The 45,402-nt window shown below is 34.5% G+C and carries 21 protein-coding genes; 12 read left to right on the top strand and 9 right to left on the bottom strand.

Translation table 11 applies throughout. From position 1 onward, the window contains the following. Positions 1–2 precede the first annotated feature (2 nt). On the top strand, positions 3–89 hold the full coding sequence (locus AAEO59_RS16385) for an IS3 family transposase (protein ID WP_407934929.1): 87 nt from the start codon (positions 3–5) through the stop codon (positions 87–89). A 69-nt stretch (positions 90–158) separates the two neighbouring features. Here the strand turns inward: AAEO59_RS16385 and AAEO59_RS13930 are convergent, their stop codons facing one another. The 7 genes from AAEO59_RS13930 to AAEO59_RS13900 form a co-directional block, all read right to left on the bottom strand. After that, positions 159–4,712: a DUF4979 domain-containing protein gene (locus AAEO59_RS13930; protein ID WP_341701359.1), complete on the bottom strand. Its 4,554-nt coding sequence runs from the start codon at positions 4,710–4,712 to the stop codon at positions 159–161. Between the two features lie 476 nt (positions 4,713–5,188). Beyond that, positions 5,189–6,583: a glycosyl hydrolase family 28 protein gene (locus AAEO59_RS13925; protein WP_341701358.1), complete on the bottom strand. Its 1,395-nt coding sequence runs from the start codon at positions 6,581–6,583 to the stop codon at positions 5,189–5,191. A 133-nt stretch (positions 6,584–6,716) separates the two neighbouring features. Next, on the bottom strand, positions 6,717–8,000 hold the full coding sequence (locus AAEO59_RS13920) for an alginate lyase family protein (RefSeq protein ID WP_341701357.1): 1,284 nt from the start codon (positions 7,998–8,000) through the stop codon (positions 6,717–6,719). Positions 8,001–8,070: 70 nt separating this feature from the next. Further along, the gene (locus AAEO59_RS13915; RefSeq protein ID WP_066329857.1) at positions 8,071–9,243 is read right to left on the bottom strand and encodes an IPT/TIG domain-containing protein; all 1,173 of its coding nucleotides are present in this window, start codon (positions 9,241–9,243) and stop codon (positions 8,071–8,073) included. A gap of 27 nt (positions 9,244–9,270) precedes the next feature. Then, on the bottom strand, positions 9,271–11,049 hold the full coding sequence (locus AAEO59_RS13910; RefSeq protein ID WP_341701356.1) for a RagB/SusD family nutrient uptake outer membrane protein: 1,779 nt from the start codon (positions 11,047–11,049) through the stop codon (positions 9,271–9,273). A 17-nt stretch (positions 11,050–11,066) separates the two neighbouring features. Next, a complete protein-coding gene (locus tag AAEO59_RS13905; RefSeq protein WP_066329854.1) occupies positions 11,067–14,261 on the bottom strand; it encodes a SusC/RagA family TonB-linked outer membrane protein in 3,195 nt (1,064 codons plus the stop codon). A 450-nt stretch (positions 14,262–14,711) separates the two neighbouring features. Next, positions 14,712–18,905 (bottom strand): two-component regulator propeller domain-containing protein, encoded by a 4,194-nt coding sequence (locus AAEO59_RS13900; protein ID WP_341701355.1) that lies wholly within the window; start codon positions 18,903–18,905, stop codon positions 14,712–14,714. 587 nt (positions 18,906–19,492) lie between these two features. On the opposite strand from AAEO59_RS13900, the gene AAEO59_RS13895 reads away from it, so the two are divergent. From AAEO59_RS13895 to AAEO59_RS13870, 6 genes are all read left to right on the top strand, one after another. Continuing rightward, entirely contained in the window at positions 19,493–24,433 is a 4,941-nt protein-coding gene (locus AAEO59_RS13895) for a LamG-like jellyroll fold domain-containing protein (RefSeq protein WP_341701354.1), read from the top strand. A 234-nt stretch (positions 24,434–24,667) separates the two neighbouring features. Next, the gene (locus AAEO59_RS13890) at positions 24,668–26,179 is read left to right on the top strand and encodes an ankyrin repeat domain-containing protein (protein ID WP_341701353.1); all 1,512 of its coding nucleotides are present in this window, start codon (positions 24,668–24,670) and stop codon (positions 26,177–26,179) included. 4 nt (positions 26,180–26,183) lie between these two features. Beyond that, positions 26,184–26,666, top strand: coding sequence for a DUF2271 domain-containing protein (locus AAEO59_RS13885; protein WP_341701352.1), 483 nt, complete (start codon positions 26,184–26,186; stop codon positions 26,664–26,666). Positions 26,667–26,675: 9 nt separating this feature from the next. Beyond that, a complete protein-coding gene (locus AAEO59_RS13880) occupies positions 26,676–28,850 on the top strand; it encodes a PepSY domain-containing protein (RefSeq protein ID WP_341701351.1) in 2,175 nt (724 codons plus the stop codon). A gap of 19 nt (positions 28,851–28,869) precedes the next feature. Next, the gene (locus tag AAEO59_RS13875; protein ID WP_341701350.1) at positions 28,870–29,877 is read left to right on the top strand and encodes an FAD:protein FMN transferase; all 1,008 of its coding nucleotides are present in this window, start codon (positions 28,870–28,872) and stop codon (positions 29,875–29,877) included. 417 nt (positions 29,878–30,294) lie between these two features. Continuing rightward, positions 30,295–40,434 carry an HYR domain-containing protein gene (locus tag AAEO59_RS13870; RefSeq protein WP_341701349.1) on the top strand — a complete coding sequence of 3,380 codons (10,140 nt, stop codon included), beginning with the start codon at positions 30,295–30,297 and terminating at the stop codon, positions 40,432–40,434. A 64-nt stretch (positions 40,435–40,498) separates the two neighbouring features. Here AAEO59_RS13870 and AAEO59_RS13865 read toward each other — a convergent pair whose 3' ends face one another. After that, positions 40,499–40,954, bottom strand: a complete 456-nt coding sequence (locus AAEO59_RS13865; protein ID WP_341701348.1) for a DUF4442 domain-containing protein — start codon at positions 40,952–40,954, stop codon at positions 40,499–40,501. A gap of 148 nt (positions 40,955–41,102) precedes the next feature. On the opposite strand from AAEO59_RS13865, the gene AAEO59_RS13860 reads away from it, so the two are divergent. The 5 genes from AAEO59_RS13860 (at position 41,103) to AAEO59_RS13840 (ending at position 45,238) form a co-directional block, all read left to right on the top strand. Beyond that, positions 41,103–41,558 (top strand): DUF4870 domain-containing protein, encoded by a 456-nt coding sequence (locus AAEO59_RS13860; protein WP_341701347.1) that lies wholly within the window; start codon positions 41,103–41,105, stop codon positions 41,556–41,558. Between the two features lie 12 nt (positions 41,559–41,570). Next, positions 41,571–41,909 (top strand): PadR family transcriptional regulator, encoded by a 339-nt coding sequence (locus tag AAEO59_RS13855; protein WP_341701346.1) that lies wholly within the window; start codon positions 41,571–41,573, stop codon positions 41,907–41,909. Then, positions 41,906–43,594: a PspC domain-containing protein gene (locus AAEO59_RS13850; protein ID WP_341701345.1), complete on the top strand. Its 1,689-nt coding sequence runs from the start codon at positions 41,906–41,908 to the stop codon at positions 43,592–43,594. The genes AAEO59_RS13855 and AAEO59_RS13850 overlap by 4 nt, the downstream gene beginning before the upstream one ends. A 2-nt stretch (positions 43,595–43,596) precedes the next feature. Next, a complete protein-coding gene (locus AAEO59_RS13845; protein WP_341701344.1) occupies positions 43,597–44,325 on the top strand; it encodes a head GIN domain-containing protein in 729 nt (242 codons plus the stop codon). Between the two features lie 85 nt (positions 44,326–44,410). Next, entirely contained in the window at positions 44,411–45,238 is an 828-nt protein-coding gene (locus AAEO59_RS13840) for a GIN domain-containing protein (RefSeq protein WP_341701343.1), read from the top strand. Positions 45,239–45,314: 76 nt separating this feature from the next. Here the strand turns inward: AAEO59_RS13840 and AAEO59_RS16380 are convergent, their stop codons facing one another. Next, a complete protein-coding gene (locus AAEO59_RS16380; RefSeq protein WP_407934929.1) occupies positions 45,315–45,401 on the bottom strand; it encodes an IS3 family transposase in 87 nt (28 codons plus the stop codon). Position 45,402: the final 1 nt, after the last annotated feature.

The raw sequence follows: 45,402 nt of genomic DNA, 5'->3' as shown, positions 1-45,402 counted from the left end.
ATATAGATTACTATAATAATGAGAGAATAAAACTTAATCTAAAAGGAATGAGCCCGATACAATATCGAGCTCATTATTATCAAATTTAATTATAAATTCGTCTAAACTTTTGGGTGCAGTCTACAAGAGCCGGCTTTAATTCAATTCGTATTAATTAATTATTGTTTGATAATACTTTTAACGGTAATTCTATTACCATTACAAATATATAACAAATAGTTTCCTGAAGGTAATCCTTCTAAAGAAATAGCTTCTAGCGTATTTGTCAATGCCTGAAAACGTAACTTAACACCTAAAATATTATATACTTCAAGTGTTGCGCCACTGTAAACTTCATTCACTTTTACATTCAATATAGAAGTCACAGGATTAGGATAAACAACAACATCTTCAGTTGTATCTCCTTCAGTAATTAAACTTTTGCTCGCTTCTTTGTTAGCAACAGTGCATGAACCTAACTTATCTCCGTGGTCTAAATGAGATTGAACTGAATTTGAACTTACACAAATTACCTGATTATTATGGCAAACCATAACCTTATCATTGGAATTACCACACTGTACATTTAATGTTTTAATAACAATAACGGCTGTAGTTTGACAACCTTTAGCATCAGTTATTGTTACAGTATAAGTCCCTGCCGCTGATACTGAAATACTTTGTGATGTTTGGTTTGTACTCCACTGATATGTGTACGGTACAGTACCTCCTGCAGGAGTTGCTGTAATATTAAGAGAAGTTGCCCCATAACCAACATAAATAGTATTCTTTTCATCTACTGCTGAATTAAGTGTATACACATCTGGAATGATAGCTGTTAATTGAATTGGATTGGTGTCATCACAATCGTTAGTATTTGCTACACCACAGGCTACTGGGCTACCCGCTCCTAATCCATCTCCATCATTATCCGCATACAGTATCTTAGTATCGTCACAATCAGCATTATTGGTAGCATATCCTTCCGGAGCTACAGATGAACATAACATAGCTGTTGTAGTTGAACCAAATCCATCTTTATCAGCATCAACATAATATAGAATAGGTTCGTGTACGGTCGCATCGTTATCATTACAATCGGTGTTGTTAGTAGCATAGCCTTCCGGAGCTACAGATGAACACAACATTGCCGTTGTGATTGAACCAAATCCATCTTTATCGGCATCAACATAATATTGAAGAGGTTCGTGTACGGTCGCATCGTTATCATTACAATCGGTGTTGTTAGTAGCATAGCCTTCCGGAGCTACAGATGAACACAAAATTGCTGTTGTTGTTGAACCAAATCCATCTTTATCGGCATCTACATAGTATTGCTTTGGCTCATGAACAGTTGCATCATTATCATTACAATCGGTATTGTTCGTAGCATATCCTTCCGGAGCATCATTTACAGAGAGCAAAGCAGTTGTAGTCGATCCAAAACCATCTTTATCTGCATCAGCATAAAACAGCTTATTCACAGTTAGCGGTTGTGTAACTGAAGTTGCAGCATTGTAGATTTCATCTCCTGACTGCGAAGCTGTGATAATGGTTGTTCCTGCACCAACAATGTGAACTTTACTATCAACAATTGTAGCAACTTCCGGATTAGAACTTGTATAACTTACTGTCAATCCTGAACTCGCAATAGCTCCGGCTGTAAAATCAGCATCCTCTATTGTTTTTGCAGATAGGTTACTGAACATAATACTCTGATCATTTTTAACCACCACAAGATTTCGTTTCACCACATCGGCAGCATAATAGTTAGCATCCCCAACTTGAGCAGCTGAAATTTCAGAAGTTCCTGCTCCAACAATATGTATTTTTCCATTTACAATAGTTGCAACATTTTCATTGGAACTTGACAAACTTACTGTTAGTCCTGAACTGGATGTAGCCGAACCAAAATCTGCCATTCCCATTTTCATAACGTCTATAGTTGCGAAAGTTATTGTCTGATAAGCCGGGGCAACCAAAGCCTGCAACTCGGCTACCGTTTTAACCGTCTTTACCCAATCTACCTGATAATTAGCCTCGCCTGATGTAATATCAGCTATTTTAAATTGAAAAGTTGTTAAACTCGTTGGAACAGTTAAAACACCTCCTGTACCAAAACCAGTTTTAGAAAGATCAAAATAATAAATATCATTACCCACTTTACCCGTCCATTTATTACTGCCATTTCCAAAAGATCCCAGATTAGAATCTAGAGTGATATTGGCAACTATTGGTTTTTTCAACTTAATAGCTACAATAGGATAATTGGCTGGATACAATGTTACTCCTGCTGTTTTTTTAACATCCCCACGATAAGAACCGTTCGTTTGTTTAACAAGACCTACCCGTAAATGACCATTATCCGCTGTAGCAGTAGCTCCACTGGTTGTTGTACTCCAACCATCTGTAGTTGTCGAGAAATTATCATTAATTAAACCAGTTGCCGGATCAAATGCAGTAAGCTCTGCCACTGTTTTAACCGTTTTAACCCAATCCACAGTATAGCTTGTTTCACCAGAAGCAATATCGGCTACTTTGAACTGAAAAGTTGAAAGTGTTGTGGCAGCTGTAGTTGACAACATAGAAGGCGTTGCACCAAAACCTGTTTTAGTAAGATCATAATAATAAATCTCCTCTCCTACTTTTCCTGTCCATTTGTTAGCTGCATTACCATAGCTTCCTAAGTTAGTATCAAAAGTAAAATTACAATTAACAGGCTTCTTCATTTTAATTGCCAAAATTGGATAATTACCAGGATGAACAGTAGTAATGTTATTCTGCATGTCTCCCCTTCCTTTCCCATTCGATTGAATCACTGTGGTAATTTTTAATTGCCCGTCTTCTGCTGTAGCAACCGATCCGGTAGTTACAGCTTTCCATGTCTGAGTTGAAGTTGTAAAATTATCATCAATTAATCCCTGATTTACAAATGGATAGTCATTAGCCGTATTCAAATAAAATAATAAAGATCCATAACCCGGGTTATCCGCTCCAAAAGGCGCTCCTTCAGCCCCCATTCTTCCTAATACAGCCATCGTTTGAGGCATTGCCAAACCTTTGCGGTAAACATAATGATTGTACGCAATTTCGAACACGGCCCTTAAATCACCTCTTCCATTGGGAGAAATAGCAGTTGGTGTATAATCCTGATAATTTTTCTCGCAATAATCATAACTGGTTTGATAAGGAACATCCATACCCAAATTGTATTGAGAAGTATATTCATAACCTCTCATAATAGCATTATTATTAGCGGAGTACAAATCAACCCCTTGTTTCAAGGCCATTTCTGCCAATTCAGCAAGGGAACCTATCGCCAACATTACATGCGGTTGATCCCGGTTACTTTCCTGCAATTGACCTGCATCGGTAAGTACATAATTTTTGATACTTCCATTACCTTCTCCGTAATAATAGTAGTTTATAGTTTTGTTGAACATGGCTGTATCTTCGGTAAAAATGGCTATTCCCATTAAGGCTTTCATACAAATAATATCCCAGTTACCATGAGCACAAGGTTTGAAATTTCCAATTATTGGATAAAAAACCGACTTCAGCATATTTTGGCACTGCAACACTTTGGCTGCCGCCCATGAAGGGTAAGCAGAACGCATGATTTCAGCTGCATTGACCAACATAAATCCGTACAAGCCATTTAGCTCCGCATCAGCACCAACTATAGATTTAGTAGTAGCCGAATAGGCATCCAATATCTGAATAGCTTTTAAAGCGTGTGCCTCATTACCATTAATTTTATACATTAATGCATTGTAATAAGCCGCCAGAAAATCACTCTCTACATTATTTTTAACAGTCCCACCAGCTACTCCGTCAATTGTAAAGGAAGCATCTCTGGTAAGGGCACTATAAGGCCCCTTCATAGTATAAGTTGCAGAAGCTTTACCAGAAGCCACCAAAACCTGATAACTCTGGTACGGACGACCTGCCTGCTGAGCTACCAAATCCTTAATCCTGTTAAGATCGGTCGCATTATGGAGCAAACCAGGATGTACAAAAGTACCACTGAATTCAAATTGTGGATTAGTAGTTCCGGAAGGATTTAAGTAAGCGCGCAGCGCGTCTACAGAAGCAAAACTTTTTACCCAGTCCACCTGATAATTCGTTTTATTCGAGGCAAGTTCTTCAGAAGTTAATACAATATCAGCGATTTTTAATTGAAATAAAGTCAATGTAGTAGGCTGGGTTGTTGAAAGTGTAGTAGTCCCCAACTTACCGGTTGAAAGATCCCAATAAAAAACATTACCGCTTTCAGTAACAATTTTAGTTCCGTTGTTATTGGTACCATTATAAGAGCCCAAACTAGTGTCAAAAAAATAATTACAACGCGGCGGTTTATTAATCTTAATGGCAATTATAGGGTAATTCCCGGCATGAAAAGTTATGCCTCCGTTTTTCTTAAAATCAGCACGGTATTTTCCACTTGAAGGTGCCGGAAAGTTCACATTATATTTTCCATTTAAAATTTGACCTGTTGATCCTGCGGTTGCAGCAACCCAGTTAAAAGTAGCTCCGGTAGAAAAATCATCATTTATCTGTCCGGTTTGAGCTTCAGCTTTTATAAAAGAAAAAAGTAGTAGTATAATGGCCAAGATGGCAGTGTTGAACAAATTATATAATTTTTCAGATACTGTTCCAAATGTGGCGACTAACCCAAAAGATTGGGGTAAAGTAAAGTTTTTATCAATATTTATCAGTTTAAAATTTTCCATTGGTTGGTTTTAGATATAAATTCATATTTTTTTTGGTGGTTTTAGTTTTCTATTCAACTCATTATTATCAAGTTGTATTTATTTTCATCATCTCATTTTGAAATTAAATCAATATGAAAGACATACCAATTAAGTTTAATTTTTATTCACCATAGGCATTTTGATTTTTGATTATAGCATTGTATTATCTTCATTTATTTACAATCAAAAATACCTAGATGAATTATTCTTGAATACTAATTATCAACCATTATATATAAACTATCATCCATTATTCAATTTATTTTACAAAAAACACAGATAAATTTTACAACTCGCCAACACAACATAAACCACTGAATTAAAAACATTTACACCAGAACAAAAACACCCCATAATTCTAGCAATTCTAAATAACAAAGCCAAGAATACGCTTAAGAAAACGCAGCCTTGGCATATAAAAATTAGTAATGGTTTAGGATATTGGTACTTCTACCTTATTTAAACTTTACCTCCTGAACAAAATCTTTTACTACATAATTAGTTTTATCATTTTGAATTAACTGACCGTTAATTTTAAAATTATCTATGCTAATCCCTTTTATTATTCTCTCTTTTGAAAAACCTTCTAAAATTGACGTATTAACCGGACGCCCATTATAACTAATGTTTGACAAGACTAAATTTTGAATTCCTTTGCCAGGAGCCTTACTGTATTTTTCATTAAAATAGACTCTGAAATTGAATAATTGCCCTTCCTGAATATCATCAATTCGAATGTTTTCATAGCGTATATTTTTAACCCAATTATTATCACTGGCACTGATGGCTAAACATCCCTGATAATTTCGGTCATCTTCGTCATGTTCCAGAATATCGATATTTGAGAATGTTATATTTTCAATTATTTCTCCCTTACCCTCAGCATCACCGTGAAGCCCTATATTAGTAGGGTGTGCTATATCTGCCCATAAAATAGAATTGTGAATCAAATAATTTCTAGCATCTCCGTAAAAATCCCAACGGTGTCCATAAATAGCAATACAATCATCTGAATTTCGCATAAAAACGTCATCAATTTCCACATTAGAACAGGACATCAAATCAATGCCATCGCTCCAGCCTTTACTGCTAAACGATTTGATATTTCGAATGGTTACATCGGTACTTTGCCCTCCGTAAACGGTGTAATGGGAAGGATTAATAAACGTGAGTCCATCAATAATTACATTTTTGGAATTTCGAATTTCCACCCCTCTTTCGGGCTGCATAATAATACCTCTTCCTCTAATAGTGACATCGTTTGCATCAGATATTAAAAACTTTGCTTTCACAATAGCACCTCCATCAATATAAACTGTTTTTCCGGAAGGTATGTGATAAACGTCTCCTGGCTGATCATTGGGTTGGTGAACTCCCGGACCAAAATAAATCACATTTGGGTCTTTGGGGTTGGGTTTGTTTTTATCAATAGTATTTGCAAAAAGATGTAAATTATGCAGTCTGTCGCCATCAATTTCTATTGATAATTTGGATGGTTTATCTAACGAAAAAGTTATCGTATTTCCCTTTACTATCGACTGAATCCCCAAAATTGACGGACGAATATTTACCTTATTAACTATACCATTATTCTTCTTAATCATGACTTCCACTTTGCCTGAAAAATCAAAATAAGCCATCGAGGCAACCGACTTCGTATCTAAATCAACTTCGACATTATATTCAAACAGATCTTTCCATTCTCCTTTTGGAGTTCGTACCAGTACGGTAAAATCGTCATTATGTGCCGAGTATTTGTATCCTCCCGTTGCCTCATAAGTGACTAATTCCTGGGCTGATAATTGAAAAATCATAAGCAACCCAAGGATTGTAAAAAAAGTTTTATTCATATTTAGTACTATTCTATTTTTCATAGCGGTTGCAACATGTATTAAAAATCAAATTATAATGTTAAAGAAAACCCATTAGATTTGAAATTCTAATGGGTTTGAAAATTTGATACTTAATAGATTTATTAAAAAACTACTCTACGCTATATAATAAAGTTCCAAATCCTAAATCATCATATCCTCCACTATTAACATCATATTCTCCACTTCCTCCTTCCGGATATACAATATCTCTAGCCATTTTTATGTAACGAGCTTTAATCCCTTTTTTTACAGTGTAATGATTGTAAATTCTTTCCCAAACAGGTCTCAAACTTCCTCTTGCAGCATCATCTGCAGCAGTTGTGTGAGTAATATTATCGCAATTAGTATAAGTTGTAAAGGGTACTGATAATCTAGCTGCATTAAATTTAGCTTCATACTCAGCTGCTTTTAAAATCATATTATCATTATAGCCATACACATCTAACCCTTGATTATTAGCCATTTGAGCAATAGAACCTAGCAAACCAATTACCATTAAAGCATGTCCCTGATCTCTTCCTGCTTCCTGAATTTGCCCTAAATCAATATCATCATTGGCTGTTTTAGGATGAATATAATTGATTGCTTTTTTCAACTGACCATTACCTACCCCTTTCATTAAATAATTAATAACATAAGTATATTTAGCAACATCATCATTTAAAACAGCAATAGACATTATAGAAGCTAAATTACACAAATCCCAATTCGCCCAATAGTGAGAACTACAGGTATTGTAATGTGTTTGTAAAAAATTATAATTAACTGGATAAAATACATCCAACATCCATTTTTTAAACTTTGCTAAATCGGTAGCATTCCAACCTGAATAATCACGCATAATCTCAGCCGCATTAGCAAATTGATAACCGTAAATACCAGCTCCCAATGCTTTATTAGAATCTCCGCTAATAGATGTACAGGTAGCTGCCCAAGCATTCAAAATTTGGATTGATTTATTAGCATAAGCAACATCACCTGTAATTTTCCATCGAATAGCCGTTAAATAGGCCGCGTGAGCATCATTAAAAGCAGTACTATAATTATCTGGCAAAGGTTCCTCTAGCGAACCTCCTCCTCTGATAAGAGTTACTACAGGTCCTTTCATCGTATAAGTGGCCGAAGCATGACTATTGGAAATCATTTTATTATAACCTGAAATCCATGGATCTACCAAATTCTGAACATTTGTTTTCATTCGGTCAAAATCGGTCTGAGAATGCAATAATCCGGGATGAGCAAAGACCATATTTGATGGTACTGTGATATCTTCAGTAGTAGTAGTTCCAGTATCTACTTTGCTTTCTGGCAATCCATAATCATAACTACAAGCAATAAAAGATAAAGAACCTATTATTGCGATTGCTATTTTAGCTTTTATATTTTTTTTCATTTTTATACTTTTTTATTTACTAATAATAGACCAAGAATTAAGGTTATTCTTGGTCTATAAATTACTTTTTTTACAAACCAAGGAATGTTTTAAGTTCAGCAGTGCTTTTAAATGTACGTATCCAATCTACCTCATAACCTGTTTCAGTCCCCACTATATCGGCTATCTTAAACTGTCTTGTTGCTAATTCGGTTTCTGTTAAATAATCAGCTGATAAATCGTAGTAAATAACATTTTGAGCGACAAAGTCGGTTTTATATTTATTATTACCCGCATTAATTCCACCTGAAACAGATGGATCAAGGATAATATTACCTGTACCAGGCTTAACTGCCCCTGTTCCGGTAAAAGCAATTTTCATTGCCAAAATAGGATAGGTTGGAGATTGAACCCATTTCGTTTTAGCTGTTCCTGATGGATATGGAAAAATACCATTAATTATGTTATATAAATCTGCGCGACGTTTACTGGCAGTTGTACCTAATTGTGTTGGATCGAAAGTAACTTTCATTTTACCATCTTCAATTTTGTAAGTACCATTTTGAGCTGGTAACCATTGAACATCTGTTGGATCATCAAATTCAAAAATATACTTCCCTTTTGGTGGTGCGATTACTTTAAGTTCAGGTCCAGTGATAATTTGATTTTCTAACCAAACCCTTACTTTTCCGGTAACCGCTCCTTTAGGAACTAACACCCCTATTTGAGTATTTGAAACAGAAATAACTTTACCAAATTTAGCATCATATTTGGTTATTCCGTCGGTAAAAGTAACTTGTACCTTTGATAAATCAGTACCAAAACCTTGCCCATTAATTGTCACTAAATCTCCAACATTAGCAGAATTAGGAGAAAGATTTGAAATAGTAGCTCCGGTCATATAAGTAAAATCTTCCGTTATTACTTTGTTAGTCCAAACTTTTACAGTTATAGGTCCTGTTCCTGCATCCTGAGGCACCCTAACTGTAACTGAAGTATCCGTATAACTTAATATCTCATCCGCAAGAATACCATTAAAATAAATTTTTGCAGCTTTAACATATTGACCAAAATTAGTCCCTGTTAAAGTAACAATATTTCCTGAAGTTCCCTCAGAAGGTGAAACTGAGGAAACCGTAACAGCAGGATAGGTAACCAGGGATTCTCCCGTGAAATCTTTTTCCTGATCACTACATGAAGCCATTAGTACTATACTAAATAATACTGTTAGGGCTTTTATTTTGTTTTTTATAATCTGATTCATAGTAGTATAATTTAAAAAAATTACTAATTAATACTGTGGATTTTGCAATAGTTTCGTATTCAACTGCATTTGAGTTAATGGTATTGGAAACAAATAATGCTTACGCTGAAAATTTCTATTCCCTACTGGATCTAAAAGCAAAGCTCTCAGACTACCTTTACCCGTAGCTACTGACAATTCTCCATATGGATACAATGCTGGTTTATAAACAGCAGTATTACCTTCATAATCAGTACCCTGAATAACAGACCCTAAAATTGGATTGTTCAAGGCTTGTTCTGCAATACCCCAACGTTTTAAATCGTCATAACGCGTATTTTCACCAAATAATTCTACTGCTCTTTCTCTTCTGATTTCGTCTAACATATTCAAATTATTTGCTGTAACAAAGGCATTTGTCAGTGCTGGAAGCCCCGCTCTACCTCTAATCAAATTAATTGACTGGTTTAATTCCAGATCGGTGATAGCTCCATTCAATTCATATAAAGCTTCTGCATAGATAAGATAAACTTCAGCTAAACGAATTTGAGGATAATCTGGAGATTCTGTATTTGCGGCACGATAAGTTCCATATTTATAGGATCTAAATTTTCTGTTAGCATAACCAGAACCACTGTCTCCTCCTGGTCCAAATAATTTAATAGCTCCTGAAACCGGCACAGCATCAGTATTAATATCAACAAAATAAGAGGTTAATCTATAATCACGGTTTTGATATTCATCTCCTACTTTTACATATCCTTTGAACAAAGGGGATTTATCAACAGGCAAACCGTCAGTGCAAAGAAACATATCCATAAATTTTCTGGAAGGAGCTAATCTTGAAGCTACAGTATGGCTTAAATTAATCCCCCCTTGTAATAGACCATAATCGTATTTGCTAGATAAAATAAATTCTTTATTAGTTGATTTATCCAAACCAGCCGGATTAGAGCCTGCATCTTCTAAATTGAACAAATAACACATACTCATATTATTCAATACTGAATTATAATTCCATAATTCATAACCTCCATTCCCCATTACATCTTTTGCTAATGCAATAGCCTCTTGTAAGTAAGCAGTAGTATTTGACGCTACTTCGACAGTACCTGCACCAGTAGTCACACCATCACCATCAGTAGTAGTGCCTACATATTTTTCCCATGTAGCCTCATATAAAAGCACTCTGGCTTTAAAAGCTTCAGCTGCCCATTTGTTCAAATGTCCTTTATCGGCTGCTGCAATATTTTGCTCCAATGGTAAATCAGGAATTGCTTCTGATAAATCTTTTAGGATTTGCTTCATTACTTCATATCGACTACTGCGTTTTCCATATAAGCTCTCATCGTTTATATCAACTACTGTTGTTACAATTGGCACACCACCGAATCTTTTTAATAAAAAGAAATGATGCCAGGCTCTAAAGAATTTTGCTGCAGCAACATATTGTGCAATAGCTGATTTATCACCAGAATAATTCTCAGCTGCCTTTAACAAAATGTTATTTGCACGGATGTATTTGTAAGGATTTGTCCAGTATATATCTGAATTGGTTGCAACTGTATTTCCTCTACCTTCTTCCTGAGCTAACGAAGTTAGATCAGTACCGAAATCCATAAAATTATAAATACTACTACCGTTAATAGCTTTCCAACTAACCATTTTATTATAAAAATCATTAGATGCCGCTTTAAAATCTGCCGGAGTTTTAAAATAAGCTGCTTCTGTTTGTACATCCAGAGGATCTAAATCTAAATAATCACTCTGACAACTGGAAAATAACAATACTGAAGACAGAACTAAGGTTGTTACTATATTTTTCATATTATACTTTTTAATAATTAAAAGGATATATTTAATCCCAGAGAATAGGTTCTTGTAAATGGATAGATAACATTAGAACTATCTCCAAATTCAGGATCATATCCATCTTTTACTTTTGAAAACTCAAATAAATCATTTCCAGAGAAATACACTCTGAATTTATCTAACTGAAAGTTTCCGATTTTAAAATCATTCATGGTATAACCCACGATTAAAGATTTTAATCTAACATAACGGTTGTTTTGTAACATAAAATCATTGTCTTTCCAGTTCCAAGCTGCTCTGGTCGTATTGGCTGTCATTCTTGGGTAAACTGCATCTGTATTTGTCTCAGTCCAGGTTTTACCTATGTAAGCCGTAGTTTGACTACCATATAAAGTATTGAAAGGATAAGATAAGAAACCTGTTCTAAGAATGTTTTGTTCTAAAAGCCCCTGAAAGAAAGTAGAAACATCAAACTTACCGTAATTTGCACTTAGGTTAATACCGTAAACATAGTGGGCAGCAGTATCCCCCATAAATTTCACATCCTTCACATCAATAATACCATCACTATTTAAATCGACTCTTTGTGTGTCTCCTGGACGTAATACATTAACTCCTGAAGGCAATGAACCGTTACCATTAGTATTTGCATAATAGGTATCTACAGCAGCCTGATTTGGAAACAAATTGGTTGTTTGGTATAAGAAAACCGCATTTAAAGGATATCCTACAACACCATTCGTATTTATACCATTTGAAATAGCAGTAGCATTTTCTTTCTTAAGCAAAATATTTCTACTATCTCCCATATTAGCCGAAACGGTATATTTTAATTTACCCAGTTCACCTCTATAACCCAACGAAGCTTCCCAACCTTTGGTTGCTAATTCACCTGCATTGGTTTTTGGAGCAGTACCACCTAGTACATCTGGGAAAATAATATTAGTCAACATTCCAACATTCTTTTTGGTGTAACCATCAAACGATCCAAATAATTTTTTATTAAAGAAGCTGAAATCAACCCCATAAGTTTTCATTACAACTCTTTCCCAAGAAATATCATTTGAAGTAATACCATTTACATAACTGGCTGTTTGTAAAGCCGGAGTAGTACCGAAAACCGAACTGGTATTAGTTATATTAGAAACATAACTATAATTTGAAATACCGGATTGTGAACCCATTTCAGCATAAGAATATCTTAATTTTAAATAGCTTAATGGTTTAAAATCTTTCAGAAAGCTTTCTTCTGTAACAACCCAACCCGCTTGTACACCTCCGAAATTATTCCATTTATTTCCCGGACCAAATTGTGAAGAACCATCACGTCTTCCACTCACTTCTAACAAATATTTATTTTTATAACCATAGTTAAATCTGGCTAAATAAGAATACAATCCTTTATGTCCTCTACCTCCTGTAGCTTCCACTTTGTTTTCAATAGACCCCATATTGATATCATAAACACCGTTATCAACAAAGCCTAATCTGTATCCATACAATCTAGTATCTTCAGTTTTTTCAGCTGTCATACCTAAAAGTGCTGAAAAATTATGATCTCCTACTTCTTTTTCATAATTTAAGAAACCACCATAATTTTGATAGGTAATTTGTTTGTTCTCCTGTCTGATTGAAGAAACGGAATTAACCGATTCAGGCGCCAACTCACCATACCAACTATACTGAGGAACTGTAATAATATAATTAAGATTATTAAAAAAATCTTTATTATAAGCTACTTTAGTTTGGAAAGTTAAACCTTTTGACAACGTAAAAGTAGCTGCCATATTCATCATAATCTGATCTCTGGTCGTTTTGTCTCTACCACCGTCAACCGTTGCTGCTACTGCATTTCTATTACCAGCAATGTTAAAGTTGGCATACCATTGCCCATAGGGATTTCTTGACGGGAAGAATGGCGGATCTTGCGATACCGAACCATCCAGACCAGAAGATGGTGAAGAAAGGTCATATTTTAAATACGATACATTTGTTTCTAACTTCAACCACTTATTAACATTAAAATCATAATTTAATCTAACGTTGTATTGTTTTTTTCCATCATAGGCTGTTTTCAATGCCCCTACATCCTCTGAATACCCATAAGACACACGATAATTCGAATTATCAGTACCTCCTGAAATACTACCATTATGATAGGTAGAAACCGATCTACCAAACATTTGATCATATCTAGGAGAATTGGAAATGTATATATCACCCCAATATAGTGTTGGGTAGATACCGGCATAACCCGTTTGCATTAATTGTAAATTTTCTTTAGACTGCCATCCCCAATAATTAGCCTGAGTACCATCCTGTTCTGCAGCATCTAACCAAACTGTCGCATATTGCTGCATCGTTGGTGCCTGAGGTCTGATTCCTAAAGTATTTATTCTGGTAGTTGTAGCCATTTCAATTCTCATTTTACCTGACTTCCCTTTTTTGGTTGTAACCATAATTACCCCATTAGAAGCACGTGAACCGTATAATGCAGCAGAAGCATCTTTTAAAACTGTTATGGATTGGATATCATCCGGGTTCATATTGTAGAAAGCTTCATTATTAATAGCAGGATTTCCATCGATTACAATTAACGGTGAGCCACCATTAATAGAACTAGCTCCTCGAATTTGCAAATTAATACCCTCACGACCTGGTCTTGATGAATTACGGGTCACAGTTAAACCTGGAGTCTGACCTTGTAAAGCCAAAGCCGGGTTGGTAACTGCTCTATCTTGAAAAGCCTTAGCTGATACAGTTTCGATAGAACCCGTTGCTGTCATCTTCTTTTGAGTACCATAAGCCACTACAACTACTTCTTTCAAATCTGAACTAGCAGAGACTAAAGTGACATTAATTTCTTTTAGATCACCCACTTTTATTTCCTGAGTTTTATATCCTAATGCACTAAAAACAAGTACTGAATTATTAGAAGGCACTCTGATTGCATAAGCTCCATCAAAATCAGTACTTACTCCACCCACTGCAACACCTTTTATAGTAACATTAACACCTGGAATTCCCATATTATCCTCAGCAGCAACCACTTTTCCTTTAATTATAATTTGTTGTTGGGATGCGTTTAAAGCATATTTTTCAACAAAATTTAAAGCACCGCTATTTGTTGCATACGTTTGGGAAGAAACACAAACCAGAAAAGACAAAACCAAAGATGGTTTCAGCCTGTTCCATAATTCGGTTTTATTCAAAACATTTATCTTCATAATGAATTGTTTTTTTCGTTATTAATTGATTTAGTTATTAGTTTTTTTATTAGAATTCACGTTTAAAATTAGTGAATCGAAATAGGTAATGAAATTTAGTTTTTTTTACATTTAATTATTTTTTGAAGGTTCATAATTTTAATACTCATAATTTTTAATTATTAATTTTATCATAATGATGATAATAGCATTACAATATTATAGATTAAAAAAAAATCAGGGTATAACCCATGATTCAAAGAGTATAACTTATCGACCATTTTCTAATTTTCCTTTATTTAACAAGGCTTTGAGACAGTATTTAAATCTAAAAAAAATCTAAAATATTTTTTAAAAAACTTTAAAAATTAAAAACTACCAACCCAAATCCTCCAAAAAAAACCATAAAAAAAGGCTCCGTTTCAATTTAGAAACAGAGCCTTTTTTAGTAAACTATTATGTTAAAAAAATCTATTCTTCAGTAGTCTCCTCTAGGTCTTTTTGATCCTGAATATACTGTGTAGGGGTTACTTTAAAAACTTCTTTAAAGGTTTTTGTAAAATAAGCTGTGGAATTAAATCCGCAATTCAACGCCACTTCTTTAATTGAAAATTGATTTGTCAACAACATTTCGGAAGCATATTTTAAGCGAATAGTTCGGATAAAATTACTTGGATTTTGTCCTGTCAAAGAATTAATCTTTCTGTAAAACTGCGAACGACCCATCCCTAAATTTCCAATCAAATCATCCAAGGTAAAATCGATATTACTGACATTGTCTACCACTACTTTTGTCGCTTTATCTAAAAATCGTTCATCTAAAGAATTGATGGTGATTTCAGAAGAAGCCACAATACCCCCAATAGCAGCAAAACGTTCCCTTGATCTTTTTCTGGCTTCCAGTAAATTGTCTATTCGGGTTTTAAGTACCGCCATATTAAATGGTTTTGACAGATAAGCATCGGCTCCGGTTTGATAACCCCTAATCATGTCTTCATCCAGATTCCTGGCCGTTAACAACAAAATAGGAATATGACTGATTTCAAAATCATTTTTAAGCTGTTGACAGAGTTCAAAACCGTCCATCTTTGGCATCATCACATCACTAATAACCATATTTGGCTGATACTTCCTGATTTTTTCCAATCCTTCTACTCCATTCGTCGCTTCTTTGACCTGATAATACTCCTTCAATTCGCTTTTAAGATGATTACGAAGCACTTTATTATCTTCTACAATTAGTAATAATGGTTTAACTTCTTTATCACTTTCGGAAGTTACCGTGTCTGGTTTCAGCTTTTCATCAGAAATTGCAATTTCATACTCTGCTGATTGAAGGGCATTCATTTCCACACCTTGAGAAGTCCAGGCATTTGATGTTTTTTGTTTCACCACTGCTTTCAAATCAACAGGAAGAATAATCGAAAAAGTAGTTCCTTTTTTATACTGGCTTTCTACTGTTATTTGTCCTTTGTGCAATTCTACCAGACTCTTAGTATAATTCAACCCAATTCCTGTTCCTGTTTTGGAGGCATCGGCATGAAAAAAACGTTGAAACACTTCCTTCAATTGTTTTTTCTTGAAACCAATACCTGTATCAGATATCTGAATTTGAATCCCTTTCACCTGAACAGTCGGACTAAAAAATAGTTTTTTGTATTTTTTTTCAGACAACTGCACTTCAGATAAAGAAAGGGTAATTACCCCTCCATTATCGGTAAACTTTATCGCATTGGATAATAAATTAGCCAACATCTTCTCTATTTTGTCGGGATCAAATTGTCCGTAATATTCTTTAAAGGCGGATTTAAAAACAAACCGTATCTCTTTCTTTTTAGCTAAATCTTCAAAAAGAGAAAAAGTATCTCTGGCAAAAGCAACAATATCCATATTGGATAGTTCCAAACGAGACTTCCCTAAATCCATCTTCCTTAAATCTAATAGCTGATCTACTAAATAGAGTAAGCGCTTACTACTTTTTTGAATAATCAAGGCTGACTTTTGAACTTCTTCGGCTTCATTAAAATGGGTTAATATCTTTTCTACCGGATTTAAAATTAAAGTAAGCGGCGTTCTGAATTCATGAGAAACATTGATAAAAAAGCGTAGTTTCATTTGATCCAATTCATGTTCTTTCTCTTCATTGATCTTATTGGTATAATATTCCAATCCGTACCACAACAATGCAACAAAAAGTGCAAAATATAAAAGATATGCCCACCAAGTCTTCCAGAATGGAGGAAGTACCCGAACCAAAATACTGATTTTTCCGGCATTTTTCCACTGCCCATCAACAGATGCCATCACTTCAAAAGTATAAAGTCCCGGAGCCAAATTAGCATAATTAGCTACCCGATTGTTATCTACATTTATGTAATCATCATCCAGACCGCTCATTTTATAAGCATATTTAACACGCTCTGGATTTTGATAATTTAACGCCACAAATCCAAATGAGATATATCCCTCGTTGTACTTGAGTTCAATTTCTTTAACATTTGAAATTTCTTCGTCATACAATACTCTGCCATTTACTAAATCTCCTGCATTTACTCTTTTATTGAATAATTTTATATCCGTAATCATTGGTTGTACCTTGTCTGTATTCAAGGCAATATCATTTGGATAAAATATATTAAATCCATTAATTCCTCCCACAATGATTCGACCATCAAAAGTCTTAGCAATCGATTTACTTTGAAACTCTAACCCCTGTAATCCATCATGAGCATTGAAATTTTTAATATTCTTGGTTTTAGGGTTCAATAAAGACAAACCACTTTTGGTACTTACCCAGATATTCTTATTATTATCTTCCTGAATTCCAACTACCAAATTATTTGGAAGACCGTTTTTTGATGAATAGGCTTGTTTTAATTTTAGGTCAGCATCTAATTGATACAATCCCATATCAGTAGCCACCCAAATATTTCCTTTATAATCCTCGGTAATTTGATTGATACGGTTGCCTTGAATATTTTTAATTTTTAACTCTTCAAAATTGATATTGGAAGGAATTCTCTTCTTTAAACCTCCTAATTTAACATAACAAAGACCTAACGAAGTCCCTACCCATAGTCGGTTTTTAGAATCTACAAAAAGAGAAAAAACAAAATTACTGATTAAGCTTTTGGGGTTACTGATGTTATTTTTAAACTGATAAAACCGATTGGTTTCTACGTCAAACAAATTTAGTCCTGCTGTTGAAGTCCCCAACCACAATCGTTTATGCTTATCTTTGGCAGCACACCAAACTGTATTTTGTCCTATTGAAAAAGGATTATCTGGATTGTTTTCATATCGTTTTACATTACCGGAATTTGTATCAAATCGATTAAGACCCCCATCCCAGGTACACACCCATAAATCATTGTTGTCGCCTTCTAACAGATATAGAATTTTATTGGAACTTAAAGAATTAGGATTCCCGGGAATTGCCTTAAAATGTCTGAACGAACCATCTCTTGAATTATACAAATCTAATCCTCCTCCGTCAGTACCAATCCATATTCGCTGTTTATTATCTTCAATAACCGATTGGGCAATTTTTGTACTTATACTTTTATCACTATTAGGTTTATAAAAATAATGTCCAAAAGAAGACTTTGACAAAGCCAGTTTATTGATTCCTTTATTATAACTGGCAATCCAATAAATACCATTCTTATCTTCTAATACCTTTGAAGGCTGGTTATTGGGTAAGGAAAAAGGATCATCCTGATTTTGCATAAGATGCTGAAGCAAACCTTTATTTTTATCCAATAAATAAAGTCCGCTACCATCAGTCGCTGCCCATACCGTTCCTTTTTTATCCTGATACAAATGAAAAACAGGAATACTTTGATTAACAGGAGCAATCTTTTTGATCGTTTTTTTATTGGGATTAAATATAAAAAGATGTGACAAGTCGTTTCCTATCCAAAAATATCCCTCCTTATCCAACAGAATCTGTTTCGGCAAATGATTCAAATATTGATTTGCTTCAAAAGCAATTTTAATTCTATTGAAATTATTAGTTTTAGGATTATATCGATGTAAATTATTTCCTCCTGTTCCTATCCAGATAACTCCTTTTTTATCCTGAATAAGATTAGTTACATTATTATTATCTATTGATTTTATGTCTTTAGGATTACTTATATAACGAGTATATTGCAGAGTACTGAAATCAGGAGCATCGACAGAAGCCAAATCCAGTTGCAACAAACCATTCTTAGTTCCAACCCAAAGCAAATTTTTCTTTTTATCAAATAAGAGACTATTTATTTCTTCTCTTAGATTTAATCCCTCTGTTTTTTTCTTATAAAGATGGATTCTGTAAAACTTCTGTGATTTTTTATCAAAAACATTTAACCCATTACTGGTTCCTACCCATAAATATCCCTTGCCATCCTGAGTGATGGCATTAATCCTGTTATTACTTACAGAATGAATATCATTAATAATTGGACGGTAAATTTCAAATTCGTAACCATCGTATTTATTTAATCCATCAATTGTACCAAACCATAAAAAACCATCACTATCCTGAAAAATCTCCACACTGGTACTACTGGAAAGCCCTTTGTTTGTATCAAAATTTTCAAATTTTAAATTGGAATATTGTGCATGACTTAATTGGCTGATAAACAATAACAGCATCCAAAAAATGATTGTTTTTTTCATTAATCCGGAATATTTAGATTGGTTTTGAAAGTAATATTGAAGTTCTCAAATTTATAAATTAAAATTTAATGGAAATTATTTTATACTATATAATTAAATATTCTTAATTGTTTGCCATTATATCAAAATTAAACTTATCTTTTACTGTCAGTTTTTAATTACTATAAACTAGAATTAAAATTTGTTAACTTCTAAATCAATTTATTCAAATCCTATATATAATGTATAGATATTTTTTAGGCTAAGTTTTACATTTCAAAATAAAGTTTATCGACAGTAACACAAAAATTCATAACTCATTATTTTCTAAACACTTATACATAATCTTTTTTTTTGTGTAGAAATAAATCATTAAACAACACCAATTTTAAAATCTTATTTGAATTATCCAAAATTATTTACTTAAAACTCCAATTCATTATTCATAAATTTGAATTAATAAACCTACAAAAATGAAACAAAAACTGTATTTTATCGATATTAATAAACACTTAGTCGATTATTCAAACAGAATTATATATTTTTATGCCGATAATTCTTTTAGATTATCATATAGAATATAGCAACCCCAAATCTGCCGTACGACTATGAAAAAAAATTACTCTAAGAAAACCTCAAATATATTTCTGCAATTAGCTCTTACAATAAGTGCATTTTTATTTAGTACTTATACAGATGCTCAAACAGTTACTTCTCCTCAGGTAAATTTTTCCCAAAGGACTTCAACTTATTCCCCAGGAAAAACCATCTATAATATTAAAGGAGATTTTACCATGTTAGGAAACACTAACCTCACGTTAAACAACTATGGTAATGGCACAAACAACGAAAATAACGCCATGAAATATGTAGATATAGACGGTGATACTAATACTTGGAATTCGTCCAAGGCAAGTCTGGAATTAACTAATGGAGGTGAAAATAGTGCCAATCCAGATTGTTCAACAATAATATACGCTGGCTTATATTGGACTGGTAAATCGCAGGATGCAGACACTTTTACCGTTTCAAAACAAGTTCAAAACGGTACGCAATCAGTAAACACAAATTCAACAACTTCTCATAATCAAACAATTACTAATACAAATTATACTTTATCGATTTCGAGAAGCGGAGGAAGTAATGCACGTTATCCGGTATATACATTTACAGGAAATGGAAACACATATGCATTTAGCTACACGAACAGTTCAACAGTAACTCTTTCAATAAATAATGGAACAGCAACTAATGTTCCCGTTACAATAACTACTGGAACAACAAATACCGCAACATTAAATACTCCCTACACTATTACTGATGGAACAGTCACTCTAACCATCAAATCACTTACAAGAAATCCTTCTGCAGCAAATAGCACGGATTTTACGCTTTCATCTTCAAATTACGCAAGTGTTAATGTAACAGGTACAGTACCAACATACACAACTGTTAACAAAAATTATGACAAAAAATCAATTTCTTTAAAAGGACCGGGTGCAACATCCTATACAACTGTGACAGCAAACAATAATGTACTTTTTCCAGGTTCAGCTCATAGTGGAATTTTTATAGGTTATCAAGAAGTCACAGATTACGTTAAAGCGCATGGAGCTGGAGCATACACAGTTGCCGATATCGCCTTAATTGAGGGAACAAACTCTAATCCAGGTTATTCCGGTGGATGGGTAATGGTTGTTATCTACGAAAATCCGTTAATGAAAAGTCGCGCCGTTACACTTTTTGATGGTTATGCATATGTAAACGGACAACTATCCGGAGGTGGTGAGTATGGAAACATTCCTATTTCAGGTTTTACGACTGTTGCTTCTGGTCAGGTAAATATGAAATTAGGAGTAATGGCTGCCGAAGGTGACGTTGCTACCAATTCAGGTAGCGATTATTTAGCCGTTCAAAAACTTAACGCCGATCCTAACACTTACAATACAACCAACTACTTAACTTTAAACCACTCTGGCAACACAACAAACAACTTTTTTAACTCCTCTATCTACCCTGTTCCTACTGCCGGAGCAAGTGATCCAATTTTGCAAAATAATACAGGAGTAGATTTTAGTATGTTCACTATTCCAAATACGGGAAACACAGTAATTGGTAACAATCAAACTTCGACTACATTTAGATTTGGATCTACCTATGAAGTATATACTATTTTCGGTTTTGCCATGTCGGTAGACTCCTACGTTCCAGATCCACAAGGATTAATAAGCGTTAATTCTATCAATAACGTAACAAATCCTCCTGTATTAAATGCACTACCTGGTCAAGCTATAACCTTTTCTTTAAATATTACGAATGAAGGAACTGAAGCAACAAATAATACTTTAGTCTCTATACCAATACCAGCAACAGCTTTATTTAATACCGGAAGTACAATTACATACCACACCTATAATGGTTTTTCAACCAGCAATGTTCCCTATTATGATGCAGGAACAAACAGCATACTATGGGATTTAGGAACCTTACCAATTACAGCCAATCATCCTGAATATGTATATGCCGATTTAAGTTTTGATCTGAATGTTACAACAGATTGTGCTATTCTATTAAGTGCGGGTTGTAATCCTGAGGTCAATTTAGAAACGGGAGTTATAACAGGTACTGGTGCTATTTCAAACACATCTTTTTCTAATTATTTCTTCCAAGGCTATGACAACACCGTGTGTCAGCAACCTATTGATGGCTCTATAAAAGTGGCTATCGATAACAGTTCTTGCCTAGCGAGTTTAGCGGGCCCTGATCAGGTAACCTATTGCGGTGGCGAAATGGTAACGCTAAATGCTTCATCAGGTGCCTCTGGAACATGGTCCATAGTAAGTGGTCCATCTGGTGGTGGCGAAATTTTCTCAGATAGTTCTAGTCCTACTTCAACTTTTTACAGTCCTAATATTGGTACTTATACTTTAAGATGGACAACAAGCTGTGGAACTACCGACGAGCTTATTGTTACACTGGAACTTTGTAATGTTGTCAATTTTGATGGTGTTGACGATAACATTAATTTTAAAAACAAATTCAGCCTAAACAGCGGAAATTTCAGTATCGAAGCCTGGATAAAATCTAATGCCACAAACAACAATACACAAACAATTTTATCAAAACAACTTAGTCCTTCTGCAACAAATGGTTACAATTTAAAAGTAGTTAACAATTATATTACCTTCACTTCAAATAACAATTATACAACTGCTACTCACGCTATTGATACAGACAGATGGTATCATGTTGCTGTCACTTTTGATGGTTCTAATTATAATTTATATGTTGACGGTATTTTAGAAAAAACAACAACAGGAACGAATCCAATTTCAAACAGTGTTGACTTCATTATTGGAGCTATGAGTCAAAACACCGATGTTCCATACAACTATTTTAATGGTTGGATTGACGAACTTCGCATTTGGAATATTGCATTAACAAACGATCAAATTCGAAGAATGATGAATCAAGAAATCGAAAATGACGGAAATAATAATGTTAAAGGAGCTGTTATTCCTAAAAATATAAGTGGATTAAATTGGGCTAACTTATCCGGATATTTTCAAATGAACAATGCTGATGATGTAAGTAATGGATATCTTGTAGACAAATCTGGTAATGCCAATAATGGAAAATTAAAAGGAATTTATCTTCCTGAACCTGATACAGCTCCAATCCCTTATACTTCAGGAGCTGATGGCGCCTGGGAAACAGATGAAACCTGGACTAATTATACTGTCTGGGATCCCCCATATAGTTTAGGTATTGACAATTCAACTACAATCGAGTGGAATATTGTAGAGACATCACACAACATAACCTCGGCTGGTAATAAAATTGTTTTGGGATTATTAGTTAACAGTAATACCATTAGCGCTAATAATAATTCTAAAATTGAAATTTCAAGTTATTTAAAATTGGATGGAAAAATTGATTTGGTTGGAAAATCACAATTAATTCAAACTCTAGATAGTGATTTAGATGTAAACAGCTCAGGCTCTATAGAAAGAGACCAACAAGGTCAATCAAATCTATACAATTACAACTATTGGAGTTCTCCTGTAGGAACTATAAATACAACAACCAACAATGTAAGTTATACCGTAAAAGGAGTAATGAAAGATGGTACAACTACAACTCCGCAAACTATAAACTGGATCGGAGGTTATAACGGTTCCCCTACTGTACCTATAAGCATCGCACGCTATTGGCTCTACAAATTTGACAACTATTCCAATGCTTATGCAAATTGGTCACAATTTAATGAAAACACGGCAATTAGAGTGGGGCAAGGATATACAATGAAAGGAAGTGGAGCACCAGCTGCTAGCCAAAACTATACATTTGTTGGAAAACCTAATAATGGTTTAATTACTTCTAATTCAGTTAGTGAAAATCAATTATTACTAGCTGGAAACCCTTATCCTAGTGCTTTAGATAGTGAAGCATTTATAAATGATAATATTAATTCAATAAATGGAACAATTTATTTTTGGGAACATTACAGTACAAATAACACACATATCTTAAAAGATTATCAAGGAGGATATGCAACTAGAAATTTAACTGGAGGTGTTGCTCCTTCTTCGGCAAATGTCGATTTTATCAGTAAATTAGGAACTCCATCAAAAGGAATTCCTAATCGTTTTATTCCTATTGGGCAGGCATTTTTTGTAGTTGGTAAACCTGGTGCTGGTGGAACAATAGTATACAATAACAATCAAAGGAGTTTCCACAAAGAAGATGATGCGGTTAACTCTAATACTATGTACAAAATAACACCACAAACAAAACTTGCATGGCAAAATAATAGTAATGATGCTGTTCAAGCTAATAATTATAAAAAAATACGTTTAGGTTTCAACTCCCGCAACGATTACCACAGACAACTTTTATTAGGCTTCATGGAGAATAAAGCCACTAACGAAATGGACTATGGCTACGATGCCTATTTGTTTGATAACCTTCCTAATGATATGTTTTTCTTGATAAACAATCAAAATTTTGTAATTCAAGGGGTTGGCGCATTCGATAAAAATGCATCATACCCAATAGGTGTTAAGACTGATTCTGAAGGTATTGTTAAATTTAAAATTGATGATTTGGAAAATTTTGACACAAATCAGCCTATTTATATTTACGATAATGAAACTAATACATATAACAATATTAGAGTAAACACCTATGACGTTAATTTAGCAGCTGGAACAAACACATCAAGATTTTCATTACGTTTCCTTAATCCTGCCGATGTTCCTCCAGTTGATACTGAACCAGAGGTGGAACCTGAAGTTGTCTACAACATAAACATTACCTATATACAGAAAACAGATATCATCAACATCAACAATCAAATTGAAGATTGTAGTGTTACTAAAGTAAGACTTTACAATGACTCGGGTGTTGAAATTCAAAACTGGAAAATCCAAGACAACAGAGACCAATCGAATATCCAAGTACACTTCAAAAAAACAAAAGTTGGAGTTTATATAATAAAAGTTGAAACGACCAAAGGAGAATTTACCAAGAAAATTCTAGTGGAATAAAACAATCCAAAATTGGTTTGTTGTTTTTAAATCTCTAATTGAATGATACCATTCAGTTAGAGATTTTTTTCTAAAAAGTATTCTGAAATGATAAATATTTCCAAAAAAAGTAGTTTCCATGTCGTATATATTCTTTTAATTTTTACTTTTGCGTTATTTTTATTTATTCTAAATAGTCAATCTGATTAAACCATAAATAAAAATCTATATCTAATCAAAAAACATAAAAACATAATGAAGAAAAATCTATTTGTTTCGCTTGCTTTAGTAGCAGTATCTTTGACTAATGCACAACATAAAAATTCACTTTTAGATCAATCATTTTGGAAATCTTCTCCTGATGTTAATTCAATTAAAGCTGAAATAGCAAAAGGAAATAATCCTTCTGAAAGCACAAGCAATGCTTTTGATGCAGTAGTTTTAGCCATAAACAATGATGTTCCAGCCGAAACAATTAAATTTTTAATTGAACAACCTGGAAATGGAATTAATAAACCAACGCATGACAATCGTATTTATTTACACTGGGCAGCAGGAAAAGGAAATCTCGAAATCATACATTATCTAATTGCTAAAGGTTCTGATGTTAACCTTGAAGACAGCCACGGTGCAACACCTATTATTTCTGCGATAAACAGTGGACAAAAAAATACAGCTGTGTACGATGCCTTTTTTAAAGCAGGAATAGATCCAAAGAAAAAAGACAAAGAAGGAGCTACTCTTTTACTAATGGCTATTCCTTATGACAAAGATTTAAGTCTAAGCAATTATTTTATCACTAAAGGATTATCATTAAAAGATACTGATAACTATGGTAATACTGCTTTTAACTATGCTGCAAGAACCGGTAATATCGAGCTATTAAAAACATTAGTACAAAAAGGAGTAAAATATACCGACAATGCTCTTATCATAGCCGCTCAAGGTTCACGCCGTGAAGCGAATTCAATTGAAGTTTATAAATATTTAGTTGATGATTTAAAACTAAAACCAACTGTAGTTTCAGTTGATGGAGAAACGGTTCTACATTATTTAGTGCGTAAATCCAATCAAACAGAAATTATCAATTACTTTTTGAACAAAGGAGTTGACATTAATAAAACTGATAATGAAGGGAATACCGCTTTAATGAATGCGGCATCAGGAAGAGACACCGAAGCCTTAGGATTATTGCTTTCAAAAGTAAAAGATGTCAATGCAAAAAATGCAAAAGGAGAATCAGCTTTATCTTTAGCTATTCAAAACGGAAGCCCTAAAGCAGTGGAACTTTTATTACAACAAAAAGCGAATATCAATGTAACAGACAAAGACGGGAACAACTTGGGTTATTACTTAATTCAATCCTATCGCCCACAAATGATGGGACGCAATCCTGAATCATCAAATGCAATTTCTGAAAACCCATTTGCTGCCAAAATAAAATTATTACAGGATAACGGATTTAACTTAGCACAATCACAAAAAGACGGAAGCACCTTATATCATTTTGCGGTACTAAAAAATGATATAAATTTGCTAAAAAAATTGGCTGATTTAAATATTGATGTCAATGCTAAAAACAAAGACGGATTAACCGCTTTACACAAAGCTGCCATGATTGCAAAAAATGACACTATTTTAAAATATTTATTATCCATTGGTGCCAAAAAAGAGATCAAAACCGACTTTGATGAAACAGCTTACGATCTGGCTAAAGAAAACGAAACCTTAACGAAAAACAACATTGCTGTTGAAATTTTAAAATAACAAAATGAACTCAATAATTAAAACTGCTTTACTAAGCACATTTATCTGCCTTATCTCTTTTCAAACTTCAGCGCAAAGCAGCAAATACAAATGCATGCTGCAAATGTCTAACTACGTTGGCGAAGGTGCTTACATCGTTGTTTCTTTAGTAAATGCAAAAGGAGCCTACGAAAAAACACTTTATGTAATGGGTGACGATAAAAAATGGTATAAAACCTTAAAAGAATGGCATAAATTCTATTCAAAAAAACCATCTAACATTAGTGCAATAACAGGAGCATCAGTTACAGGTGGCGATAGAAGTATTACTACTATTGAAATTGACGATGCTAAAATAAATAGTGGGTATAAATTACGCTTTGAGTCGGCAGTAGAAGACCAAAAATACCATACAATTGATGCAGAAATCCCTTTAACTTCTGAGGGAATCAAAGCAAAAACAGAAGGAAAAGGATACATTCGTTACGTACGTTTAAACAAAATATAACAGCAGCGAATGACTCTTTCTTTTTGGCGGTACTCACACCTCGCTTTGGCGGTATTTTCTGCTGTATTCTTATTTTTAGCATCGGTTACAGGAACCATCCTTGCCGTTGATGCCATTCAGGAGAAAATCCCGTCGCATCGGGTGGAAAACTTCGAAGCGATTACTTTGGCTAAAAGTCTGCCTACACTTCGAAAAATTTATCCTGAAATAACGGAATTAAGTATCGACCACAATCAATTTGTTACTTTACAGGCTATTGATAAAGACGGAAATGACATCAACGCTTATATCGATCCTGTAACAGGCAAAGTCATTGGTACAGCCAAAAAGAAAAGTGATTTTATAAAATGGATTACGGGCTTGCATCGTTCTTTGTTTCTGCACGAAACAGGCCGTCTTTTTATCGGAATTAATGCCTTTCTGTTACTTCTAATTGCTATTTCGGGATTTGTATTAGTCCTAAAAAGACAAAAAGGAATTCGCAACTTTTTCTCAAAAATCATCAAAGAATATTTTGCCCAATACTATCACGTTTTATTGGGAAGATTGGCTTTGATTCCAATACTGCTTATTGCGCTTTCCGGAACTTACTTATCCATGGAACGTTTTCACCTTTTTGAAAAAGAAGAAAAAACCGAAACTGAAAACACAAAACCCCAACAAAAAAAATTCGATTTCAAACAAACTTCTTTGGCTGAAATCTCAAAAATAGAATTCCCTTTTTCAGAAGATGCCGAAGACTATTATACCTTTGAATTAAAAGACCGAAAAATTGAAGTAGAACAATATTCGAATGCAATTGTTTCGGAAGAATTATATCCCACTTCAAAATTGCTGTCCGAATTAAGTTTGGACATACACACGGGACGAGCCAATGCGTTTTGGGCTTTTCTACTGGGATTAGCCTCTTTAAATATTCTGTTTTTTATCTATTCAGGATTTGCAATGACTTTTAAAAGAAGAGCCAGCCGCATTACAAACAAATTCAAAGCTGAAGAAAGTAAATACATCTTATTAGTTGGTTCAGAAAATGGAAGTTCATTGCGCTTTGCTAATGTTATTTTGAAAGAATTAATAGCGCAAGGCGAAAAAACTTTTATTGGACAAATGAATAATTATAGTTCCTATCCAAAAGCAGAACATTTATTGATTTTCACTTCAACTTATGGTTTAGGAGACGCCCCTTCAAACGCTACAAAATTTGAATCACTTTTAGAAAAAACGAAGCAGTATAAAACCATCAATTATTCCGTAATTGGTTTTGGTTCTAAATCCTACCCTGATTTTTGTGGTTATGCAAAAAAAGTGGATGGCATTTTAGAAAAACAATCCTGGGCCAATCGCTTTTTAGAATTACAAACCGTAAATGATAAATCGGCGGAAGAATTTGTGAATTGGGTAAAATTATGGAGTGCTAAAACAACACTTTCACTAAGCACTACTCCATCGGTTTACAATCATATTCCAAAAGGATTAGAAAAATTAATGGTTTTAGACAAAACTACTGTATCAGAAAACGAACAAACTTTTTTGCTGACTTTAAGAGCGGGTATGCGAAGCAAATTCACATCAGGAGATCTTTTAGCTATATATCCAGCTAATGACAATCGTGAACGTTTGTATTCCATTGGAACCCATAATGGAAACATTCAATTGGCTGTAAAATTGCATCCAAATGGTTTGGGCTCTGGATTTTTATACCATTTAAATGTTGGTGATACTATTAAAACCCAAATCATCGATAATAAGGCTTTTCATTTTCCTAAAAAAGCGACTACGGTTGCACTTATATCTAACGGAACAGGAATTGCACCATTCCTTGGAATGATTGAACAAAACAACAAAAAAACAGCAATACATTTGTATTCCGGCTTTCGCCAAAAAACCGAAATCACAAAACAGTATCAGAATTTTGCTTCTGAAATGATACAAAAACAGCAATTGAATAATTTCCATTTGGCTTATTCCCGCGAAGCAGACAAACATTATGTGATGGATTTGATTCAAATAGATGCTGATTTCTTTGCCGATTTATTAGCAAATAATGGTGTTGTGATGATTTGTGGCGCATTGAAAATGCAATTTGATGTCGAAAAAACTTTAGACCAAATTTGTATTTCTAAAAACAACACGCCTCTTTCAGTGTATAAAGCCAAAAATCAAATCATGACAGATTGCTATTAATCTCATTTTACTCTTTTAAATGACTATTAAACGTTTCCATTTTATCGCATTCATTTGCTTGGTATTCTTGACTTTTACTTGTCAGTCACAAGTGCTACGCAAAAGAACAACGATGCTTATGGGTGGACGTTTTGATATAAGTATTGTTGACAAAGATTCGCTTTCTGCCGAAAAAAATATTGACACTATCATTGGCGAAATCAGCCGAATTGAAAACTTAATCTCCGACTGGAAACCCACATCCCAAATTTCCCAAGTCAATCAAAATGCAGGAATTCAAGCTGTAAAAGTGGATAAAGAAGTTTTTGAATTGACTAAAAGAGCTTTGCATTTTTCTGAAATTACTAATGGTGCTTTCGATATCAGTTTTGCTGCCATGGACAAAATCTGGAAATTTGATGGTTCCATGACCGAAATGCCTTCTCCGGAAGCAATCAAAAAATCAGTTGAGAAAGTAGGCTACAAAAACATCATTCTGGACAATGTCAATTCGACTATTTTTTTAAAACTAAAAGGAATGAAAATAGGTTTTGGCGCTCTGGGCGAAGGCTATGCAACCAACCGTTGTAAAGAAATGATGCTCGCCAAAGGAATTCAATCCGGAATTATTAATGCTACTGGCGATATGAGTGTTTGGGGGACTCAAACTAATGGAAAACCTTGGATAATTGGTATTACCAATCCCTTTCATCCAGATAGTATTTTAGCAACTATACCTCTAAAACAAGGCGCCGTTACTACTTCCGGCTCTTACGAAAAGTTTGTGATTTTTAATGGTAAACGTTATTCTCATATCATTAATCCAGCAACTGGCTATCCCTCAACAGGACTTTGCAGTGTTACTGTTTTTGGTCCTAATGCCGAAATTGCTAATGGTTTTAGTACCTCAGCAATGGTTCTAGGTAAAAAAGAAGCCATAAAATTACTCAATCAATACCCTGATTACAGCTTCATTATGATTACGGATTCAGGCAAAACGTTATTCTCTAAAAATTTCCCAAAGCAATTATTGAAAAAATACAAATAATCCAAAAAAAAGTCCTGTAAAAACGGATTATTCAATTCTGTAAGTTAGTCAGCAACAAAACCTAACAAAGTATTAAAAATCTTATCATTTCATCTAACTCTCGTAACATAATACTTTCAAAACGATGCATTTAAAATTAAATGTACTTTATCGAGTTATCCTACTCGTTATCGATTAAACTGCAGTTTCGGCTACAAATTTTTTAAATTTATATCATCACTTTAATTAGTGACTTCCAAACAAATTGACCCCTAGCTGTTTTTTGAGTTTTAAACTCAAAAGCATTCATCTTTTTACTCTAGAAGAGATTTATTTATTGAATAATCTCAAAATACTTCTTGGTGCTAAATCAACAAATTCTGTTGAAGCAAAACAAAAGAATTAAAAGTTGTTTTCTGAATTTAAACTGTATGAATCATGAAACAAAACTACTTATTGCTATTATTTATATTCTTTAGCCTAATTACAACTTATAGTCAAGTTGATGGTGATTTTCAATCAAAAACTGCGGGCAATTGGGAATCAGTTTCCTCATGGGAAATTTATTCGGGTGGTTCATGGACTGCAGCGACTACTTACCCGGGACAAATTGCAGGAACTTATAACATTACAATAAAAACCGGACATATTATAACCATTTCATCCAATCTGGTTACCGTTTCGATGGGGAATTTAATAGTTAACGGCACATTAAATTTAAATCCTTCTTCTTCTCCAAATACAATAACTTTAGAAACAAATACTTTAGATATAAACGGAGGAATTTTAAATTTTAATTCAAATAAAATCAGACTTAATCTTCCTTCGACAGCTGTAATTACTTTAGAAAATGGAGGGAATTTTACAGGTAGCTGTACGAATAATGACGAAATATACATTGGTACAAAAAAATATGCCGCTTGTGTAGGTGGCGGTTCATCAGTTTACACATTCGGTGAAGTTGTAGCATCAGGAGGAAATGTAAACGCCGAAATTACAACTCCTGCGTCAGGACCTGTTACTATTGAAGGTTGTACTTTAATTAATCTTATAGGAGGTTATACAGGAACCGAAACTAATGTAACATACAAATGGACCATTAGAGATCCAAATGGCTTCATAACAACATTAAGCACAGGTTCATTAACGGATGATTCTCAAACAACAGCTACTTCATTTACACCCACAATTATTGGACAATATCTAATTGGATTAGAAATTACCACTACTGCTTCTGCAACAAATGTTGAAACCCGTGCTTTTAATATTATTGATACGACTAATCCTGTATTGACTGCAGAAGCCAATCAGGATGTGAACTTGAATGCCAGTTGCATGATTACTATTCCAAATCTAGTAGACGGTTCTACTGCTACCGATAATTGTTCAGGTATAACCATCACTCAAAGTCCTCTTGCAGGAACAACTCAGGCTGCCGTTCATAACGGGACTATCAATGTAACCGTAACGGCTACCGATGCCGCCGGAAATACCAACTCTAAAACTGTCGTGATTACTGCTAAAGATGTTACTAATCCTGTATTGACTGCAGAAGCCAATCAGGATGTAAACTTGAATGCCAGTTGCATGATTACTATTCCAAATCTAGTAGACGGTTCTACTGCTACCGATAATTGTACAGGTATAACCATCACTCAAAGTCCTCTTGCAGGAACTTCTCAGGCTGCCGTTCATAACGGGACTATCAATGTAACCGTAACGGCTACCGATGCCGCCGGAAATACCAACTCTAAAACTATCGTGATTACTGCTAAAGATGTTACTAATCCTGTATTGACTGCAGAAGCCAATCAGGATGTGAACTTGAATACCAGTTGCATGATTACTATTCCAAATCTAGTAGACGGTTCTACTGCTACCGATAATTGTTCAGGTATAACCATCACTCAAAGTCCTCTTGCCGGAACTACTCAGGCTGCCGTTCATAACGGGACTATCAATGTAACCGTAACGGCTACCGATGCCGCCGGAAATACCAACTCTAAAACTGTCGTGATTACTGCTAAAGATGTTACTAATCCTGTATTGACTGCAGAAGCCAATCAGGATGTGAACTTGAATGCCAGTTGCATGATTACTATTCCAAATCTAGTAGACGGTTCTACAGCAACTGATAATTGTACAGGTATAACCATCACTCAAAGTCCTCTTGCAGGAACTTCTCAGGCTGCCGTTCATAACGGGACTATCAATGTAACCGTAACGGCTACCGATGCCGCCGGAAATACCAACTCTAAAACTATCGTGATTACTGCTAAAGATGTTACTAATCCTGTATTGACTGCAGAAGCCAATCAGGATGTGAACTTGAATACCAGTTGCATGATTACTATTCCAAATCTAGTAGACGGTTCTACTGCTACCGATAATTGTTCAGGTATAACCATCACTCAAAGTCCTCTTGCCGGAACTACTCAGGCTGCCGTTCATAACGGGACTATCAATGTAACCGTAACGGCTACCGATGCCGCCGGAAATACCAACTCTAAAACTGTCGTGATTACTGCTAAAGATGTTACTAATCCTGTATTGACTGCAGAAGCCAATCAGGATGTAAACTTGAATGCCAGTTGCATGATTACTATTCCAAATCTAGTAGACGGTTCTACTGCTACCGATAATTGTACAGGTATAACCATCACTCAAAGTCCTCTTGCAGGAACTACTCAGGCAGCTGTTCATAACGCAACTATCATTGTAACCGTAACGGCTACCGATGCTGCCGGAAATACCAACTCTAAAACTGTCGTGATTACTGCTAAAGATGTTACTAATCCTTCTTTAACTGCAGGAACTAATCAATCTTCTTCTACTGATGCCGGACTTTGTACTGCTTCGGTGGCGGTTACTGATGCTGTTTTCTCCGATAATTGTTCAGGAGCAACTATAGCTTATAGTTTAAGCGGAGCAACCATCAAAACCTCTACCGCTGGTCAGGTAGGAACTTACACTTTTAACAAAGGAATCACAACTATCAATTATATCGTAACAGATGCTGCAGGACTTACTACTTCTGCTTCAAAAACAATAACTGTTAATGACGCTACCAATCCTTCTTTAACTGCAGGAACTAATCAATCTGCTTCTACTGATGCCGGACTTTGTACTGCTTCGGTGGCGGTTACTGATGCTGTTTTCTCCGATAATTGTTCAGGAGCAACTATAGCTTATAGTTTAAGCGGAGCAACCATCAAAACCTCTACCGCTGGTCAGGTAGGAACTTACACTTTTAACAAAGGAGTTACCACTATCAATTATATTGTAACAGATGCTGCAGGACTTACTACCTCAGCCTCAAAAACAATAACTGTTAATGACGCTACCAATCCTTCTTTAACTGCAGGAACTAATCAATCTGCTTCTACTGATGCCGGACTTTGTACTGCTTCGGTGGCGGTTACTGATGCTGTTTTCTCAGATAATTGCTCCGGAGTTACTATAGCTTATAGCTTAAGCGGAGCAACCACCAAAACCTCTACCGCTGGTCAGGTGGGAACTTACACTTTTAACAAAGGGGTTACCACTATCAATTATATTGTAACAGATGCTGCAGGACTTACTACCGCAGCCTCAAAAACAATAACTATTAATGACGCTACCAATCCTTCTTTAACTGCAGGAACTAATCAATCTGCTTCTACTGATACAGGAGTTTGTACTGCTTCGGTAGCGGTTACTGATGCTGTTTTCTCCGATAATTGCTCCGGAGCTACTATAGCTTATAGTTTAAGCGGAGCAACCATCAAAACCTCTACCGCTGGTCAGGTAGGAACTTACACTTTTAACAAAGGAATCACAACTATCAATTATATCGTAACAGATGCTGCAGGACTTACTACTTCTGCCTCAAAAACAATAACTGTTATTGACGCTACCAATCCTTCTTTAACTGCAGGAACTAATCAATCTGCTTCTACTGATGCCGGACTTTGTAATGCTTCAGTGGCGGTTACTGATGCTGTTTTCTCAGATAATTGTTCAGGAGCAACTATAGCTTATAGCTTAAGCGGAGCAACCACCAAAACCTCTACTACTGGTCAGGTAGGAACTTACACTTTTAACAAAGGAATCACAACTATCAATTATATCGTAACAGATGCTGCAGGACTTACTACTTCTGCTTCAAAAACAATAACTGTTAATGACGCTACCAATCCTTCTTTAACTGCAGGAACTAATCAATCTGCTTCTACTGATGCCGGACTTTGTAATGCTTCGGTGGCGGTTACTAATGCTGTTTTCTCAGATAATTGTTCAGGAGCTACTATTGCTTATAGCTTAAGCGGAGCAACCACCAAAACCTCTACTGCTGGTCAGGTAGGAACTTATACTTTTAACAAAGGAATCACAACTATCAATTATATCGTAACAGATGCTGCAGGACTTACTACTTCTGCTTCAAAAACAATAACTGTTAATGACGCTACCAATCCTTCTTTAACTGCAGGAACTAATCAATCTGCTTCTACTGATGCCGGACTTTGTAATGCTTCGGTGGCGGTTACTGATGCTGTATTCTCCGATAATTGTTCAGGAGCAACTATAGCTTATAGCTTAAGCGGAGCAACCACCAAAACCTCTACTACTGGTCAGGTAGGAACTTACACTTTTAACAAAGGGGTTACCACTATCAATTATATCGTAACAGATGCGGCAGGACTTACTACTTCTGCCTCAAAAACAATAACTGTTATTGACGCTACCAATCCTTCTTTAACTGCAGGAACTAATCAATCTGCTTCTACTGATGCCGGACTTTGTAATGCTTCGGTGGCGGTTACTGATGCTGTATTCTCCGATAATTGCTCCGGAGCTACTATAGCTTATAGCTTAAGCGGAGCAACCACCAAAACATCTACTGCTGGTCAGGTAGGAACTTACACTTTTAACAAAGGGGTTACCACTATCAATTATATCGTAACAGATGCGGCAGGAAATACCAATACAGGTTCTAAATCAATAACAGTAAACGACAATATTAAACCAACAATAACTGCTCCATCAAATATAACTGTATACACAAATACAGTATGTACAGCAACTGGAGTAAACTTAGGAACTCCTACTACAGCCGATAATTGCTCAGTAGCTTCAGTAATAAACAATCATCCTTCAACTACTTATCCTTTAGGTAACACAACAGTAATTTGGACTGTCACTGATAGTTCAGGCAATACGGCAACAGCTAATCAAATAATAACTGTAATTGACAATGTTCCTCCTACTATAACTTGCCCTACCAATAAAACGGTTAACACTAGCTCTAACGGAACTGGAGATTGTTATACTACAGTAAGCGTTGGTACACCTATCACATCCGATAATTGTGGGGTTGCATCAGTAATTGCCCAAGTTTCTGGAGTAACAATTAATACAACAACATACCAATTTCCTAAAGGAAACACAACAATAACTTGGACAGTAACTGATAACGCTGGATTAACCGCTTCCTGCAACCAAATCATTACTGTTGTTGATGATGAAAACCCTTCTATAAGCTGTCCTGCTGATCAAAATGTTAATTTTGGCACCAATTGCAATTACACTTTACAAGATTACACTTCATTAGCTACAACTTCTGATAATTGCGATAGTAACTTAACCATTACTCAAAGTCCTGCAGCAGGTTCTTTAATAACTGCTAACCAAACAACTGTAACATTAACTGCTAAAGACAGTTCAAATAGAACCAGCAGTTGTACTTTCAAAGTAAATGCCAGTGATAATATCCCTCCAACAGCGGTATGTAAAAACTATACGGCTTACCTAAGTTCAAACGGAACTGTAAATGTTGCCGCTTGGAATCTGAATAATGGATCCTCTGACAATTGTGGAATTGTCAATATGACTGTTACTCCAAATGCCTTTACTTGTAGTAATATTGGAGCTAATAATGTTGTATTTACTGTTTATGATAATGGAGGTAACAGCGCCAGTTGTAATGCAGTCATTACAGTAATTGACAACACGCCACCAACAGTAATTTGTAAAAACTTTGTAGTAGTGGTTGACGCCATTACTCGTGTAGCTACTATCAAAGCGTCCGATATAGACAATGGTTCGAATGATGCATGCGGAATTGCCTCAATGACCATTTCTCCTAGTACATTTGCTGATTCTCCAAATATTTATACCGCAACAACTATACTTACTGTAACTGATGTTAACAATAATTCCAGTAGTTGTACTGCAACTGTTACTGTTGAACCTCCCAAAAATCTTAATACTTATTTAACCGGAGTGATTGTAAATCCAGTTCCTGATAATCCGCAACCACCTAGTGCTTTAGTGGAAGTGACTGCATGTCCAGGTGGATTGACAACTCCTAAGGATATACAGTTTACATTACAAGCCATAGGCACATACAATTTACAAGCCTCACAGATATTAAATTGGGAATATTCAAACGACAATGGCGAAAATTGGACAAGCATACCCAATACAGCTGGCTTATTAACTTACACCCTAATAGGGTTAACAAGCGATACATTTGTACGATTAAGACTTACGGATGCAGATGATTCAACTATAATAAAAACATCGGCAGAAGCCTATGCACGATTTTTACCACCTGATGAACCTCCTATTATTGTGAGTCATTCTGCACTAGATATTTGTTTAGGTAATTCAGTAACTATTAATGCTGAAAGTTTTTACGATCAACCTGAAGGGCAATTCGGCAAAGGAGGTAAATTCAACTATGCTCAACCAGATGGATGGCGTGTAGATAGTTTAGATGGATATTTCCCTGCAAGTGGAAATAACAATAGCGAGCCTACATGGAAAGAAACAAATTCACTAAATAATCCCAATACAACATTTAGTGGAATCAATTATGACACCTCAGACAATACAAAATTTGCTATTGCTCATGCAGTTGATGCTAATAGAGTAACTACTTTAGAAACTCCTGTGTTCAGTACCATCGGAATGACATCCAGCGAAGCTATAATTACATTCTATACTGCCTATTATTTTTGTAATGGTGGTTCTGGAAAAATTGAATTATCCTTCGATGCCGGAAACACATATACAGTAACACTTAACACGATGCAAAATGATATTTTAACAGCTGGCCATACGACCGGAGTTCATGCATATAAAGGCTCCGGAGGCTCTGCTTGTACAAAACAGTATCTTGTAGCTGATGCATTTCGTTATACCTCAATAAATTTAGGTCAATATGCAGGACTTGCGGGACTACGTATTAAATTCACTTTCAATTCCGGACCTAGTGGTGGTACTTGCAACAATTTAACTTTTCCAAAACATTCCTCCAATAATTGTACAACTAATCAAACATTTAGTGTGGGAAGTGGTTGGGCAATTGACGATGTTGGTTTTGCTTTTGCACAGGTTGATGATGAATTAGAATGGACAGACGAGGACGGCAATATAATTGCCAGAGGAACTACAGCAACCGTAACTCCAGTAACTCCAGGAATCAGAGAATATGGTGTTACCACGCTCGTTAATGGTTGTAGAACAGATAATGATGCCGGAACTAATTTTGTCAATGTCAACACCAGTTTGGCTTATGCCGGAGAAGATTATGCTCCACTTGCCAGTAATTGTGGCGAAAACAGTATCCAACTAAATGCTTACGATAATACTAAAACAGCTGTAACAAATTACAACAAAGGCGCATGGAAAGCCAATTTATATACCGTACCAGATACTGCATCAGGAGACACTGATTATCCGGGTACTGGAATTACAGGAAGTTGGTCCATTATAAGCGCTACCAATACATCCTGTGGTAACTCGGCAACTTTTTCAAGCACGACCGACCCTGATGCAATTTTCACCGCCGATCCGGGAACATACATATTAAGATGGACGCTGACTAATGGTTGTTTTGACGATAAAAACATCACTTTCATTGATTGTAAATCGGTTGATTTTGATGGAAATAACGATTATGTTTCTTTTAAAGATAATTATAATCTCAACAGTAGTTTTAGTATCGAAACCTGGGTAAAACCCAATGCTGTAAATGGTACTCGTACTGTATTCTCTAGAAAAAACAGTAGTGACAATACTAAAGGTTATGCCTTAAATATTGTAAATGGTCAAGTGCAATTCAATTGGTACAATGCCGCAGGTGCTAATTCAATTACTAGCGGTTCCAATCTAATAGGGACTAACAGATGGTATCATTTAGCGATTACTTTTGACGGATCAAGTTATAAACTTTACGTGGACGGATTGGAATTGGCTACTAAAAATGGAACTGCTCCCGCCCCATCCGACAGTTCTACCAAAGCACTTTTAGGAGCAATGGATCAATCTGCTGCCACAGCAGTAAATTTCTTCTCTGGTTGGATGGATGAAGTAAAAATTTGGAGTAAAGCCTTAGACATAGCGCAAATCAGACAAATGATGAATCAGGAAATCGAAGCCTCAGGAACGAATGTAAACGGAGTTGTGATTCCTTTAAAAATTTCAGGATTAGATGCTGACAACAATGGCATTGAAGATAATCCAGTTACATGGAATGATTTGACTGGTTATTACCGAATGAATACTAATTGTGGTGACTTAACCGCCTATAAAGGTGTAAGCGGAAGATTGCACAACATCAATTCAAGCCTTCAACAAACTGCTCCAATTCCTTATACTTCAAGAGTTTCTAACCAAACATGGAACACTGATAATACATGGACTAATTATGATGTTTGGGATGTTCCAAATAGCTTAGGAATTAACAACCAGCCAATTGATTGGAATATTGTAAAAACTAACCATAAAATAACCGCTAATACTCAGGATTTGAACTTATTAGGATTAATTGTAATGTCTAACGAATTGATTATAACAAATTCAGGTACTCAGGATGAATATAATGCAGGTCATGGATTATGGATCACACATTATTTAAAATTAGATGGAAAAATTGATCTTGTAGGCGAATCACAGTTGGTTCAAAAAAAATATACAACTTCACAATTTATCGAAAGCACATTAGAAGAAAACAGTACCGGTTATATTGAACGAGACCAACAAGGAAAACAAAATAGTTTTAATTACAACTATTGGTCTTCTCCTGTAAGTAATCGCGGAGCTGCCAATAATTCTTCTTATTCTATGATAAATATTCTTAGAGACGGAACAGATACAACAAATCCAAAATCGATTACATTTGGCGATGGACCCTATTTTGCCGATAGCTCTATTTCAAATCCAATTAAAATTAGTAACCGTTGGATCTGGACTTATAGTTCACTTACTCCTAATTCTAATACTAATTGGGATAATTACTGGCAATGGCAATATAAATCAAGTACTGGACTTATTGCCGTAGCTGATGGTTTCACGATGAAAGGAACCGGAGGATCAGCACCAATAAATGACGAACAAAATTATGTTTTCACTGGAAAACCAAATTCAGGTACAATCAATAAATTCATTGCATTAAATCAAACTTACCTAGTTGGAAATCCTTACCCAAGTGCTTTAGACGCTGATGAATTCATAAAAGATAACCTTAAGGATTGTGCTGGTTGTCGAGGGACATCAAATACATTTGGCGGAGCACTCTATTTTTGGGATCATTTTGGATTATCTAACAATCATGTTTTAGCCCAATACGAAGGAGGTTATGCCACTTATACTCTTACTGGAGGGGTCGCTGCCATAGCCGATGATCCATTAAATGTAAATAATGGTGCAACAGGCACAAAAATACCTCAACGTTATATCCCTGTGGGACAAGCATTTTATATAGACGCTACAGGAGGCAGTACTGTACAGGGAGGAACATTTAGTTTCAAAAATAGCCAGCGGGCATTTGTAAGAGAGGCTTCGGGCAATTCTACTTTTATGAAAATGGCTAATGATAAAAACTATTTTGCTGCCAAGGAAACTGTTGACAAAAGAATGAAAATCCGTCTTGGTTTTGATACTTCCATTGGAATCCACCGACAAATTCTTTTAGGTACTGACCCAAATACCACTAATAAATTTGATTTGGGTTACGATGCTAAAATGATTGAAATAAAAGATAATGACATGTACTGGCAATTAGAAAATTTACCATTAATCATTCAGGGGATTCCAAGTATAGATACAAACCAAATCATTCCTTTTGGTCTAAAAATCAGCAACGAAGGTAATGCAACAATCAAAATTGATGCTTTAGAAAACATTCCTAATACACTTGATATTTACGTATATGACAATGTTACTAAAACATATTTTGATTTAAGAAAAGAAAACTTTGTTGTAAACTTAGCTCCAGGTGAATACAATAACCGTTTCTCGTTACAGTTCATGAACAAAAATTTTAATAGTAACGAAACAACTATCAGCAATGGTATTATATGCTACTACACTAATGAAAATCAAATATTGAATATTAAAAACTCGTTTACTGATGTTACCATCAAAACGGTTTATTTATTCAATATAGCCAAACAAAATATAGGTAAATGGAATATTACAGATAAAGATCAAAATTTAATTCAAATTCCAATAAATAAAGTTAGTTCTTCAGTATATCTTGTATTAATAAAAACAGATAAAGGAGAATTTACCGAGAAAATCATTATCAAATAGCGAAAAAACCAAACCCTGAGTAAGAAAAGCACTTCTTTGTATTATAACTCCAAGGAAGTGTTTTTTATTTTTTCAATTTTATCGTCCATTCAAAATCCATTTCAGACACTTGTTCTCCATTTTCGTTAGTTCCAATAGACTTTAACCAAAAAGTTTGTCCTTCGGCAGTTGTAATAGTATTTTGAATAGCTGTTTTAACAGCATCTGGATTTTGACAAACAAAAGTAATTTTGCCAGTTGCTTTCTTAGTAAATACACTTTTATTTCCAGCAACTAACATTCCTATTTGATGACCACTTTCCTCAATATGCAACATTACTATTGCTCCCGTAGTTAATTCAGCAGCCATCGCCTGAACCGCAAAATACATTGAATGAAACGGATTTTGATTAATCCATCGGTGTTTTACAGCGACCACACATTTTTCAGAAGTTATCTCTACTACTCTTACACCACAAATAAATGCAGAGGGTAATTTGAAGAATAAAAATCGGTTAAGATTAGTTGCTGTGAGTTTCATAGCCATGTTTTTAACCAATATACAAAATATTTGGTCAGGTTTAGATTGGATTTAAATGTTAATTATATGTTAATTATAAGTACTTTGCAATACATAATACCTGTTTTTAGACATATATTTGTATAAGAAATTACTAGACTTTAAAAATATGGAAACAAAAAACGACAAAACTATAGCAGCCTTAACCCATCTAAGTGCTCTTTCACAGTACTTTATTCCATTTGGAAATTTTATTTTCCCAATTATTATTTGGAGTAGTAAAAAAGAAAAATCGGAATTAATTGACCATAACGGAAAACAAATCATCAACTTTCAACTTAGTTTACTAATCTATTCATTGGTTTTTGCGTTGATTGCCATTCCAGCTTTTTCAATAGCAATTTTTAGCAGTATGGATTGGACAGAATTGCTAAACAATCACGAGTTCTTTTGGAATAAAATAAATTTTGCCGAAAATGTAAGTATGCTGACCATTGGAATTATAAGCGTGATTTTATTCTTTCTTCTAAAAATAGTTGAATTTTTCATGATTATTATTGCAGCCATTAACGCTTCAAATGGAGAAAAATACAATTATCCATTAACGATTAACTTTATCAAATAACAACATTACATCATGAACATTGAAAACACAAAAGCCCAGATGCGTAAAGGTGTTCTCGAGTTTTGCATCTTATCTGTACTAAAAAAACAAGATGCCTATACATCCGAAATATTAGAAACATTGAAAAACGCAAAATTATTAGTCGTAGAAGGGACAATTTACCCTTTACTCACCCGACTAAAAAACGATGGATTACTCACCTATCGATGGGAAGAATCCACTTCAGGTCCACCCAGAAAATATTATGGATTAACCGATGAAGGTCAAAATTTCTTAAACGAACTTGATGGTACCTGGACAGAATTGTCTAATGCCGTAAATCTAATCACAAACCAAAAAACAGAGTCATGAATAAAACTGTAAATATAAATCTAGGAGGTATGTTTTTTCACATTGACGAAGATGCATATCAAAAACTATCCCGCTATTTTGACGCAATTAAACGTTCACTTAATAACTCATCTGGTCAGGATGAGATTATTAAAGATATCGAAATGAGAATTGCCGAATTGTTGAATGAAAAACAAATAAGCGAAAAACATGTAGTAGGCTTAAAAGAAGTTGATGAAATTATCGCTATCATGGGGCAACCTGAAGATTACATTATAGAAGACGAACCTAAAAGCTTTGAAAATCAACAACAAGTTTACCCTAACAATTACAGAACAAAAAAACTGTATCGTGATAGCGAGAAAGGTATGATAGGCGGTGTAGCTGCAGGACTTGGACATTATTTTGGTATTGATGTGGTTTGGATTCGAATTGTGTTAGTACTCTTAATTTTTGCTGGATTTGGTACTGGAATTATTGCCTATATTGTCCTTTGGATTGTAACTCCTGAAGCACGAACTACCTCAGAAAAATTAGAAATGACCGGAGAACCGGTTAATATTTCGAACATCGAAAAAAAAGTAAGAGAAGAATTTGAAACCGTTTCTGAAAAAATAAAAAATGCTGATTATGACAAATATGGTAATCAGATAAAAAAAGGAGCTAACAGAGTTGGAAATTCCTTAGGAAATTTTATTCTGAGTGTTTTAGGGATTTTAGCAAAATTTCTTGGAATATTACTAATTATTGCAGGATTGTCTACTTTAACCATTTTATTAATTGGCGTTTTCACCTTAGGAACCAACACATTTGTTGATTTTCCATGGGAAGGCTTTATTGAAACAGGTAATTTTACCGATTATCCATTTTGGGTATTAGGCTTACTAATGTTTTTTGCTGTAGGGATCCCTTTCTTTTTCTTAACTTTATTAGGTTTTAAACTACTAGCTCCCAATACAAAATCAATTGGTTCAATTGCAAAATATACTTTAATTGCACTTTGGATAATTGCCATTGCATTAGTTACCGCTTTAGGAATTAAACAAGCTTCAGCCTTTGCTATGGAAGGCCGAGTGGTTAAAAAAGAAACTTTAAACATTCCTTTAAAAGATACTTTATTAATTAAATTTAAATACAACGAATACTTTGCCGGAGATATTTATGATCGTGACGAATTTAAAATCACAACCGATTCTACTGATAATGATATTATATATTCGAACGATGTACGTTTTCAAATAAAAAAATCAAACGAGAATTACAGTTATATTCAAATTGAAAAAGAAGCAAAAGGAAAATCTTTTTCTGAAGCCAGAAAAAATGCTGAAAAAATTCGATACGAATATAAAATAGATGGAAATCAGCTGATTTTTGACAACTATCTATTGACTGATTTAAAAAACAAATTCAGAAACCAAAAAATAGAAATCACCTTATTTCTAATCGAAGGTACTATTTTTAAAGTAGACGAATCTGTCCAGGATTACGACAGTTCAGATAATGATTTTTTTGAGCTAAATTACGATGCATTCGAACCTGTTTACAAAGTAGGTCAATTACAAGCTAATTGCATGAATTGTCCTGGAGAAGGAAACACAGAGGAAAACACATCCGAAAATGAAACAATAGACACAATAGTGAATTCAAAATCACATCTTCAGGAGTTAAAAATCAATAAAGACGGCATCATCATTAAAACCAACTAATCATGTTAGTATCTTTAAAAAACAGTCTGATTGCTTTTGTTGCAGTAACACTGATTTCCTGCAACAATCATCATCACCAACATTCAATTAAGGGAAATGGTAATGTTATAACTGAAAAAAGAAATATTTCAGAAAACTTTACCCATATTGAAGTTGGTAGCGCCATAGAAGTAATAATTGAACAAGCAGACAGAACAAAAGTGCTGGTTGAAGCCGATGAAAATCTACAGAATAGCATTATCACCGATGTTAAAAATGGCGTATTAATTATCAGCCGAAAAAACGGAAATTATAATAGTCAACATGGACAAAAAGTTTACATAACAGCTCCAATTATCGAAGAACTTACAGCTAATAGTGCTTCATTTATAAAGACAAAAAACACTTTAAAAGGAGAAAACATTGGCTTAAACACTTCGAGTGCTGCAAAAATTGAAGCGCAACTATCTATTGACAACATCAAAGTCAATAGCAGCAGTGCCAGTAAAATTGAAATTAAAGGAATGGCACTCAACTTAGAAACTGAAGCTACCAGTGCAAGCAATATAAATGCGGAAGATTTATTGGCAAACAACATTACAGCCGAATCTTCGAGTGGTTCAAAAATAAGCATCCACCCTATTGTCAGTTTAACAGCAGAAGCCAGCAGCGGAGGAAAAATTGAATACCACAACAATCCTAAACACATCGAAAAATCAACAAGTTCTGGTGGAAACATTAGTAAAGAATAAACTAAATTCACGTTAAAAAACAACATTCGCCCATTGAAAAGTGGGCGATTTTTTTATATTTGTGTAGCAGCTAAACAAAAAAAAAATGAAAAAAATAAGCATCCTACTTTTAATTTTATTTACCACCTCAATTATTTTTGCTCAGAAAAAAGAAAAAATAAGCGGTTCTAAAATAACAACGACTAAAAATAAAAACATAAAAAACTTCAGTACTATTGAAGTTGAAGATAATATTGAGCTTTCTCTGGAAAGAGGTGAATATCCTGAAATAAAAATTGAAGCCGATGACAATTTAATTGATGTAATCGACATTGAGGTCACTGATCATGTACTTCATCTTTCAACCTCTAAAAAAATTGTAAAACATAAATCTTTAAAAGTAAAAGTTACTTATACATCTGAATTAAACACTATTATTTCAAAAAATGATGCAGTAGTTACTGCCATCCAGGAAATACTAAGTGACAATTTCACAGTAAAAACTTCTGATGATTCAAAAATTTTCATGAATGGAAATATTAAGAACTTTACACTTGAAGCAGATGGAAATTCAAAAACAGAATTGAATCTTAAAAGTGAAAACACTAAAATAGCATTAATCAAAGGAGCCGACTTAAAATCTTTACTCACCACTAAAGAGTTAAATATCGATTTATATCAAAAAGCTAAAGCTAAAATCGAAGGAGAAGCCGATAATAGTCTTATTCGTTTAGAAAATAATTCTGAGCTAGACGCTAGCAAATTAGAAATAAAAACCATCGAATTAATCGCCGAAGGACAAAGTAAAAATAGCGTAAATGCAAAAAAAGAAATTATCATTAATGCTGGTGAAAGATCAGAAACAGAACTGTATGGTGAAGCTAAAATCGAAATGAATAAATTTACGGATAAAGCCAAATTGGCTAAGAAATAATTTCTTTATATTTCAAACAAAAGAGGCTGTTTCAAGTTATTTTAGACTGCACCCAAAAGTTTAGACGAATTTATAATTAAATTTGATAATAATGAGCTCGATATTGTATCGGGCTCATTCCTTTTAGATTAAGTTTTATTCTCTCATTATTATAGTAATCTATA

It is taken from the genome of Flavobacterium flavipallidum (assembly GCF_038289905.1).
GTDB classification, from domain to species: Bacteria; Bacteroidota; Bacteroidia; order Flavobacteriales; family Flavobacteriaceae; genus Flavobacterium; species Flavobacterium flavipallidum.
The sequence above is the reverse complement of the archived record's forward strand: the minus strand, read 5'-3'. Positions and strand labels throughout refer to the sequence as shown.

What these genes read in the sequence shown, in the direction of transcription:
- AAEO59_RS13930 (WP_341701359.1), bottom strand. Translation starts at nt 4,712, where the DNA reads ATGGAAAATTTTAAACTGATAAATATTGATAAAAACTTTACTTTACCC.
- AAEO59_RS13925 (WP_341701358.1), bottom strand. Translation starts at nt 6,583, where the DNA reads ATGAATAAAACTTTTTTTACAATCCTTGGGTTGCTTATGATTTTTCAA.
- AAEO59_RS13920 (WP_341701357.1), bottom strand. Translation starts at nt 8,000, where the DNA reads ATGAAAAAAAATATAAAAGCTAAAATAGCAATCGCAATAATAGGTTCT.
- AAEO59_RS13915 (WP_066329857.1), bottom strand. Translation starts at nt 9,243, where the DNA reads ATGAATCAGATTATAAAAAACAAAATAAAAGCCCTAACAGTATTATTT.
- AAEO59_RS13910 (WP_341701356.1), bottom strand. Translation starts at nt 11,049, where the DNA reads ATGAAAAATATAGTAACAACCTTAGTTCTGTCTTCAGTATTGTTATTT.
- AAEO59_RS13905 (WP_066329854.1), bottom strand. Translation starts at nt 14,261, where the DNA reads ATGAAGATAAATGTTTTGAATAAAACCGAATTATGGAACAGGCTGAAA.
- AAEO59_RS13900 (WP_341701355.1), bottom strand. Translation starts at nt 18,905, where the DNA reads ATGAAAAAAACAATCATTTTTTGGATGCTGTTATTGTTTATCAGCCAA.
- AAEO59_RS13895 (WP_341701354.1), top strand. Translation starts at nt 19,493, where the DNA reads ATGAAAAAAAATTACTCTAAGAAAACCTCAAATATATTTCTGCAATTA.
- AAEO59_RS13890 (WP_341701353.1), top strand. Translation starts at nt 24,668, where the DNA reads ATGAAGAAAAATCTATTTGTTTCGCTTGCTTTAGTAGCAGTATCTTTG.
- AAEO59_RS13885 (WP_341701352.1), top strand. Translation starts at nt 26,184, where the DNA reads ATGAACTCAATAATTAAAACTGCTTTACTAAGCACATTTATCTGCCTT.
- AAEO59_RS13880 (WP_341701351.1), top strand. Translation starts at nt 26,676, where the DNA reads ATGACTCTTTCTTTTTGGCGGTACTCACACCTCGCTTTGGCGGTATTT.
- AAEO59_RS13875 (WP_341701350.1), top strand. Translation starts at nt 28,870, where the DNA reads ATGACTATTAAACGTTTCCATTTTATCGCATTCATTTGCTTGGTATTC.
- AAEO59_RS13870 (WP_341701349.1), top strand. Translation starts at nt 30,295, where the DNA reads ATGAAACAAAACTACTTATTGCTATTATTTATATTCTTTAGCCTAATT.
- AAEO59_RS13865 (WP_341701348.1), bottom strand. Translation starts at nt 40,954, where the DNA reads ATGAAACTCACAGCAACTAATCTTAACCGATTTTTATTCTTCAAATTA.
- AAEO59_RS13860 (WP_341701347.1), top strand. Translation starts at nt 41,103, where the DNA reads ATGGAAACAAAAAACGACAAAACTATAGCAGCCTTAACCCATCTAAGT.
- AAEO59_RS13855 (WP_341701346.1), top strand. Translation starts at nt 41,571, where the DNA reads ATGAACATTGAAAACACAAAAGCCCAGATGCGTAAAGGTGTTCTCGAG.
- AAEO59_RS13850 (WP_341701345.1), top strand. Translation starts at nt 41,906, where the DNA reads ATGAATAAAACTGTAAATATAAATCTAGGAGGTATGTTTTTTCACATT.
- AAEO59_RS13845 (WP_341701344.1), top strand. Translation starts at nt 43,597, where the DNA reads ATGTTAGTATCTTTAAAAAACAGTCTGATTGCTTTTGTTGCAGTAACA.
- AAEO59_RS13840 (WP_341701343.1), top strand. Translation starts at nt 44,411, where the DNA reads ATGAAAAAAATAAGCATCCTACTTTTAATTTTATTTACCACCTCAATT.